This is a genomic window from Mycolicibacterium novocastrense (assembly GCF_001499835.1).
In the GTDB taxonomy this organism is placed as follows: domain Bacteria; phylum Actinomycetota; class Actinomycetes; order Mycobacteriales; family Mycobacteriaceae; genus Mycobacterium; species Mycobacterium novocastrense.
This window is the reverse complement of the sequence record NZ_LQIH01000015.1, coordinates 57,672-100,306: the sequence shown is the minus strand read 5'-3', so window position 1 is coordinate 100,306 and position 42,635 is coordinate 57,672. Positions and strand designations below refer to the sequence as shown.

At 62.3% G+C, this 42,635-nt stretch carries 29 protein-coding genes and 1 tRNA gene (1 of these 30 only partly in view); 12 read left to right on the top strand and 18 right to left on the bottom strand.

The window, feature by feature from the left end; translation table 11 throughout:
• Positions 1 to 9,987: non-ribosomal peptide synthetase (locus AU072_RS13640; protein ID WP_120271670.1), on the bottom strand; the 9,987-nt coding region annotated here is incomplete at its 3' end.
• Positions 9,988 to 10,771: 784 nt separating this feature from the next.
• On the opposite strand from AU072_RS13640, the gene AU072_RS13635 reads away from it, so the two are divergent.
• The 4 genes from AU072_RS13635 to AU072_RS13620 all read left to right on the top strand — a co-directional run bounded on the left by AU072_RS13635 (position 10,772) and on the right by AU072_RS13620 (position 15,334).
• On the top strand, positions 10,772 to 11,683 hold the full coding sequence (locus tag AU072_RS13635; protein ID WP_328586858.1) for an ABC transporter ATP-binding protein: 912 nt from the start codon (positions 10,772 to 10,774) through the stop codon (positions 11,681 to 11,683).
• The gene (locus AU072_RS13630) at positions 11,680 to 13,308 is read left to right on the top strand and encodes an ABC transporter permease (protein ID WP_064414256.1); all 1,629 of its coding nucleotides are present in this window, start codon (positions 11,680 to 11,682) and stop codon (positions 13,306 to 13,308) included. The genes AU072_RS13635 and AU072_RS13630 overlap by 4 nt, the downstream gene beginning before the upstream one ends.
• 528 nt (positions 13,309 to 13,836) lie before the next feature.
• The gene (locus AU072_RS13625; RefSeq protein WP_064405940.1) at positions 13,837 to 14,022 is read left to right on the top strand and encodes a hypothetical protein; all 186 of its coding nucleotides are present in this window, start codon (positions 13,837 to 13,839) and stop codon (positions 14,020 to 14,022) included.
• Positions 14,023 to 14,026: 4 nt separating this feature from the next.
• The gene (locus AU072_RS13620; protein ID WP_064414255.1) at positions 14,027 to 15,334 is read left to right on the top strand and encodes a cytochrome P450; all 1,308 of its coding nucleotides are present in this window, start codon (positions 14,027 to 14,029) and stop codon (positions 15,332 to 15,334) included.
• 49 nt (positions 15,335 to 15,383) lie between these two features.
• Here AU072_RS13620 and AU072_RS13615 read toward each other — a convergent pair whose 3' ends face one another.
• The 4 genes from AU072_RS13615 to AU072_RS28790 form a co-directional block, all read right to left on the bottom strand.
• Positions 15,384 to 16,691, bottom strand: coding sequence for a S1C family serine protease (locus AU072_RS13615; RefSeq protein WP_064414254.1), 1,308 nt, complete (start codon positions 16,689 to 16,691; stop codon positions 15,384 to 15,386).
• 144 nt (positions 16,692 to 16,835) lie between these two features.
• A complete protein-coding gene (locus AU072_RS13610; RefSeq protein ID WP_064414269.1) occupies positions 16,836 to 17,639 on the bottom strand; it encodes a crotonase/enoyl-CoA hydratase family protein in 804 nt (267 codons plus the stop codon).
• A gap of 61 nt (positions 17,640 to 17,700) precedes the next feature.
• Positions 17,701 to 18,375, bottom strand: a complete 675-nt coding sequence (locus tag AU072_RS13605) for a glycine-rich domain-containing protein (protein ID WP_064414253.1) — start codon at positions 18,373 to 18,375, stop codon at positions 17,701 to 17,703.
• A 6-nt stretch (positions 18,376 to 18,381) separates the two neighbouring features.
• Positions 18,382 to 18,516 carry a hypothetical protein gene (locus AU072_RS28790; protein WP_268874537.1) on the bottom strand — a complete coding sequence of 45 codons (135 nt, stop codon included), beginning with the start codon at positions 18,514 to 18,516 and terminating at the stop codon, positions 18,382 to 18,384.
• A 272-nt stretch (positions 18,517 to 18,788) separates the two neighbouring features.
• Between AU072_RS28790 and AU072_RS28175 the strand changes: the two genes are divergently transcribed.
• On the top strand, positions 18,789 to 19,238 hold the full coding sequence (locus tag AU072_RS28175; RefSeq protein ID WP_133147288.1) for a helix-turn-helix domain-containing protein: 450 nt from the start codon (positions 18,789 to 18,791) through the stop codon (positions 19,236 to 19,238).
• Positions 19,239 to 19,326: 88 nt separating this feature from the next.
• Here AU072_RS28175 and AU072_RS13595 read toward each other — a convergent pair whose 3' ends face one another.
• The 7 genes from AU072_RS13595 to AU072_RS13570 form a co-directional block, all read right to left on the bottom strand.
• Entirely contained in the window at positions 19,327 to 21,915 is a 2,589-nt protein-coding gene (locus tag AU072_RS13595; protein WP_064414251.1) for an AAA family ATPase, read from the bottom strand.
• A gap of 113 nt (positions 21,916 to 22,028) precedes the next feature.
• Entirely contained in the window at positions 22,029 to 25,133 is a 3,105-nt protein-coding gene (locus AU072_RS13590; RefSeq protein ID WP_064414250.1) for a type I restriction endonuclease subunit R, read from the bottom strand.
• Positions 25,130 to 26,254 carry a restriction endonuclease subunit S gene (locus tag AU072_RS13585; protein ID WP_082680862.1) on the bottom strand — a complete coding sequence of 375 codons (1,125 nt, stop codon included), beginning with the start codon at positions 26,252 to 26,254 and terminating at the stop codon, positions 25,130 to 25,132. The genes AU072_RS13590 and AU072_RS13585 overlap by 4 nt, the downstream gene beginning before the upstream one ends.
• Positions 26,251 to 27,819, bottom strand: a complete 1,569-nt coding sequence (locus tag AU072_RS13580) for a type I restriction-modification system subunit M (protein ID WP_064414248.1) — start codon at positions 27,817 to 27,819, stop codon at positions 26,251 to 26,253. Before AU072_RS13580 ends, AU072_RS13585 begins: the two co-directional genes overlap by 4 nt.
• On the bottom strand, positions 27,819 to 28,064 hold the full coding sequence (locus tag AU072_RS27625) for a type I restriction-modification system subunit M N-terminal domain-containing protein (protein ID WP_082680863.1): 246 nt from the start codon (positions 28,062 to 28,064) through the stop codon (positions 27,819 to 27,821). Before AU072_RS27625 ends, AU072_RS13580 begins: the two co-directional genes overlap by 1 nt.
• Before the next feature lie 541 nt (positions 28,065 to 28,605).
• Positions 28,606 to 29,445 (bottom strand): hypothetical protein, encoded by an 840-nt coding sequence (locus tag AU072_RS13575; RefSeq protein WP_064414247.1) that lies wholly within the window; start codon positions 29,443 to 29,445, stop codon positions 28,606 to 28,608.
• 145 nt (positions 29,446 to 29,590) lie between these two features.
• Positions 29,591 to 31,015, bottom strand: a complete 1,425-nt coding sequence (locus AU072_RS13570; RefSeq protein WP_235630307.1) for a hypothetical protein — start codon at positions 31,013 to 31,015, stop codon at positions 29,591 to 29,593.
• Between the two features lie 373 nt (positions 31,016 to 31,388).
• Here AU072_RS13570 and AU072_RS13565 point away from each other — a divergent pair, with 373 nt between their 5' ends.
• The 4 genes from AU072_RS13565 (at position 31,389) to AU072_RS13545 (ending at position 34,125) form a co-directional block, all read left to right on the top strand.
• Positions 31,389 to 31,721, top strand: a complete 333-nt coding sequence (locus AU072_RS13565; RefSeq protein WP_133147287.1) for a hypothetical protein — start codon at positions 31,389 to 31,391, stop codon at positions 31,719 to 31,721.
• Positions 31,722 to 31,798: 77 nt separating this feature from the next.
• Entirely contained in the window at positions 31,799 to 32,065 is a 267-nt protein-coding gene (locus AU072_RS28315) for a hypothetical protein (protein ID WP_064414245.1), read from the top strand.
• Between the two features lie 224 nt (positions 32,066 to 32,289).
• Positions 32,290 to 33,375 carry a DUF3644 domain-containing protein gene (locus AU072_RS13550; protein ID WP_064416725.1) on the top strand — a complete coding sequence of 362 codons (1,086 nt, stop codon included), beginning with the start codon at positions 32,290 to 32,292 and terminating at the stop codon, positions 33,373 to 33,375.
• 27 nt (positions 33,376 to 33,402) lie between these two features.
• On the top strand, positions 33,403 to 34,125 hold the full coding sequence (locus tag AU072_RS13545; protein ID WP_064414242.1) for a DUF1889 family protein: 723 nt from the start codon (positions 33,403 to 33,405) through the stop codon (positions 34,123 to 34,125).
• Between the two features lie 225 nt (positions 34,126 to 34,350).
• Here AU072_RS13545 and AU072_RS28310 read toward each other — a convergent pair whose 3' ends face one another.
• From AU072_RS28310 to AU072_RS13510, 6 genes are all read right to left on the bottom strand, one after another.
• On the bottom strand, positions 34,351 to 34,527 hold the full coding sequence (locus tag AU072_RS28310) for a hypothetical protein (protein ID WP_165595611.1): 177 nt from the start codon (positions 34,525 to 34,527) through the stop codon (positions 34,351 to 34,353).
• Between the two features lie 112 nt (positions 34,528 to 34,639).
• Positions 34,640 to 36,487: a hypothetical protein gene (locus AU072_RS28170; protein WP_133147286.1), complete on the bottom strand. Its 1,848-nt coding sequence runs from the start codon at positions 36,485 to 36,487 to the stop codon at positions 34,640 to 34,642.
• Between the two features lie 263 nt (positions 36,488 to 36,750).
• Positions 36,751 to 36,827: transfer RNA gene (locus tag AU072_RS13525), tRNA-Ile, on the bottom strand.
• A gap of 119 nt (positions 36,828 to 36,946) precedes the next feature.
• Positions 36,947 to 37,753, bottom strand: coding sequence for a carboxymuconolactone decarboxylase family protein (locus AU072_RS13520; protein WP_064414267.1), 807 nt, complete (start codon positions 37,751 to 37,753; stop codon positions 36,947 to 36,949).
• Between the two features lie 52 nt (positions 37,754 to 37,805).
• Complete coding sequence (locus AU072_RS13515; protein WP_064414238.1) at positions 37,806 to 39,179, bottom strand: metallopeptidase TldD-related protein; 1,374 nt, start codon at positions 39,177 to 39,179, stop codon at positions 37,806 to 37,808.
• Positions 39,176 to 40,696 (bottom strand): TldD/PmbA family protein, encoded by a 1,521-nt coding sequence (locus AU072_RS13510; RefSeq protein WP_064414237.1) that lies wholly within the window; start codon positions 40,694 to 40,696, stop codon positions 39,176 to 39,178. Before AU072_RS13510 ends, AU072_RS13515 begins: the two co-directional genes overlap by 4 nt.
• Before the next feature lie 46 nt (positions 40,697 to 40,742).
• On the opposite strand from AU072_RS13510, the gene AU072_RS13505 reads away from it, so the two are divergent.
• The 3 genes in view from AU072_RS13505 to AU072_RS13495 are tightly spaced (each overlapping or abutting the next) and all read left to right on the top strand, a layout consistent with a single transcriptional unit that may run on beyond the window.
• On the top strand, positions 40,743 to 41,612 hold the full coding sequence (locus AU072_RS13505) for a carbohydrate ABC transporter permease (protein ID WP_082680864.1): 870 nt from the start codon (positions 40,743 to 40,745) through the stop codon (positions 41,610 to 41,612).
• On the top strand, positions 41,599 to 42,426 hold the full coding sequence (locus tag AU072_RS13500; RefSeq protein ID WP_064414235.1) for a carbohydrate ABC transporter permease: 828 nt from the start codon (positions 41,599 to 41,601) through the stop codon (positions 42,424 to 42,426). The genes AU072_RS13505 and AU072_RS13500 overlap by 14 nt, the downstream gene beginning before the upstream one ends.
• Positions 42,423 to 42,635 carry the start of an ABC transporter substrate-binding protein gene (locus tag AU072_RS13495; protein WP_064414234.1) on the top strand. Its footprint extends 1,119 nt past the window's final position, so only the first 213 of its 1,332 coding nucleotides appear in the window; it begins with the start codon at positions 42,423 to 42,425; its stop codon lies off the right edge, out of view. The genes AU072_RS13500 and AU072_RS13495 overlap by 4 nt, the downstream gene beginning before the upstream one ends.

Below are 42,635 nucleotides of genomic sequence, written 5' to 3'. Positions count from 1 at the left end.
CACACCAGCCACATACAACTCCCCCACCACACCCACCGGCACCGAACGCAACCAACCGTCCAGCACAAACACCGCCGCGCCCTCTATCGCCACACCAATCGGTGGCGCCCCCGTGCCCGCCGTCAAAGGTCCCGTCCGGCAGGCACACACAGTCGTCTCGGTCGGACCGTAGGCGTTGACCATCACCCGGCCCGGCGCCCACCGATCCACCACCTCAGCCGGACACGCCTCACCGGCGACCAGCAGCGTCATCGACGGCAACCCGCTGGGGGGCAACACCGCTGCTGCGGAAGGGGTTTGGCTCAGGAAGGTGACCTGCTCGGCGGTGAGTAACGCGTGTAACTCGTCGGCCGAGCCGGCCACTGATTCGGGAACGATCACCAACCGGTCACCGCCCAGCAGTGCGCCCCAGACCTCTTCGACCGAGGCGTCGTAGGCCAGGGAATGGCACTGTGCCCACACTCTTGTCGGCGCATCTGGATCCGCATTCTTGGGCGCAAGCACCTCGGTGACGTTGCGGTGGGTGATGGCCACCCCCTTGGGCACACCGGTGGTCCCCGAGGTGTAGATCACGTAGGCGATGTCGTCGCGGTCGGGCATCGGCACTGTGGTGACGGGTTGGTCGTCGACGGCGGGATCCTCGCGATCGATGATCAGCACGGTTGGTTGGTCCAGTCGGGCGGCCAGATCAGCTGTGGTGATCGCGGCCACCGGCGCGGCATCGACGAAGATGAATCCGATCCGTTCAGCGGGCAGATCCGGGTCGATCGGCAGATATGCCGCTCCCGTCTTGAGCACCGCCAGCATCGCGGCGATCGCTTCCGGACAGCGTGAAAAGAACAGCGCGACAGTGCTTCCGGGGCCTGCGCCGAGATCGATCAATGATTGCACGAGCCGATTCGCCGCCAGATCCAAGTCCAGGTAGGTCATCGACCGGCCCTGGTAACTCAGGGCCACCGCGTTGGGCATCCGGGCCACCTGCGCGGCGAACAACTCCGGTATGGACACACCGGTCGCCGGCCGACTCAGCGCGGCGCGGTTGCCGAGGTCGTCGAGGCGGCTGCGTTCAGAAGCGTCCAGCAGATCCACGGCTGACAGCCGCCGTGCCGGGTCCGCGGTCATCGAGGCCAAGATCCCCCTCAACCGCCCGATCAGCCCGTGGATATTGAACTCTTCGAACGCATCGGTGTCGAACTCGACGCGCATTTCCAGTTCGGCGCCGGGCCGGACCGCGATCGTCAGCGGGTAGTGGGTGGATTCATGACCGCACACATCGGTAATCATCAATTCGGTCATGCCGGACAAGGCAGTGGCGTCGACGGGATAGTTCTCGTACACGAACAGGGTGTCGAAAAGTTGATCATGTCCGGTGATGCGGTGGATCTCGCTCAGCGCGATGTGCTGGTGATCCAGGGTGGCGTTGTGGACGCGCTGCAGCCCGGTGATCAGGTCGGCCGTCGTGATGGCGGGGGTCATCGCCGCTCGCACCGGCACGGTGTTGATCAACAGCCCGACCATCGATTCCGCGCCGGCCAGCTCGGTTGGCCTCCCCGAAACCACGGTGCCGAAGGCGACGTCGTTCTGGCCGGTCAGCCACATCAGCAATTGAGCCCACGCCGACTGGAGCACAATATTGACAGTGGTATGAAGCGAGCGTGCCAATTCGCCGATATCGCTGGATATCTCAGCGGGCAGGCGGAAGCTCTCCACACCGCGACGGCCGGCATTCGACCGGTCGGCGGGGCCCACCAGCGTCGCTTCTTCGAAGCCGACGAATACGTCGCGCCAGGCGCTCGCAGCGGTGTCCTCGTCGCGTCCGGCGAGCCAGGAGATGAAGCTGCGGTACGGCGCGGGGGTGGGTAGCTGGTGCCCGTGGTAGCTGGCGAAGATCTCCGCGACGAGGATCGGCAGCGACCAGCCGTCCATCACGATGTGGTGGAAGGTGAGGACGAACCGGTGCCGATCGTGTGCGGTGCGGATCAGAGCAGCTCGAAAGATCCGCTGGCCGAACAGATCACAGACCGCTGCTCGCTCTTCAGTCCGTACCCGCTCGATCTGCTCATCGGAGATGAGTTCGATATACCGCCACCCAACGGCGGGATCGGCCGGGATAGTCTGGACCGGCTCGTCGAACTGAATGTGGAAGCGGGCCGCGAGGTTCGGATGACGCTTGACGACGGTGGTCACCGCTTCGCGTAGCCGAGAGGAGTCGAGGGCGCCGCTCAAGGTGATCACCAGCTGGACCGCATAGACATCCTCACTCGCCTTCGCGGTGCTGGTGTGGAAGAGCAACCCCTGCTGCAAAGGCGTCAACGGCAGGATGTCGGTGACGTCGTAACGCTCGGTGAGTTCATCGATTTGGTGCTGGGTCAACCGGGCCGGTGCGATGTCGGAGGGGGTGAGGCCGCCGCCCCCTGCGCGGACGTGGGTGCAGATGCCGGTCAAAGCCTCGAACCAGAGCCGACTCAGTCGGTTGACCCGCTCGGAATCGAGCGTTGAGGGTGCCCATGTCCAGTGGGCGTGTAGTTGTGGACCGGTGCCGGTGTCGACAGTGCCGGCGTTGAGTTCGACGGTGTGGGCCAACGGCATCGGGACCGCTGCGGCAACACCGGTCAGCGACACTCCGTCGGGTCCGATGCGCCACAGTTCGTCGGACGATTCTTGTCCGGTGCTGGTGAGTCGGCCCAGGTAGTTGAATCCGATCGGGGGATCGTGCTCGGGTAGCTCGATGTCGGGGTTGAGATAGCGCAGCAGACCGTAGGTCAGTGGGTCGGGCAGAGCACGAAGTTGTTCTTTGGCGTCTTTGACCACCGCACCCAACGCCGTGTCACCGGCACTGACCTGCGCCCACGACAATCGACGGATATCCAGGGCAACAGGGTATTTGGCAGTGAACCAGCCCACCGTGCGGGTCAGATCCACCCCGGCCGCGATGTCCTCATCACGGCCGTGGCCCTCCACATCGATACCCACCGGCCCACCGGCACCAACAAACTCACCCACCGCGATCGCCAACGCGATCAACAAAATCTCGTGGATACCGGTGCGGAACGCCGCGGGCACCTGCCCCACCAACACCGCGGTGGTCTCGGTGCCCAACGACACCGACCACTGCCCAGCACCGGCATAAGTATCAGCGGGCTGGGGCCCGGGCAACAGCGCGGGAACCTCAGCCACCCGTTTCCAGACCTCGGCCTGACCCATGACCGCTGGGGCATAAGCATGGTCAGCCAACAGTGCCGACCAGCGGGCAAACGAGGTCTCCACCACCGGCAGGGTGATCGGCTGCCCGCTGCGGCGCTGGGTCCAGGCGATGTTGAGGTCTTCCACCAGTATTCGCCACGACACCCCGTCAACGGTCAGGTGGTGGACGATCAACACCAACTGTTTCGTCGAGGTCACCCACAGGGCACTCACCATCACGCCAGCGGCCAGATCCAATCGTGACCGCGCTGCCAGGAGCGCATGCTCAGACAACGCCTCGACCGACGTCAGACAGACATCCACCGACCCGGCGCCCGGAACGACGAATGACCGTCCGCCGTCACCGTCACGCTCGGCGCGCAACCGCAACATGGCGTGTCGGTCCAGCAGCGCCTGCAGCACCGCAGCCACATCGGACTCGGTGACCCCATCGGGGGCCTGCAGCACCACCGTCTGGTTGAACTCGTCAATCGGGCCTTGCCGGTTCGTCAGCCATCGCATGATCGGGGTGGCGGCCACCGGCCCGGTGCCCTCATCGACCGGAGCGAGACCCTCGTCGGCGACCTCGACAACCCGGGCCAACCGGGCCACCGTCTGCTCGACGAAAATATCGCGCGGGCGACACACCAACCCCGCCGCGCGCGCTCGGGCCACCACCTGCATCGACGAGATGCTGTCCCCACCCAGATCGAAGAACGAATCATCCACCCCCACCTGATCCAGGCCCAACACCTCGGCATAGATCCCGGCCAACACCTCCTCAACGGCATCAGTGGGCGCGCGGTATCCCGCTGCGGCGTATTCGGGTGCCGGTAATGCACGGGTGTCGAGTTTGCCGTTGACGTTGATTGGTAGCGCGCCGATGACCACCACTGCGGCGGGCACCATATACGCCGGCAGACACTCGGCCAGCGCGCTACGCGCACGACCCACATCGACCGTGCAGCCCGGTGTTTCGGTGACATAGCCCACCAAACGCTTATCACCGGGACGATCTTCACGCGCGATCACCGCCGCCTGCTCCACCCCGTCGAGCCCGAGCAGCGCGGACTGGATCTCGCCGAGTTCGATGCGATATCCACGAACCTTGACCTGCTCATCAACCCGACCCAGATAATCAAGCTGCCCATCGGCACGCCACCGCACCACATCCCCGGTGCGATACATCCGAGATCCCGGCAACCCAAATGGACACGCCACGAACCGCGCTGCGGTCAGCTTTGGTCTGCGCACGTAACCCACGCCGACACCGCGCCCGGCGATATACAACTCGCCCACCACGCCCGCCGGCACCTGTCGTAGTGAGCCGTCGAGTACGAAGAACGCCGCCCACGCCGTCGGGGAGCCGATCGGCGGCGCCCCTGAACCGGGTGTCAACGGCGCGCTCTTCGATGCCCACATCGTGGTCTCCGTCGGGCCGTAGACGTTGACCATCACCCGACCCGGCGCCCACCGGTCGACCAGCTCGGCTGGGCAGGGCTCGGCACCGATGACGAGTGCGGCCGAGCCCAACCCTTCGGGTGACAGCATCCCCACGGCGGAGGGAGTCTGGGTCAACACGGTGACCTGTTGTCTGATCAGTAGCGCGTGGAAGTCTTGCGGGGAGCGCGCGACCGAGTCAGATACCACGACCAAGCGGCCACCGAAAAGCAAGGCGCCCCATATCTCCCATACCGAGAAATCGAAGGCGTAGGAATGGAATTGCGTCCACACCTGCCCCGGTGCCAGCTCCACTCCGATTTCCAGAGAGTCGAACAGCTGGACGACGTTGTAGTGGGTGACGGTGACTCCTTTGGGCGCACCGGTCGTGCCCGAGGTGTAGATGATGTGCGCCAGATCGTCCGGCGCGGGATGGGGCAGATCGGTACCAGCTTGGTCCGCAATGCGTGGATCGGCGATGTCGATGATCTCGACGGTGCACCCGCCGAGCAGTGCGCGGAGGTCGGCCGTGGTGACCGCGGCGATCGGGGCGGCATCTGTGATCATGAAGTCGATCCGCGACGCCGGCAGGGCGGGATCGATGGGCAAGTACGCGGCCCCGACCTTCAGGACTGCCAGGATTGCGACGACCGCCTCGGCTGAGCGCGGAAAGAGCAGTGCCACAGTCTGTCCCGGTCCTGCTCCACGTCCGGCCAGAAAGTGTGCCAAGCGGTTGGCCGCCAGATTCAACTCGCGGTATGTCATCGCCCGGTCTTCGAAGGTGACTGCCGGCGCGTCGGGGAACCGGGCGACCTGGTCGGCGAACCGTGCCGGAACGGACACCGGCGTGGGGGGCTCGGTCAACATCGCGCGGTTGCCGAACCCATCCAGCCGGGAGTGCTCGGCGTCATCGAGTAGGTCGATCGACGAGATTCGCTGTGCCGGGTCGGCGCAAATCGCCGTCAACACGCGCTCAAAGCGTCGGATCAGCTTCTCAATGCTCGCCGCATCGAACACGTCGGTGCGAAACTCGACCGTGCCGCCGATTCCCGCGGGTTCGCCCGTGTCGTCCCAGCGTTCCGCCAGTGAAATGGCCAGATCCATACGGGCCGTGTGGGTCTCCACCGGCACCGACGCGATGTGAAGACCTTCCAACGCCAATCCGGAGGCCAGATCGGTATCTCCTGCGAACTGCCACCCCAACATCACCTGGATCAAGGGATGATGCCCCAACGACCTGGACGGGTTGAGCCGCTCGACGAGCACTTCGAAAGGCACGTCTTGGTTCTCGAAGGCCTCGAGGCTGCGCTGGCGCACCTGAGCCAACAGGTCGGCTACGTCGGGATCACCGCTCAGGTCGACGCGAAGCACCAACGTGTTGACGAAGAAGCCGACCAGTTCCGCGAGTGCGGGGTCGCGCCGCCCGGCGATCGGGAAACCGACGGCCACCTCGGGACAGGCGCTGATCTTCGAGAGCAGCACCGCCAGCGCGGCCTGCAACAGCATGAAGCTGGTCACGTTGTGCTCGCGCGCCACTCGTCCGACGGTCTGCTGCAACTCGGCTGACCAATCCACCACCAAGCTCGCGCCATGCTGATCGGCCACCGGCGGATAGGGACGGTCGGTGGGCAGTGGCAGGTGTTCGGGCAGGCCGGCCAGCGTCCGCTCCCAGTAGGCCAGCTGCGCGCAGATGGGGCTCTGGTCATCGTCGAGATCGCCCAGGAGTTGGCGCTGCCACAGCGTGTAATCGACGTACTGCACCGGCAGCGGTTCCCAATCGGGGCTCAGTCCAGCCGATCGGCTGGTGTAAGCGACGGTGAGATCTCTGATCAACGGCAGTATCGACAGACCGTCGGCGGCGATGTGGTGTGCGACGGCCACCAGCACATGCTCATGGTCATCAACTCGGAAAAGCTTGGCCCGCAATGGGATCTCCGATGTCAGGTCGAAGCCCTGCTGCGCCAGCGTGCTGAGGGCCTCGTCGAGGCGCGGCGGCGACCACCCGACGGCATCGACGACCTCCCACCCGAAGTCGGCCCGTTCGGGCGGCAGCACCAGCTGCCGGGGCGATCCGTCGGCGGCGGGAAGTAGCGTGCGCAGGCTTTCGTGGCGGGCCACCACATCGGCCAGTGCGGCGCCGAACGCCTCACGATCCAGGTCGCCGCTCAACCGCAACGCGGCCGCCATGTTGTACACCGCTGAGGGACCCTGCAACTGGTCGACGAACCACAACCGCTGCTGGGCGTAGGACAGCGGCACCACCGCCGGTCGCTTCATCGGAGCCAGGGGCTGAAGCCCGCGTGATCCCACGCCGACCCGGAGCGCCAGCTGGGCGACCGTGGGTGCCTCGAACACGGTGGGCACCGAAAGATCGGCGCACAGAGCGGAATTGACGGTGGCCGACAGGCGCATCGCCAGCAACGAATCGCCACCCAGATCGAAGAAGGAGTCGTCCACTCCGACACGTTCCAGGCCCAGCACCTCGGCGTAGATCCCGGCCAGGATCTCCTCGACGGCGTTGGCGGGGGGTCGATAACCATCACCACGCTGTGATTCGGGTGGAGGTAGGGCGTGGGCGTCGAGTTTGCCGTTGGGTGTCAACGGCAGCGCTTCGATCACGACGATCGCCGCCGGCACCATATAGGAAGGTAGCCGCTCGGCCAGCTGCGCACGCACTGCAGACGGCTCGGCTGTGCCGGTGATGTAGCCGACCAGCCGCTTCTCGCCGGGGCGGTCCTCACGGGCGATCACCGCCGCCTGTCCCACCCCGTCCAGTTGTGCGAGCACGGAGTGAATCTCGCCGAGTTCGATGCGGTAGCCGCGGATCTTGACCTGCTCATCGACCCGGCCCAGGTAGTCGAGCTGCCCGTCGTCCCGCCACCGCACCACATCGCCCGTGCGATACATCCGCGCCCCCGGTGATCCGAACGGACACGCCACAAACCGTGCTGCTGTCAGCCCCGGGCGGCCCACATAGCCCGCCCCCACCCCCGCACCAGCGACGTACAACTCCCCCACGACACCCACCGGCACTTGCCGCAGCCAGCCGTCGAGGACAAACAGCGCAGCCCCACCCACCGGCACACCGATCGGCGGCACACCCGAGCCCGCCGTCAACGGCGCACTGATCGCCACACACATCGTCGTCTCGGTCGGCCCGTAGGCATTGACCATCACCCGCCCCGGCGCCCATCGGTCCACCACCTCAGCAGGACACGCCTCGCCCACCACCACCAACGCCACCGACTGCAGCCCCGAGGACGGCAACACCGCCACGGCCGAGGGGGTTTGGGTCAGTACGTCGACGCGCTCATCCGTCAGCAACGCATGAAAATCCTCGGCCGAACCCACCACGTCCTCGGTGACCACCACCACCCGACCACCGCGCAGCAGCGCGCCGAAGATCTCCCACACCGACACATCGAAAGCCAACGAATGACTGTGCGCCCAAACCCGCACCGGTCCGAAGCCCAGCTCTTGCGACGCCAACAGTTGCGTCACGTTGTCATGCGTAATCCCCACGGCCTTGGGCACACCCGTGGTGCCCGAGGTATAGATCAGGTAAGCGAGGTCGTCACCGCGCGGCATCGCCAATGCGGCAGAAGTTCGAAGGTCGGTCGCGGAATCGTCGAGATCGATGACCACCGTGGTCGGTTGGTCGAGCCGGGCAGCCAACTCCGCGGTGGTGATCGTGGCGACAGGTGCGGCGTCGGTGACCATGAAGTCGATTCGATCCTCCGGTAAGACCGGGTCGATCGGCAGATACGCCGCTCCCGTCTTGAGTACCGCCAACATGGCCACGACCGCGTCGGCTGAGCGCGGTAACAACAACGCCACACACCGGCCCGGACCCGCGCCCAGTTCCACCAAGGACTGCGCCAACCGATTCGAGGCCTCGTCCAACTCGAGGTACGTCATCGATCGGCCCTCGGAGCTCACCGCGACTGCCTCCGGTGCGCGCGTCACCTGATCGAGGAACAACTCCGGAATGGTCACCGCCGGGCGAGAATCCGACAACACCCTGCGATTGCCGAGTCCATCGAGGAGGGTCTGCTCGTGATCGTCGAGCACGCTGATCGAAGCCAGCGGCCGCTCTGGGTCAGCAGCCATCGTGGACAGGATCCGCTCCAGCCGCGCCGCCAAGCCGCGGACATCACAACCAGCGAAGAAGTGTCCACCGCCAACGGTGTTCAGGTAGAGCTGGTCGTCGTCCTTGAAGAACACGAGCCCGAATTCGACGGGCCCGGCGTGAGTCAGCGTTCCCGTGGCTTCCGCATCAACCAGGTGCGCGGTGTGCTTGGCGGGTATGTAGTTGACGACCACCCGATTCGACGCCTGACCAGAGCCTCGAAGTCGTGCGCGGTAGTCGAGGGAGTGGACCGGGAAACGTTGATGCTGCAGCGCTTCTCGCATCCTGGTGTGGACGTGGCCGCAGAACTCCGCGACGGTCCTGCCCGGCGGGGCACTCAACACAAGCGGCACGAAGCCAGAGACCATTCCGGCCACCAACAAGGTTTCCGGACGCAGTCGCCTACTGACGGGGAAGTCGAGCACAACTTCTGATCGGTGCGTCTCAAAGGCGCGGACCAGAAGTGCGCACGCTGCTGTGACGACCGAAGAGCGGCGGACTTCCAAGCTCTGTGACAACACCTGAATCGCGTCCACAGCAGATGGGTTCAGTGGAATCGGCGCGGACGACTCCTCACTGCGCCCGCCCGTCTCCACGTCTGGCGGCCGATACGCCGGTTCGCTGTCTTGCGGGAGGTTCCTCGTCCAATAGGCATAGTCATCGAGGTAGTCCGGCGACGATTCATAGTCCGCTTCGCAGGCGATCAAGTCGCGCAGCGATCCGAAGTAGGCAGGCGGGACGGGTTGGTCTGCAGCCATCGCCGAATAGATCTCCGCCATCCGATGACAAAGGAGTGTCAGCCCGATGCCATCCACCACGATGTGGTGGCAGCAGGCGAAGACATAGAACTCGTCGACCCGGGTCTGCAGCAACGCGAATTTGAACAGCGGACCGTCCAGGGGCATCAATTTCCGTTGGATTGACGACGCCACCAAAAGGGCGTCCTGCGCCGGATTCTGCGAGTCCATGAGGTCGTAGCGGGCGAGCTCGATGTCGGGGTAGTCGATCGGTCTTTGGTAGACCGCCCCGTCGATCTCGAAAAAGACGGCTCGAAGGGGTTCCGCCTCGCGCACCGCCTGGATGATGGCCGGCTTGACCAGGCCGAGGTTGACCCTTCCCTCGATCAGAACCAACTCGCCGAGTTGCCATTTCGGCCCGAAGCTGCCCGATTTCTCCGCAAGCCAGATGTCCAGCTGCCCGCGCGTAAGCGGAAAGGTTTCATTATCAAGTTCCATTCCACTCCCGCCTGAGAGGGTTATTGATCAGGAAAGCGGATCGAATACTTGCGACCGTTCATCGGCCACTGCTGCTGGCTGCAATTCAGAGGGGCCGCACCGCGCTTCTCCGGAAGCGAACCGCCCCCAGTTGAGACACCGGCGAGGCCCGGCCACCGCCTGCATGGATAGTCGTGCTTCGTCACACCCGTTCTGGGCTACGGCGTAGCCATATTCGAACGGATCGATCTCCATCAGTGCTCCAGACCGCCGAAGACATGAATTGACGCCGGCAAGCCAAAACCCTACTCATCCGAATGGCGGTTAGTGTGCTGTTTTGGCAAAGATTCCTCGCGGGTGCGTCGAGGCCAAAGGCGTCGATCTCCCGGTGCAGGCTTGATCACCCGATTTGCGCTGGTTATCGCGCTGCAGAAGCTTTGACGACCAAAGCTGTTCCAGCGCTTGACGCTGCGTACAGCAAGCTTTCAGGCACCGAAAAGCCCGCCCTCAGCAAACTTTTAACCCTATTGAATCCGGGGCGCGGGTCGTGGTGGAACCATCCATTCCGACGCGTATTGCGGTTCGTGCCCGATAACTGCCAGCGAACACCGAATGGAAAACTGAAGAGCGCACAATCGAATTAGCCCCCCAGCCGCGCCTTAAATTGACGCCAGACGCTATTTCGAATTACTGGTAAAACACTCGAAACCGCGTTGTCTGATGCGGCCGCTTGTGACGCGCCCCGACCTCGCGTGAGCTGGCGAAAGACCGTGGCGCCTACGGTGCGCTGACTTACCCTCTGAGAGTGCCATCCCAGGCCCGAGCCGGCGGCGGCCCTGCTATCCGAGCGAAGGGGCTGACGAAGCGGTTCGGCCATGTGGTCGCCGTCAACGACGTGACGATGACGGTGGAGCCCGGCGAGGTGTTCGGTTTCCTGGGACCCAATGGTGCCGGCAAGTCGACGACGATCCGCCTCCTGCTGGGACTGATAAGTCAGACGGCAGGGAGCGCGGAGATCTTCGACTGCGCTGTCGGGGACGTTCGGAGGTCGCATTCGTTCCTCGCGTACGTACCCGCTGATGTAGCGCTTTGGCCGAGACTGACTGGCGCCGAGACCCTCGAGTTACTCGGGTCCCTGGGCCCAGGGGTCGACGCGCCCTACCGCGACCACCTGGTCGACCGATTCCGGCTCGAGCTGGACAAGCCCGCAAGGACGTATTCGACGGGCAACCGCCAGAAAGTCGCCATCGTGGCGGCATTCGCCACCCGTGCTCCGCTTCTGGTACTCGACGAGCCGACGAGCGGATTGGATCCCCTCATGGAGCGGGAGTTTCGCTGCTGCGTCGCAGAGGCACGCGAGAGGGGCCAGACGGTGTTCCTCAGCTCGCATCAGCTGGCCGAGGTGGAGGCCGTGTGTGACCGCGTGGCCATACTTCGTGCCGGGCGGATCGTCGAGATCGACAGCATCGCCGATCTGCGGCGGCTGCGCAGAACGGTGGTCGAGGTGTCCTGTCGCGGTGCCCCGCCGTCCCTCACCGGGGTAGCAGGCGTGGCGAACGTCGAGCAACTGGACCGAGACCGGTTGCGGTTCAGCCTGACCGGCCCGCCCGGACCCGCACTGCAGGCGCTGGCCGCCGCCGATGTCACCGCACTCGCGATGCGCGAACCCACACTCGAGGAGATCTTTCTCGACTACTACGGTGAGGCGCCGCCATGACCACCGACACGCGGCTCGGTTCGTCGGCCGTCGGGCTCCGGCTGGCGCCGGGGCGCGCTGTGGCCCGACTTGCGGTGCACCAGGTGCGAGGTGGAGCCGTGGCGGTTGCGGTGGTCTGCGGGGTCATGTCGGCGTGGGTCGCGAACCAATACCAACCGATCGGCGATCTGCTGGATGAGTCGGGCATGGAGGCACTTTCGGAGAATCCCGCGGTCCGGATCCTCTCGGGCCCGCCCATCGCTCTCGACGATCCCGGTGGCTTTGCCGTGTGGCGCACCGGCATTCCCGTGACGTTGCTCGCCAGCGTATGGATCATCCTCGTCGCGACCCGTATCACTCGCGGTGAGGAAGACGCCGGAAGGTGGGATCTCCTCCTTGCGAGCCGACTGCGAGTTGTGGACCTTGTCGTCCGCTGTCTCGCGGTCCTTGTCGGCGCCGCCGCTCTGGTCGGCGCGTGTGTGGCGGCGGGACTTCTGGCGGCCGGTACGGAGACGGCCGGTACGGTGATCTATTCGATTGGTATTGCCTGTGTCAGTTCGACTTTCGCTATAACGGGGGCACTCACCGGGCAACTGGCCACGACGAGGTTCGGTGCCACGGCACTGGCGACCGGGGTTCTCGGAACTGCGCTCGCATTGCGCATGCTCGCCGATGGAAGCAGTCAACTGGCGTGGTTGGCTTGGACGACACCGTTCGGGCTGATGAACCGCACGGCACCTTACGCGGAGAACCGAATCCTGCCGTTGCTCATACTGAGCATGATCCCGGTGGTGCTGGCCGGTGCGGCTATCGCCGCTGCAGAGCGCCGTGATCTGGCGAGCGGCCTTGTGGCGATGCCCAAGACCCGTCGGCGGCGATACCGACTGCTGCACTCCGTCGAGGGTTTCGCCGTTCGTAGCAGCCTACGGATCACCCAGTGGTGGGCATTGGGCATCTCGGCCTACTTCCTGGTCGCCGGCGCGTTGCTCGCCTCGGTCCTCGACTTGTTCGCCACCAATTCGCGGTTCGCTCAACTAGCGGTTGCAGCCGGAACGGGTGTTGACGACATTCCGGAGGTCTTCGCGACGTCTATGTTCGGCGTGCTGGCCATCGCGACCGGGCTCTACGCGACGATGCAGCTCGCGCGAACCGTCGCAGATGAGAATGCGGGCCGGCGGACCCTGCTGTTGGCTCAGCCACTTTCTCGCTCGCGGCTGATCTCTGCCGAGATCGTCGTGACCGCCTGTGGAGTGCTCGTGTTGCATTGCTCGGCTGCAGTCGCCGTCTGGGGTGGCGCCAGGATCACCGGTGGCCCGATGCAGCTCACCGATGCCCTCGCGAATGCGCTGATCTTCGTGCCGGCGGCGTGGCTTGCGATCGGTCTGGCCGCAGTCGGCGTTGGGTGGTTCCCCTCCGCCGTCGGTGTGCTCGGCGCACTCCCGCTGGTCGGTGGCTACATGATCAATGTGGTTGCCCAGACAACGAATTCTCCGTCGTGGATCGACGGACTGTCGCCGTGGACGCACCTCACCACCGCTGCGGGCGCACCGTTCGACTGGACGGCAGCCGCGATTCTCGTGCTCATTGGCGTGGGGTCCGTCGCGGTGGGGGTTCATGGGTATGTCCGGCGTGACTTGGCGACGTGAGCCGCGGCAGGACTCGACTGCGCAGCGGCAATCGCTAAATTAGTTGTATGCAAATCTCGCCTCGTCTTTGACCGAGGATCTGTGCGCACAACCATTCTTCGAATCGATTCCCCGGTATTCGTATTGACGACGAGCAAATCGTCTCCTGCGCATACCGGCGCGACGTGAGTTCATCGGAGAAAAACATTCCACCCCAGGCCATACGCATGTATCGCCCGAATTGAGTGAAGTCGGCATCACGGATGAAGGCGGAGCCAGTCGGGTGCACGAGCCCCCATACGCTCTGCCGGAGGACGATGCCGACCGGCGACCCGCTTGCTGTGCGGCCCACACTCGCGCCGCGATCAACAGCCCTGAATGCAGTTACCTAGGAAACTTTTTGACCGCATCTCGGCGCTGTCGCCGTGTCCGTCGCGGACGTCTGGCGAACTCGCGACCGAGGTTCGGTGGGCTGACCTACGATGTATCGGAGCAGCAGACGCATTCGACAACCTTAGTGGTCGCGGCTCGCGTTGAAGGGAAACCCGCATGGGATTGATACCGGTCTTCGGCGAAATGAAGGAACAGGTCGAGGAAGCCTTCGAACTCCTCACACGTGCCGTCACGGCGCTAGAAGTACTTGCGGTGGAACAGAAACGGGCCAATGACCTGTATGTGGAAGCGAACAGTGGATCTCTGCCACGCGTTCAGAAGGCCACGAAGCTAGCGCAATGAGCTGATGCGCGACCGCCTGCATGCGTCCGAGGTATCCCTTCTGAGACCTCAAAAGGGGCGTAGCGTCAGCAGCCTCGAGGACCTCGACTTCTTCACCGACAGGTCGCTCGTGGAGGATCCCTACGACTATTACGACGCGATACGTCGTTGCCCCGTGCGGCGTGAACCGGCGCACGGTGTGGTGATGGTGTCGGGGTACGACGAGGCCGTCGCCGTGCAACGCGATCCCGCCCAGGACTTGTCGGTATGCAATATCGTCAGCGGCCCCTGGTCGGGGATTCCGGTCGACACCAACAGCGATGACATCTCCGATCTGATCGAACGCCACCAGCACAAGGTGACGTTCGGTGATTACTTCATCACCTTCGATCCGCCGAAGCACACCGCGCACCGCTCCTTGTTGAGCAGGTTGTTCACGCCCAAGCAACTCAAGAACAACGCCGACTTCCTCTGGCGTCTCGCCGATGAGCAGCTCGACTGCTTCGTCGAGCGGGGGAAGTGCGAGTTCGTCCTCGACTACAGCTTCCCGTTCACGGTGGTGGCGATCGCTCATCTGCTGGGCGTCCCGGAGGCCGACCTGGATAGATTCCGCAGCGCCGCGGAAGTCAGCAGGCTCAAAGGTGAACGCCGAGACTTCGTCGGCGCCCGCGAGGAGTGGTTCGTCCACTACATCGAAGAGCGTCGTCGCCGGCCGGCTGACGACGTCCTCACCGAGCTCGCGACGGCGAAATTCCCCGACGGGACCACACCTGGCGCGATGGACGTCGCTCGCGTCGCGACGTTCATGTTCGCCGCCGGCCACGGCACCTCGGTCGACTTCATGAGTAGCGCGATGCTGATGCTGGCCGAACGGCCTGACCTCCAAGCGCAACTGCGCGAGGACCGATCAAAGATCTCGCCGTTCATCGAGGAGCTGCTTCGATTCGAAAGCCCGATCAAATCCAACTTCCGCATGGCGCGGCGCACGACCAGGATCGGCGACGTCGATGTGCGGGCAGGTGCGAGCATCCTCGTGATGAACGGCGCGGCCAACCGCGATCCGAGACGGTTCGACGAGCCCGCAGAGTTCCGTCTGGACCGACCAAACATGCTGCAGCACATCGCGTTCGGACGCGGTATCCACACCTGCCCGGGCGCCCCCATCGCCCGGGCCGAGGCACGCCTGACCTTGGAGCGGGTCCTTGACCGGATGGCGGATATCCGCCTCTCGGAGCACCGGCACGGGCCGGCAGGTGATCGCCGGTTCGCGTGGGACCGGACTTTCCTGTTTCGACGCCTCAAGGAACTGCACCTGGAATTCACGCCGATCTGAGGCGATCAGCGCCACCGCGAGGATTCGCCTGCTGGTCCGGAAGCCGGCCCTACGCTTCGCCCAGCGTGACCTGCGCCGTCTGAGCAGCCCCCGCTCCGTCGAGATAGGTGACGGAAACGCTCTCCCCGGGGGCGCGCGAGCGGATCGCCGCCACGAGCGCCTCAGGGCCGTCGATCGGCTGGTTGTCGATCTTGGTGATCACTGCTTCGCCCGGCAGTCCAGCCGCGGATGCGGGCCCACCGTTGACGACGGCGACGGCTGCGCCGCCGGCCTTGGTGGCTTCTCTACCAAGCTTCACACCGAGCGCACCGTGACTGGCGGAGCCCGTCGTGACCAGTTCGTGGGCGACACGCTTGGCCTGATCCGAGGGGATCGCGAAGCCCAGCCCGATGGAACCGCTCGGACCGCCGGAGCCGCCGCCCATGCTCGCGATTGCGGAGTTCACGCCGATCAACTCGCCGCGCATGTTCACTAATGCGCCGCCGGAGTTACCCGGGTTCACCGCGGCATCTGTCTGGATGGCGTTGAGCACGGTGACGTCGCCACCCGCCTCGCCGCCGGCGGACACCGGCCGGTTCAGCGCGCTGACGATGCCCGTCGTCACCGTTCCCTGCAAGCCGAGGGGCGAGCCGATCGCGACGACCTGCTCGCCGACTTTCACGTCCGCCGAGGATCCGATGGCGATGGGCGTCAATCCGGAAACCCCCTCGGCGCGAACGACGGCAAGGTCGCCCGATGGGTCGGTACCGACAACGGTGAAGGGTGCGGTTCTGCCGTCGGAGAAGGCCACGGTTGCCGTGGGCGCGCCACGTCGCGAGCTGGGAAACACTCCCCGCTCGCCTCCGGCCGCGGCAGCCACGACGTGGTTGTTGGTGAGGATGAGGCCGTCGTCGCTCAACACGATCCCCGAACCCGAAGGGCCCTCACCACCCAAGTCGATCTTCAACTGGACGACGCTCGGCAGCACCCGGGCCGCGACCTCCTCGACCGTACCCGCGGGCGCGGTGGCCGCGGCGCGTGGTGTGAGGGGCGCACTACCGATCGGTGTCTGCGCGGCGACCGGGTGGTGCGTACGGTCGTCGATGCCCACGACAGCGGCGCCGATCCCGCCGCCGACCACCGCGCAAACGACAGCGCCGGCGACGACGAGTCCGCGGCGAGACTTCTTCAGTTGAATCCTGGGGATCGGAGCGGTATCGGCTTGCTGCGCAGGGTGATTCAGGTCAAAGGGTGGCGGCTGGCCGTGACGCCACTCATAGCGCAGATGTGAGGGGATGTGAGCCTGGTAGTGCAGATACGACTGCGCCGCAGCCGAACTCGCGGGCTGGTCCGTGGTATACCGCGGAGTGTTGGTCATTTGCGTTCGTTCTCTTTCTGGATCGTTGATCAGCCCACATGGCCTCAGCACACGGTCCCCGCGTTGACTGAGAGTGGACTGAGAACTGACTCAACAAATTCCGAGAGATCGAATTGTGATCGTCACACCGCCGAGGAAGCGGTTCTATTCCGGATCGGTGAAGACGGGCTGCTGCCCCGACATCCCGGCCATGACAGCAGCGATCTGATTGGGCTTACCGAGCAGTCCGGTCTGCAACTGTGATTCACACGAGAGCGCCGCCGCGGCGTCATCACTGGCCCAGGTCGCGTTGTAGAGACGCTTGGCGGCGCGCACGGCATCCGGAGATTTCTGCGCGATCTCACCGGCAAGTTCCAACGCAGCGGCAAGCGGATCGTCCGCGGTTCGAGTGACCAGACCGACCTCCGACGCCTCACTGCCGGAGACGATGCGCCCGGTGAACGTCAACTCCTTGGCGACGTCGATTGGTATCAGCCGGGGCAGCGTCTGCGTGATACCCATGTCGGGAACGAGGCCCCACTTGATTTCCATGATGGACAACCTCGCGTCGGCAGCCGCTATCCGGATGTCTGCGCCCAGCGCGATCTGAAGACCGCCGCCAAAACAGTTGCCGTGGATCGCGGCGATGACGGGCGCCGGCACCAGCGACCAGTCGTACGACACGCGCTGGGCGAAGTTGGCCGGGTGATCGGCGTCTCGGTTCAACAGGACGTTCGTGCCACCCCGCTGGGCCGCGAAGCTTGCGACGTCCAGGCCCGAGCAGAAGCTCTTACCCTCGCCATGCAACACGACCGCGCGGATCGAGGGGACGCCGGCGACCTGCTCAGCGGCATTGACCAGGCCTTCGAACATGGCGTGGTCGAGCGCGTTGTGCTTGTCTGCGCGAATCATCGTCACGGTGGCCACGCCGCTGCCACTGATCTCCACTCGAACCCTGTCTTCGCTCACGCGTGGCAACATACCGCGCAGCGGTGCCGATTTGGGGTCAGGGCCTCGCTTGACGAGCCGGCTACGGTGCCAGACGTAGCACGCCCAAGCGCACGAGGGGCTCGATCACGCCGGCCTTCTCGGCCGCGGTGAGGTCACCCGGGAGCTCGCGAACGTAGAACGCGTGCGTATCGACGATGAATTCTACTGCCTCACTTGCTATTTCATCGACCGCGAGCACCGTGTCACCCGTGCTATTCATTATGTGGATGGTGTGGTTCTCGGTGGTGACCGTCAAAGTCTGCGCCATATCGTTGATGACCCGGGTGCACGGAGCGACGTTGTCGCTGTCGTACCAGATTGCTGGAAGCGGGTGGCCGAACAACTCCTCGTATCGCCGGCAGAAGTCGTCGAAGGAAGCGGTCTCTTGTGGGCGACCGTCAAGTAGCGTCGTTTCGGGCCCGCCTCGCTCACCGGCGGGCGCGTGGTGGACGTAGCGCCCGAAGTAACGCTGACCGTAGTCGGTGTACTCGGTGGTGAACAGCACGAAGGCGTGCCAGGCTTCGTCCACCATCGCCGAACACATGTCGAACGCCTTGTCAGGGGTTGCCGCGCACAGCACGAGGTATTTCTTCGCCTCGGTGAAGAGTTGTTCGGCAGACTCCCGGCTCGCGACGACCCGGTCCCTGACAAGTCGATCGATCACGTAGGGCGCTTCGAACGCCAACGCCGCTTCAAGTCGACCTTCATGCGCCACGGCCGATCACCGTCTCCCGGACGAAACATCGGCGCGGGGTTGAATGCACCCGCAGTTGGCGGGAGCGGATCGTCCGGCGGGGCTGGTGATGGTGAGCCTGCCGACGGCGACCTTCTGCGTGGCGTTCTTCATCTTGCTCATGTTGGCTACCTTTCTGTTGCCAGGCCCGCTGGTCGAGGCCCGTTCGGTGATTCGACTATCGCCCGCGGCGACAGCTTGAACAGTCCGCAGAGCGGTGGATTCGACGGGGGAATCGGCGTCCACCGATCGGTCGACCCGAGCGGCCGACGGTGCCCGGCCGCAGGGAGTGTCAAGGATCAGCCGAAGTAACTGTCAACCATCAGCCGAAACACTGTCCGGGCAGCACCCGAAGACCGAATGTCACCCGTCAACCGCAGTGAGACACGTGTGAAGTGGAGCTGCTGAAACGTTACTCGAAACCTGTGTACCAGGGGCGACGGCTGCGGCGGATGGTCGATTTGGCGCAGAAATCGGCAAAAATGCCGGTCAGAAGCCTTGAACGGGAAGTTCGAATGCAACGGGTGGACCGACGGCTGCCCGCTGAGACGATCGCCGAGCTGGTCCAGGCATACCGAGATGGCACCTCCACTACACAGCTTCGGAAGCGCTACGAACTCAGTCAGGGCAGCGTCGTCAAGCTCTTGCATGAACATGGTGTCACGATGCGGGGTCAGGGGTTGGCCGCTGGTGACGTGCCTGCGGCGGTCGAACGGTACCGAGGCGGAGCAACGCTCGCACAGCTTGGTGAACAGTTCGGCCTCTCTCCTAATGCCGTACGCCGAGCGCTGGCGTCCGCCGGTGTAGTGATGCGACCGCGGGGCGGGAGCAAGCCGCAGGGTTAGCGGTTTTGGGTAACGCGACACCGCGTAAACCTTCTGCGCGTCTCGAGAAAGCGATGGCGGCAAGGTAATCGGTGTCGGTGCCGACGCACTACGGCTCGGCATCGAGATAGGCCTTCCGGCAGTCCTGGAGCTCCTTCCAGTGCGCCTCTAGCCCAGACAGCGTTGGCGCAACACCAAGTGTCGGTAGTGGTTGCGAATGCCCAGGAATGTAACGACACGCCTCTTCAAACACACGTGTGACAACTTCAACCGCAGCGGGAAGTGCTGTCGCCTTGATCTTTGGAAGGACCGTCATACGCACTTGGGGCTGATATCGCTGCGCCACCCCCTGCAGAAGTTCCGTTTCCGTGAACACCTCGCACCAAGAACGAATCCAGTCGTAGCCCTCACGGACCAGGGCGGCGCGAGCTTCTCCATCAACAGCTTTTGCGGCCTCAATGGTCTTGTTAATGTTCGCCTTGAGGTTCGACAAGGTGTCCCATCGGGGACCTGAAGCCCGAGTGACTTGACCCTTGCCTCCCTCATCTGTGACTTGAAAATAACTGCAGCGCTTCGAGTTTTCGAATAGAGCGAGAAGCGTAGTGGCGAAGAAGATGTCGTGCGTAAAGACGATAACCTGGTGATTCTCGGCGAGGAGTGCAACGCGTTCCGCGACCTCGTTTATCCGCCGATGGTCAAGGCTCGATACCGGGTCGTCGAAGATGACGGGCGCCGTGATGCCCGCAAGGCGTGCCTCAGCCAGGAAGTCCGCCATCGCTAAGACCTTCTGCTCGCCCTCGGAAAGTACCTTCGACGGCTTATGTTTGCCGACCATAGTCTTGCGGCGCTGCGCTTTACCCTGGCGGCCAACGAATTCAACGTTCAAGGTTGGGGCCCGCAGTGCGTTGCATTCCTCTGCGAATAGCTTGTCGAAGTTTTGGTTGATCAACTGATCACTAGCCGATTTCGCGAGCTCAGTCACTGCTCTGCACGTGCCGGGGAGCGGTCGGGCGAGAATGCGTAGTTTGTCAGCCTCTTTCGCGCGCTCAACCTGACTCTGGATAGCCGACCATGATTTAGCCAGTTCGGCGGAAGCAATCAACTCCGTAAGTTCATGCCGCTTCTCCGCAAGCGCACCGGCCCTATTCGCAGCTTGCTGCTTAAGCTCCTCCACCTTCTGCACGACGGTCTGTAGTGACGAAACAAGCTCCTGCAGAAGCACCTGCGCGGCTGTGGAATCTTCCTCCGAAAAGCGTGATTCGTTGTTGGCGGCTTGTACAGCGCGTTCGATGAGGCCGTCCAGGGACTGGAGGTGACCATAGAACGTTGGTCGGTCCTCACGCTCTTCGAATTCTGTAAGGAACGCCGTCATCTCAGTTATGTCCAGTTGTCGAACGGGCATGGCGAGGCTCGCGATCTTTGTGCCGACGTCCGCAAGATCTTTAGAAATCTTGTCGGCCAGATAGTCTCGATACTTCTCAATCAGTTGGCCAGCTGTGTCACTGAGTGCTTGACGGCAATATAGACACCTCGACTCGTCATGAACGCCGAGCTCTTCAAGATGCTGTCTGTATCGGTCACCGCTCGAAACAAAGGCCTCCCATGCCTCTTCCGGTTCCGCCGGTAGGTTGGCAGCAGCGAACAGCTCAGCTCGGAATGCCTTATAGTCCTCTCGGAGTTCGGCTCTCCGATTGAGGGCTGCGTTGTACTCGGCGACATCTAGCGTGGCCAACGTTTCAGCAGCCGCCTGTGCCTGCTTGAGTACGCGCTCGTGCCTTTGACCCGTCGATATCTCGGTCCCAATGGTGTTCGCCTCCAAAGCGGCAACTGCTCGACGGAGGACGTCGATACGTTCGTCGACCTGGGAGTCGTCGTCCGCTCGCGCTCTGAGCTCCGTGAGATCTGTAGAAGCACCGAGTGTTTCGATCAGCGGATAGACAGTGGAATTCCTCGGAAACCGACTCAGCAGCGTGGATGAAGCGGTCCCTAGATCGCTGATCGCGCTCTCAATATGTCCTTGTACTGCTTTGACACCCGATATGACATGGTTGAACAACGACAGAACGGTCGGCACATAAACATATTCCAGATCTTCATCGACGTGATAGTTGACCGACGGGCTGTCGAAGATGGACAAGCGTGTGAATGGGACGACCGCATGCTCGCCAGTCCAGATGAACTCCTTGTTGTCGTTCCCTAATGCATACGAGATATGCGCTGATTGCGGCTGCTCCTCTCCTGCAGTGATGTCACCCAGGATCACTTGGTCAGCTGTGCGACTGCCAGCCAGCGCTTTGAAGATCCGGGCGTAACCAGTCTTGCCAGTACCGTTCTCGCCAAAGAGGATCGTCAAGCCAGCGTGCGGCTCGATGACTGATCCAGAAACAAGGGCATTCACACCAGTCACGTCAGACAGCTTCGTGATCACAAGAGGGAATTCGGCATCTTCGTCCCGTGTCTCAACCGCGAGGGGCGGTTCTGCCAGTAGGGACCGAGGATCTAGACCCTTCTCCTGCCTGAAAAGAGCGTAGGCCTGTTCGAGGACCCCCTCGGCTAGAGGCCGACCGCTACTAAGTACATTGCGTACGATGAAGCGTAGCCACTCATCTTGATCATTTGCCCAGGCGGCCAACGTTTCTCGCGGATCTGGCGCGCGGGGTCCTTCCTCGTAAGAAGCATCCTGTTCTTCCGCGGTCATGTCAGTGCTTCGCTTCCCTTGGTCACGGCGGAGCCTTCCCCGTTGGTCGCGAAGAGCTCGGCGTGGTGTAGAACGAGTTGATTGCCTTCTCAAGCACAGGAGAGTCGTTACCGCTAATCATCGGGACCCCCACCGGTCGTCGCGCTCAGACCGAAGAAGCGCTCGAAGAACGCGCCGAGCTTGGTGAGGACGCGCTGCTTCTTCTCGCCATGGCCACCTCCGGCAGCGAAACGCGTTACGGGCGGAAGCACTTTGGTGATGGCGGTGCCAGTCGTCTGGATGGCGCCATCGCGGAAGGCAGTCTCGACGAACTTGCGTGTTTCCTCCGGCTTGAGACCCTCCTCAGCGATGATCCGGTCGAGCTCCTCGGCCTTCTTCGTAGCGACATATTCGCGCCACTCTTCGTCAATCTCGCCAGTGGCCGAGATCGAGTCGACGAAGTCCTCGATGAGGTCTTTCTTGTTGCGCAGGCTCGGGCTGGCGTCGACAGCCCGGCTGATCTCGGCGCGGATCTCCTTGTCTTCGCCCTCACCGTGCGCCTGGCGGTACTTCTGTACGAGCATCAGGATGTAATCGACGTTGATTTCGACCTGCTTGATGAGCTCAATCTCGAAGACGACGTCATCGATGATTGACTCTTTGTCGGCGTCCGCGGCCTTGCGGAACTCGGCGTAGAGGTCGAGGTAGACGCTGCGGTAGTCCTGGCTCTGGCGCTGTGTGAGTATCTCATTGCCGGCGAATTCATCGAATGATGTCAGGATGTTCTGCAGCCGCAGGATCTGACCAAACAGGGTGATGAATGCCTTCTGCGCGCTCTCCCCAACGATCGGCTGTCCCAGCGGAAACAGCTGCAGCAGTTCGGTGACTTTGTCGGCGTACTCGTCGTAGTACTCGGCATACGGCTTGAGTAACACGATGCCGCCTGCGTCTTTGTTGCCAAAGAGCGCGATGGCGTCGTTGGTCTCTTCCTCGAGGTCACGGAAGCTGATGATGTTGCCGTACGTCTTGACCGAGTTCAGGATTCGGTTAGTGCGCGAGTAGGCCTGGATCAGGCCGTGGGCGCGCAGGTTCTTGTCGACCCACAGCGTGTTGAGTGTCGTGGCGTCGAAACCGGTTAGGAACATATTGACCACGATGACGACATCGATCTCGCGATTCTTCAGTCGTAGTGACAAGTCTTTGTAGTAGTTCTGAAACTTGTCGGATGAGGTGTCGAAGCTCGTGCCGAAGTACGCGTTGTAGTCCTCGATCGCACCTTCCAGGAAGTCGCGCGAGGGTTTGTCCAGAACATCGGTCTCGAAGCCTTCTTCTTCGAGGGCGCCGTCCTCTACGGGCTCGTTGGAAGCGAATGAGTAAATGAGGCCGACCTTCAACCGGCGGCCTTCTGGCAGCGGCTGCTGCTGCTTCTTGAACTCGCTGTAGTAAGTCTTGGCAGCGTCGATCGAGGCAGTGGCGAACAGCGCGTTGAAGCCGCGCACGCGGCGCTCACCGAGCGAATAGCCCTCTTGGCGCCTTGTCTTCTGGTCGAAGTGTTCCAGCGTGTATTCGACGACCTGGCGGATGCGCTCTGGCGCCAGGAGTGCACGCTCGGTGTCGATAGCGGAGACCTGTTTGTCGGCAATTCCTTCCTGTTCCTTGATGGTGTTGACGTAGTCGATGCGGAACGGCAGGACGTTCTTGTCGTTGATCGCGTCGACGATGGTGTACGTGTGTGCCGCCGTCGGGTGCTGCTCTGGCGGGCAGTCACGCGGATCGCCGTGTAAGTAGCAGCCGAAAGCTTGGGGCGTCGTCCGCAGCTGCGCGTTGCCGCCAGTTCCTGCATTCACGGCGAAGATCGGCGTGCCGGTAAAGCCAAAGAGGTTGTAGCGCTTGAACGCCTTGGTAATCGCTGTATGCATGTCGCCGAACTGTGAACGGTGGCACTCGTCAAAGATGATGACCACGTGGCCTGAATAGATTTGGTGATCTTTATTGGCGCCGATGAACGTTGCGAGTTTCTGGATCGTGGTGATGATGATCTTGGCGCTCGGGTCTTCGAGTTGCTTTTTCAGCACACGAGTTGAGGTGTTGGAGTTGGCAGCGCCCTTCTCGAAGCGGTCGTACTCACGCATGGTCTGGTAGTCGAGATCCTTGCGGTCGACCACAAACAGGACCTTGTTAACGCTCTGGTTCTTTGTAGCAAGCTGTGCAGTCTTGAACGACGTTAGCGTCTTGCCTGACCCGGTGGTGTGCCAGACGTATCCCCCGGCGTCCACAGTGCCGAGCTTCTTGTAGTTGGTCGATATGTCGATCTTCTGCAGGATGCGTTCAGTCGCCACGATCTGATATGGACGCATCACAAGTAGCATCCGGTCAGCCGTCAATACGCAGTACTTGGTCAGGATGTTGAGAAGTGTGTGTCGCGCGAAAAATGTTGTCGCAAAGGCAGTTAAGTCCTGGATTGGCTTGTTGGTGGCATCCGCCCACCACGAGGTGAATTCGTACGAGTTACTGGTCTTCTTTGCCTTCTTCGAGCCGGCGGCTTCATTGATGTGCTGACGCCGAGTGGTGTTGCTGTAGTACTTGGTGTGCGTACCGTTGCTTATGACGAACATTTGCACATAGTCGAAAAGGCCTGAGCCAGCCCAAAAGCTGTCGCGTTGGTAGCGGTTGATCTGGTTGAAGGCCTCGCGGATAGCGACACCGCGCCGCTTGAGTTCGATGTGCACCATCGGCAACCCGTTCACGAGTACAGTCACGTCGTAGCGGTTGGCGTACGTGGCGCCGCCCTCACCCTGGCCGACCTTGTACTGGTTGATGACCTGCAGCGTGTTGTTGTGGATGTTGCTCTTGTCGATCAGCTTGACATTCTTGGTCGAGCCGTCGTCGCGCGTCAGGAGCTGGACGTAGTCCTCTTGGACGCGAATTGTCTTCTCGGCGACACCTTCTCCCTCACCGGCAATCCGCTGCTTGCAAAACTGCTCCCACTCGGTGTCGGTGAACGTGATGTCGTTCAGCGCCTCAAGCTGCATCCGCAGATTGGCAATCAGGTCTTGCTCACTCGTAATTTTCAGGTGCTCATACTCCTGCGACTGCAGGATCTTGATGAACTCACGCTCCAACTGCGTTTCGGATTGATACTCCGTTGCGGTTTTGGCATCCGGTACAAACTCCGCGACGACCGTGCTCTCAGAAGAGACGGCGATCCGGTCATAACGGACCGCCCTGGCCTCGGTCATGCTGCCAACTCCTGGAAACTCAGCAGGCAGTTGCGGTAGTACTCGTACTGCTTACGTCGAGCGTTGAGCTCGGCTGGAATACCGATCTGGGGATCGTTCACTAAAGCGTCAAACTTGTCGAGGATGCCGACAATGCGATCCTGCTCGTCCAGTGTTGGACTGGGAATCGGGATCTTGTTCAGGTTCGCCTGATTCAGCTTTGGCTGCGCGCCACCACTTACGAACGGTGCAAGGTCAATCGAGTTCAGATATATCTCTACGAATCGCCTCTGAGAGTAAGTTGGGAACTCCAGAATGTGCGCGTGGTTGTTAACCCATGTCTTGCCTGAAATCGAGAACGCGATGGGCGTAGACCGTGCTAGGAGATTCGCACCATCCTCTGAAACAAGGAGGTAGTCACCATCAAAAATGTAGTCGCGCACATGGTCGACAACACCTGATGCACCGTAATAAGGAATCTCCCCCGCGATGCGCGAGGATTTCGTGACCGGCCGCCGTCGCGAGTCGAGGTTCGTAGATATTTCGGGCAGCTTCGCCCATCTGACCGCTGTGTGGTCGAAATCGAAGAGGATATCTCGGTAATGACCATACTGGCGTCTGCGAGCCTCCAGCTCTGCTTTCAGATCCGCTTCCAGAGCAGTAAACGAGTCAAGCATGCGAACAATCTCGCGCTGCAACTCGAGAGGCGGAACTGGCATCGCAATTTTCGCAAGAGTGCCGACAGCGAGCCCCGGTTGCGCGCCCTGCGAGACGTACTGATTGAGGTCCATCGCTATTAGCAGGTGGTACGACCACCCGACGTCTATCGTGGGAGGCGAATGCGGTTCCGTTACAACGGCGTGCTCGGTGGCATAGAACTTTCCACTCGCAAGCTTCACGTTGCCGCTTAACGCACCCTGTCGACCAATCAGCAGATATTCCCCATCATGACTGTATTCAGCAACATAGCCACGGATTCCGTTTCCCCCATAGCAGGGGAATGGATGAGTATGGTCACGAACCGGCGAGATTGCAGCCGTTCGGATACTCCTTCCAGCCTTCATCTCGAAAACTTTTCCCATGGGCTCATATGCGACACCACCTGGAGCAAGCCTGGTAATCAGCTCGCCGATTCCACTCATGAGGCACTCTCCAGGTCGGCAACAATGGAGTCGATCTGTTCGCGGAGTTTTGTCTGGCGAGCAACGATCTCGGCGATCTCGGCGTTCAGAGCGGTGATATCAACGGCTTCGGCGGTGTTGTCCTGCTCGACGTAGGACGAGACGGCAAGTTTGTAGTCGTTTGCCTTGATGTCTTCGAACGGGACGAGCGCGGCGAAGTGATCAATGTTTTGCCGGGCGTTGAAGGCGTCGAGGATCTTCTCCTGATGTTCCGGCAGCAGCTTGTTCTTGTTGCCGAACCGCTTCGACTCGTGCGAGGCGTTTATGAAAAGGACGGCGTTGTCCTTTTTCGACTTCTTTAGCACGAGAACGCATGTCGTGATCGTCGTGCCGAAGAATAGATCGTTTGGCAACTGAATTACAGTGTCGACGTAGTTGTTATCGACTAGGTACTTGCGGATCTTCTGCTCGGCGCCGCCACGGTAGAGCGCCCCGGGAAACTGGACAATTGCAGCCGTGCCGTTTACCGCGAGCCACGAAAGCATGTGCATCGTGAAGGCAAGATCGGCCTTGGTCTTCGGCGCAAGTACACCGGCAGGCGCAAAGCGCGGGTCATTGATGAGCAGCGGATTGCTGTCGCCTGCCCAATGGATCGAGTACGGCGGATTAGAGACGATCGCCTCGAACGGCTCATCATCCCAGTGCTGCGGGTCCGTCAACGTGTCGGCGTGCGCGAGGTCGAACTTCTCGTAGTTGATGTCGTGCAGGAACATGTTGATGCGTGCCAGGTTGTAGGTGGTCAAATTGATCTCCTGGCCGAAAAAGCCTTGCCGCACTTTGTCTTTCCCAAGCACCTTGGCGAATTTCAGCAGCAACGACCCCGATCCACATGCCGGGTCGTAGACCTTGTTAACCGACTTCTTCCCGACGACGGTGATCTTCGCCAGTAGCTCCGAAACTTCCTGCGGAGTAAAGAACTCGCCACCGGACTTGCCGGCGCTCGACGCGTACATCGTCATGAGGTACTCGTAGGCGTCACCGAACGAATCAATGGCGTGGTCGTTGAAGTCGCCAAGGTTCAGATCACCGATTGCGTTTAGTAGCTTGACCAACTTCTCGTTGCGCTTGGCCACGGTATTGCCGAGTTTGGCGCTGTTGACATCGAGATCGTCGAACAGACCCTTGATGTCGTCCTCGCTGTCCGCGCCGATCGCCGAACCTTCGATGTTCTTGAAGACCTTCTGAAGCGTCTCGTTGAGGTTTTCGTCCTTGCCAGCGCGCTCGCGGACGTTGGCGAATAGCTCGCTGGGAAGGATGTAGAAGCCCTTTTCCTTGACCGTTTCTTCACGACCGAACTCTGCATCTGCGTCGCCGAGTGCGGCGTAGTCGAAGTCGGGCTGTCCAGCTGCGCGTTCCAGCTCGTTCAGGTAGGCAGTGAGGTTCTCAGAGATGAACCGATAAAAGAGCATGCCGAGCACGTAGCTCTTGAAGTCCCAGCCGTCGACGGCGCCACGTAGCTCGTTGGCAATGCGCCATATCGTCTTGTGGAGCTCGGCCCGCTGAGCCTCCTTTGTTGCAGGAGCCACTACCAGGTCACCACCCTCACGCTCAGGTTGGCGGGGCAGGGGGTCGTCAGCTCGCTCAGCTTGGCCGGGATCGCGCGCCGCTCCTCGAACCGGTCGGAGATGTACTTCAGGAAGACCAGGCCGAGAACAACGTGCTTGTACACACTGGGTTCCTGATTGCCTCGCAGTGCATCAGCAGCGTCCCAGAGTCGCTGTTCAAGTGTCTTGGTTTGCTTAGGCTTCGCCTTGGCTGCTGCTCTCGCCATATGGATTGGACATCCTCCGAGTTAATTGTTCTTGCTAATGACTGCTATTTTATCAAATTGCTCAGCGTTTTCCCAGGTCAGAGCCACTTTTCAGCCTTTGCCCTAGCCTCCCGGTAGAAGCCTACGATGAGAGGGCGACAACCTTTGCGATTAAGCGCGACTCAACCTGCGAATTGCTGTCACAGGAACTCAACACGCTCCAAGCGCAGGGCTGTTACCGCCCGTCCAACGCCCGAGATCGGCACCGTTTTCCGAGCGGAAGTGTGAGACAGTCACCGCGCAAGTCCTGCACCAATGGGTCCGGTGGAGCACTCCACACTCGCAGTGCATGACGCCTACCAGTACTTTGTGCGGGCCGAGCTGGTGACCGGCCAGGCAATACAGCGGCCGGTCCTCCTCATAGCCGCGACAGGTGCGGTGAAGCCACGGCACGGGACCCATCGTACATACGTTCGAACCCACACCCCTGGTGGAAGTGCAATGCCCGATGTCCTGTCGGTTCAGGCGCCGCTATGACTTGACGGCATGCGACAGATCGCCGTCATGAATTTTGACTCTGCTTCGGTTTCTTTAGCTTGGAGAATCGGTTCAAGATCTCCTCGACGTACGAGATAAGGCCGCCAATCGCTTCGATAGTTACCTCGGAGCCGTCCGTCGCTCGGAACCCAAACTGCACCGTTGGCGGGGGCGGTGGCTGAAGCTCAACGGCTTCCGACCAAGGGACGAGGTTCTCTTCATCTGGGGGTACGTTCTGACCCTTCGTCATATAAACCATGCCGATCAGTCCTGGTTCTTCCAGCTTCACGACCGGACCCGGCTGCGCCATCATGATCACTCCCTGGTCTTCTTTAAGCTCGGGAGCGATGCCACCGATGGACAACGGTGCCATGGCGTACAGAACAAGGTTGTGGTGCTTATCGGTTGCGCCGACACCGCGCAGAGCTGGCAGTGCGGTGGATTGAGGACCGATTTGAACGAAGGGCTGACACCACGTCAACTTCTCGACTGCTTCATCCCAAGCGTTAGGCACGTTTGCCGCGACGACTGTTTTCCATCGCTCTTCTTCTTCGACGATCGGGAACGCGACGGCTTTGGCCTGCTTCACTGTAGGGTCACCGCCGCCAACTGTATAGATCTGGAAAGCTATGTAGTTGAGCGCATTTCGGAGATTATTAAAGATTTCCCCAGCGACGAGGGCGAGGTTTTCGCTCGGTTCCCTGTGCATAACAACGAACCACCCATACCGGGCGTACACCGGGTCGCGCTCACCGACGACTTGGATACCACCGCTCTGCGCCCAATCATTGAAGGCTTTCTGTAGCGTCCGTTCCTGCTTCTTGGCCTGCTCGAGTCCGGCAAACGCGTCTTTCAAGTTAAGCATTTCGCTTCCAAGAGTAGGAACTACGCGCGACAACCGCTATCGAATATTGACCGGGAGGTACTCGATAGCGCGACACAGAGCACCGACAAGAACCGTTGACGCGCTGAGGCGCAGTTCAAAGGAGGGTGGTGACTGCGGCCGCTCGTCACCACCACGAACCGGTCCCGATGCGCCTGCGGAACTTGTCGATGTCGCTGTAGTCGGGCTGCTTGACCTTCGGCGTTTTGATCGGCCGCGAGAACGGGTCGCGCTTAGCCATGTACTGCTTGCACCACTCCAACCATTCGACCGCCGCGGTTCGTTCGTCGTCATCGATGATGTGCTCGACCCGATCAGCCATGTCGGCGAGGTAGTGGCCCAGCCTGCCCACCAGCTCCCAATCTTTGAGGTTCGCGATCAGCTGCTCCCCCTGTGCATGTTGCACGTACGCCTGGCGGGCGAGCTCATTTTCGCGCTCGATCCGTTTCTGTTTCTCGATCTCCGCGAGGTGTTCGGCTTCGGTGCGTTCGGTGTGGATGAGCGTCCAGCGCTCGAACAGCGTCATGATGTCTGGCAGCCTCGACTCCAGCGGAATGGTCTTGGTATCCGACCACGACACCCCCGACGAGTACCGGCTGTCGGTGTTCAGCGTGATCGACAGCCGCTCGGACGGCACGGAGTCGTGGGTCGGAATCCGGTACCACGACTCCCGTTTGGCTCGTTCGAGTTCCTTGATCGTTGCCTCGTGCGGCACTTTGTCTTTCAGCTGCGCCATCCCGACCGAGCACTTGATCGGCGCGACGCCGACAATCATGCAGCCAGGTAGCTGCTCACGGTCGTGGTAGCCGTACCCGCGAGGCTCCCGTTTCGGCGACTCCTGCACGGTGTAACCGCGAGCTTCGGCCTCACGCGCCAGGGAGTGCAGCAGCCGCAGCGCTCGCTGGCGCTGCGATGGTTCGATCGAACTCAGGCGATTCTCACTACGCAGCGCCGCCACCGCGGGGTGCCAGCGCCCGATGCGTTCGGCGGCCACGACCTCGGCTGGCGGCTGTGTCTTCCACTCCGCGACCGACGACAGCCGCAGCACCTTGTGGTAGTAGTCGACGCCATCCATCAGGATCACTTGCTGGCCATCCGGCGCCATCTGCCGCCGGTTGATGATCGCGACCAGGCTGGCGTAGTTGATGTCGTCGTCGCGTGTGTTGAACTCCAAGACGCCGCCCGCCTCGATGATGTCTTGCAACAGTTTTCGCGTTGGCGTCGGTTCGTCGGGCCCGGGGCGAGTGAGCGGCCGCTGCGGCTTGCCGTGCTCTGAATGCATCAACCGCATCGTTCGGCTGTACGACCGCCGCTTGTTCGGGAAGTGGTCAGCCGGATAGTCGCCGTGCTTCAGGTAGTAGACGCCAGCCGGTTCGATCTTTGCCTGCCATCCGCCGCGTTTGGTCACCGTGACCAGCCTTCTGTTCTGCAAAGCAGCAGCAGTTGCCTTGAAGTTGAAGTCTGTCCAGCGACCCTCGGGGCAGCGGTCGCCGATCCACTGGAGCACATCGAGCTGACGGGTGTTGAGCGGAGTGTCAAGTGCCACCGGCATATTCGATCACTTGGCGAGCGGATGCGCTCGCCGCGAGAATTGTCAGACGAAACAGCCAGCCACCTACGAGAGGCGGAAATTTGGGGGTCGGGCGGCCGAGTCCACACTTCCTGTCGGTGAAATAAACCACATCAGCTTGAGGCAGGAATGGCGTCGGTTTAGACACGTTTCACGTAGTTGAGGAACGAGTCGGCATACACGGTGGTTTGCGGTGCCGTCGGACGTTCCCTGAGCGAATCCGATTGTCACAGCGCCCGCAGTAGCGCCCGTAGTGACTTTGGCGTGCAGGTAAATCTCGCCCTTGGTGCCGGTTCCCACTGCACCGAAAGTAGCCACTGTCGAGGTGTCTGTTATCGCGGCAGACGTTTGTATCGTGGCAGAGAACGACGAAGCGCTCATCCTTGACCGGCACGGCGATCTGGTCGTAGAAGTGCTCGCCCTCGCGCCGTACCGCGTCGCCGTCCATGGCGTCGGGAACCTTGAACCCCTTGCTCTTAAGCGCCTGCATCGTCTCGTGCTGCGGACTGACCACATTGAAATCGCCAAGCAGGATGTAGTTTTCGACTTGCGTCGGCGCGAACCTGCCGCCGCGGGCTTCCGTCGCCTTCTTGTCGGCTCGAACCTCGGCGTCCTGACGCTTGGCGAGGAATGCCACCAACCGTTCTATTTCCTGAATTCGATGCTTGAGATCAGCCCCGGATTCTGAACCGTAGAAAATGTGGACGGTGCACAGGCTGAATTTGAACCAGCTGGACTGGAAGGCCACGAGGAAGGCCGTCTGTCATGTATAACGGCAGGTCGCCAGCAGAGGAGCCGGCCCTGCTGGCGACCGCGTTGCGCTACTTGCGCTTGCCCCTGGCTTGCGCCAAGGCGCTACCGGCGACCGACTTCGTCTTCGACGATGTCCGGCCGTCGCGCAAGATCGCGGAGGCCTTCTTAGCGACCTTCGCGCTGGTGACCTTGCTACTGCTCGACTTCCTCGCCATCGCGCCTGCCCTCCTTCCTGTTCCTGACGAGGCTCACCGGATCTGTCGTCTCACTTCCCCGTGAGATGGCTGACCGGCCTACGCGGCCTACCGGCTCCCAGCCGAGCAGCGCCATGACCGTGGCGGCCATCGCAGGAACGCCGATGGCGCGCCAGCCACGGTGGAAACCGCAGCCCTTCAGTGTCTCCCACTCTGCCGACAATCTTGGGATCCCGGCAACCGACACGATTGAGCGCTCGCTCGACCAGTTTGTCGGTGGCTAGCTGTACGCTGAACTGCTGAAAGGAAGTGATCTCAGCAGTGCCCCGCCCCGCGCGATGGAAGTCGTCGGTCGACGCCGCCCGCGAAGAGGCGTGCCTTGCCGTCAAGCTCTACAACGACCCCTCGGAAAGGCGCTCGTTCGAGAGCTTCATCCTGCACATGCACCTTGCGTGGCTCTACCTCCTTCATGCCGAATTCCAGCGTGACGGCATCGACTACCGGTACCGACGCAAGGACAACCCCCGGCGCTTCGAGAAGGTTGACGGTGAGCCTAAGACGTGGGAGCTGGTCAAGTGCGTTCTGGAGCGCTGGCCCACTCAAACCGCCGTACGAGCCAACATCGAGTTCTTCATCGCACTGCGGAACAAAATCGAACACCGATACACCCGTTTCCAGCAAGAGCTGGCCATCGCGGTTGGCGGCAAGTCGCAAGCGCTGCTACTCAATTTTGAGGATGAGCTGACGAGCCAGTTTGGTTCAGGTTTCACGCTGGCGACGAAGCTGCGCTTTCCCGTCTTCATCGGGTCATTTACGACCGAGGGGCAACAGGCGCTCGAACGGCTGCAGGACAACTTACCGAAGGCGCTGAAGCGGTTCATCGTGCAGTGCACGCAGGGTCTGCCGACTGACCTTCGCGAGGATAACGAGTACGACATGCGGCTGCGGGCGCATCTCGAGCTGGTCACCAACCCGGCGACCGGGCTGCCGATCCGGTTTGTACGGGAAGCTGACATGACGGAGGAGCAAAGGGCGGTCCTGCGGCAAACCGGCCTGGTGCTGGTACGTGAACAGCAGCGCGATGTCAGCAACTGCGGGTGGATGAGGCCACGGCAGGTCGTTGAAGCAGTCGCCGCCCGAATTCCGTTCGTGTTCAACATGGCTCACTTCGTAGGGGCGTGGAAAATCGAGTCGGTTCGGCCACCTGTGGGTAGCACAAACCCTGAGCGGACGACGGAACAGTACTGCCGGTACGACGAGCCGCACGGCGACTACACATACAGCACGGCGTACGTTGATCACCTCGTGCGCCATCTGAGCACGGCTGATGGCTTGCGCGAACTGCTTGGAGTCACCCCGGTTCAGGTCATCGCGGAACGGGCGGCCGCGTCATGAGAACCTCTGTGATCCCCGGGCGTTGAGATGTTAAAGAGCGACCGCAACTACCCGACTGCAATCGCGGCCGGCCCCGAGCATGGCGACCGCGGACTGCGCGACGGACTGCGCTGGCTGATGTCGATGGTCGATGAGGTGGGCGGGGAGCCGTTGATCTTTGCACCCGGCCGGGCGAATGTCGATCACAACAACCTCCTCTCCGAATTCATCCGACGTACCGGAGTTCCGGTCGCGACGTGGCGAAGCCCTGCCAGAGGTTGGAATGGTGGCCCCGTCCTTGCGGTATGGCCAACGCGTGAGAAGCTGGGCGAGATCGCCGAGGATCGACGCACCCGGGCACTGTGCGTCGTCCCTTGGGTAAAGGGTGAAGTTGATGCTTGGGCGGCCGCGGCGATGCCTGAGCTACTCGGGCCGGCCGTTATGCCAGAGCACAAATCACTGGATCCTGTTGTCGTTCAAGGCTTGAAGACACTGACCCAGTCGGTCAACATGGGCAATAATCTGGCAGGCTCACTAGATCACCGCGACGCCGTCGCTGTCCTCCGCACGCTCAAAGACGGCGGCTATCGCTTGCTACCGGATGCCATCTACTCGTGGGCTATCGCGAACGGCTGGCAGACGCGTGGTGCGGAGCGGCTCCGGACACTTGCGGCCAAGTTCGAGGCGGGCACTCGCGTGAAGTTGAAGGGTGGATATCCATTCCGTTCGGACATCCTCGACATCTGGCGACGAAATGCTGAGAAGGCCTAGCGGCCACGCCTGATGAGGGATCGGAGCAAAGTGCTTGTGCGCCAAAGAGGTCAGGGATACCGATCGAGCGGATGCAACTGGGAGGCGTGGGGTGGGGGCTTACGTCAGGTGTCTAGAAGCCAGGGTCTCCAAGATTAGCTTCTCCTAACTGGGAGGTTCCGGGACCTTGTTCTTCCGCGGACGGGGTTTCAGGGGTTGTGGTGTCAGGCTCTTCGACAGCCGCGTTCAGGGCTGTACCACCGACCGCCTGCTGTTGCTTTTCGCTTCCTCTCGTTTGCGCAGAGCTTCAAGGTTGGCCTGTTGCTGTTCCAGCGCTCTTTCGACCGTGTCGTCTGTCAGGCCGTCGACCTGATCTTGCAACTCGGCATCCTGTGGTCCCGCCAATTCAAGCACCCTGATCACGCCCCATTGCCTCCTAGCCATCCGATTTCAGTTTTCTATTCAATTATTGATTATCTGAATTGAACCTTTCTGGGATGGCATTATCCCACACGGCAGCCGCAGCGTCAACCCATTAATTCTTCTTTTGAGGCGCGATAAGGCCCATGTAACGATGAACGGCTATTAGAAAGACCGACGCAATTCCGATGAAATTGACCATTGCAATCGCCAATAGCACGGACCAAAGCTTGCCCTCCATGAAGAAAAACGATCTTTCGGCGCCTAGGGCGGTATCTTCAAATTTGTTCGACGTGTTCGCCATATACAAAACAATTGAGCACACCGATACAAGGCCGCTTACAAGCATCGATATGAAGGCGGGGATTGAGCGAAAAGGACCGAGCTGGGCGGGTCCCGTGACACTTAGCCAGACTGCGAGCACGCCCGGAAATGCTAGAGTCAGAGCAACTACGTCGACATTGTTGTCGGGCTTTTCCGCGGCCTCCGCCACGAAGCCAGCTATCCACACGATGATCATCGCGGCCAAAGCGACAACTAATGCGCTTCCGACTCTGCCCGGCGGCCTTTCGCGCAAGCGTACGTAGAAACGTAAGTCCTTAATCTTCGTTTTGTTCAGTAATCTGCATCCCATAGATGATTGACTACGGCCCTTCGGGTCGGTCCATCCAACGAACGTGTTGTAATAGGCATGCTTATCGAGAATTGGTATCCACTTGTTTTGATCGTCAGAATATGCTCGCGCTTCGTGTATATACGCTCCCGTCGGCGCCGTGAACGTCATCTTGTAGGTGGATGCGGATCGGGCACGTGTGGCCTTCAGGAAAAACTGAGCTGGTGTAAGGCCTATTCGCGTACGAGCGCTTTGACGCCAACGCCTCCACCAATCACGACGTAGGCCCTCAGGTAGTCCGGTCGATTGCAATCTCTCTCGATAGCGTAGCGTGATCACCGATTCACGCGCCGTCGAATTGGTATTTGAACTTGAATTCGGTACGATGGCCAGCACTGGTCGGCGTTCTAACGCAATGGTCAACAGAGTCCACAAAAGAATGTTGTTGTCGGGCGATGATCCAGAAGCTTTATGCACGTCGCCCGTTACATCGGTATATATTCTTTGACGTCGTTTCTCTTCTTCAAGAGTAATGACTGGTGCCGCAATGAGAGCTGCGAGCTCTGTCAGGATCTTACATTCATCAAGATTAGGGTTAAACAACTTGTAGGGCTCGATTTGAGATCGGATCAGTCCATACAGAACGCCCATCGCGTGGCGGTAGTTGACTACCTCAATCGCCTTGCCATCTTTGTCGCACAGCGAGAGCTGCTCATAAGGGGATTGCTTCTCCAGCCGCGTTACTGCTACTAACAATCCGCCCTCGGGCAAAGCCTTCCATTTATTAGTCCACAAGTTGAATGTGATATCATGGCAGATCTCCTGGTTGACGATCTCTACGCGCTCATGGACCCTTCGGCGGAACGATTGCTTCACCAATTGTCGTATTAAACCGTTTGACTGCTCGGAGTTCCCGAGATTAAAGCGCTCATAGACATCTTTATAGGCGGACTCGAAATCACTCTTGGCCTCGGCGTCAGTCAATACATTGAACGTTCCAGATACCACGTCGGTGTCTGGGTTGATCGTGAAAGCGGAACCATGGTTCTTTGACCAATACAGCAGATGAGCGGCGTAGATTACCAGCGCGAGAACTAAAAGCCCAACACGGCCTGGAGCGGACAGCTGTATCGACACGCCATCGAACCAATACAAGATGCCGAAGCCAGCGCCGATAAGGGATGCCACAAAGAGTGGTGCGAGGACCGCGTAACAGACAACCACACCGATGCGTGCAATCAACTTCAAAGTGCGCAGCCCCCAGACAGAGCATCCGGTCCGATGACTTCGAAGTATCGAACCAACTTCCGTGATCGCTCCATCAGCTGCACGACGCGAAGGTGGCACCACCGCATTAGCAAATTGTGCCCGACCATGACCAATCTGTACGGGCAAATCATCGATAACCCGCGGGATGGGACTAGTCTCCGCCGGTGGGCTCCCTCGGCTTGCCGTTGAGTTAAGCCAGAAACCGACCGCTGCCCCGCCTCCAGGCGGGATGCCCAATCAGAACCGACTTAGGTTCAGGCCCTGCAGGAGAGTGACCCGCGCGCGTTCTCCGACCTCCGTTGTCCACGAGCGCCGCGACATGTCACAGATCTGGAATACTGTCATGGTGGGGCGGGCGGGGCTCGAACCCGCGACCAACGGATTATGAGTCCGCGGCTCTAACCGACTGAGCTACCGCCCCCGGCGCGTTGCGCGGCACCATCGTCCCATATCGCGATGTGCCCACCTCGCAGCGACTAATTCGCTACCAGCGAATTTTTCGCTGCAAGGTGGGCACCTACAGCACTGTCCCCGGAGCCGTCAGGCGATATCGGCGTACACCGGCTGCCCATCGCCGCCGATCGAGTATCGCTCGGTGCCCGAGGTCACCCGCGGCGCATCGGCGCCCAGCGATACCGCGATCTTGTTGCACGCATTGCGCATGACATCGAGCGTCAGCTCCAACGCCTGCTTCTCCGAGAAATTACGCCGTACCGCCGCAGCCACATCCGCCTCGATGCTCGCCGGCGACCAGATCAGCGCATCGACGTACCGCAGCGCCGCCTTCTGCGCCTCGGTCAGGCTCTCGGCGGATTCATAGTCCTCGATCTGCCCGTACATCTCCTCCGAGCCGCCCGAATCCAACGCGTCGCCGTCGCGCAACGACTTGCACAACCTGCAGTTGTGCTGGGTCGCGCCCCGCAACCGGACGATCTCCGTCGTCACCGGATCGAGCGCCCGTAACCGCGCCACCGCCGGTGCGAACCCGTTGAGCAGAGCATCGACGGGATCGGAGACCGGATCCCACTCGACCTCGCTGACATGGCCGGGTCGACCCAATCCCAGTGCTTCACAGCCCGCCCACGCCCGCGGCACGAAGTCCGCGATGAAGATCGCGACGACGGTCCGAAACGCGTTGTCGCCCAACGTCTCCAACAGCCGCTTGCGCTGGTTGTCGCCGATACCCGACACATCCGTTGCGAACTGCTCGGCGAACGCCGCCACCACCCGGTCCGCTTCGGTGGCCTCGTCGAGAAGGTCGACCTGCACCGCCAGCGGCGGCAACGACAACGACCTGCCGCACGTCAACCGGATCAGCGTGTCCCGTTGGCCGTCACCCGACGACATCGCCACCAAGCCGGCGATCCGATCGGCAAGCTCATCAGCGCCCACGCACCGATTATTGCGCCTGACTGACCGAGGACATGTGAAAGTCGGGAATCCGCAACGACGGCATCGACGCCCGCGTCGCCCAATCACCCCACTCGCGCGGCAACGTGACCTCGCCGACGCCCGCCTCCGTCGCACGGCGCAGCAGGTCCAACGGGCTTTCGTTGAACCGGAAGTTGTTGACCGCCGCCGTCACCTCGCCGTCCTCGATCAGATACACGCCGTCCCGGGTCAGTCCCGTCAACAGCAGCACCGCCGGGTCGACCGCCCGCAGGTACCACAGCGTGCTCAGCAGCAGCCCGCGCTCGGTCCCCGCGATCATGTCCGCCAGTTCCGACTCCCCACCGGTCATCAGCAGGTTGTCCGCCGGCACCGCCGGGGCCGCGTCGAACTCCGCGGCGGCCGCCCGCGAATAGGCCAACGCATTGATCGCGCCGTCGCGGATCCAGTCCACCCGGTCGATGTCCATCCCGTTGTCGAACACCGAAATCCGTTCCGACGACGTCGACGTCGCGACGAACGGCGTGCACGCCAGTCCCGAGGCGAACGGATCGGAGTACAGCGTCAACGGCAGATCCGTCAGCCGCTCCCCCACCCGCGTGCCACCGCCCGGCGCCGAGAACGCCGTGCGGCCTTCCTGCGCGCCCCGCCCGTCCATCGCCCAGGTCAAAAAGATCATCAGGTCGGCCACCGCCGACGGCGGCAGAATCGTCTCGTAGCGGCCGGCGGGCAACTCCACCGTGCGCCGGGCCCAGCCGAGGCGCATCGACAACTCGTCGAGCATGGAATCGATTGGCACATCGACGAAGTCGGCAGTGCTGACACCGACCCACGCGCTGGCGCCGTCGCGTTTGCCGTTGATCTCCACCGAACCCGTCGGCTGCGTGTACCGCCGCCGCAGCCCGCCCGAAGTCGCCACGAACGTCGTCTCCAGGATGTGCCGCGCATAGCCGTACAGCCGGTCGCTGCCGCGGAACCCACGGGCGAGGCCGTCGGCCACCGGCAGGAACACCTCCGCTCCGGTGCTCGGCACCGGCGCATCCCAATCCGGTGGTGCGTCGCCCCCGGCCAGTAACGGCGCGCTGTCGCGGGCCTCCGGCGCAGAGCGCGCCGCCTCCTGCGACGCCGCCACCAGACCGGCGATCGTCGACGGGTCGACCTCGCTGGACCGCACCGAGCCGACATGCGATGCACTGCCTTTGCGCACCACCGAGATCACCGTGGTGTAGCGCGTGGTGGACTCGCCGTTGGTGGTCATGGAGTTGCCCGCCCACCGCAACGACGCGTCGGCCCGATCGGTCACCAACACGACCGTGTCGTCGGCCCCACCCAACCGGGCCGCATCGGCTAGCGCGGTCTCCACCACCTGCTGTGCGCCGATCATGACCGTCCGCCTTCGGCCCGGGTGTTGAGCACGTTCACTCCGCGGAACAACGCCGACGGGCAGCCGTGGCTCACCGCCGCCACCTGCCCGGGTTGCGCCTTGCCACAGTTGAACGCCCCGCCGAGCCGCCACGTCGACGGTCCACCGACGGCCTCCAGCGAGCCCCAGAAGTCCGTCGTCGTCGCCTGGTATGCGACGTCGCGCACTTGGCCGTCGAGCCGGCCGTCGCGGATGCGGAAGAACCGCTGCCCGGTGAACTGGAAGTTGTAGCGCTGCATGTCGATCGACCAGCTTTTGTCGCCGACGACGTAGATCCCGTCGTCGACGCGGGCGATCAGGTTCTCGGTGCTCACCTCGTCGGCGCTCGGCTCCAGCGACACGTTGGCCATCCGCTGGATCGGCACGTGGTGCGGCGAATCGGCGTAGGCGCACCCGTTGGAGCGCTTCACCCCGAGCCGCGGTGCGAACACCCGATCCAGTTGGTATCCGACGAAGACACCGTCGCGCACCAGGTCCCACTTCTGCGCCTGCACTCCCTCGTCGTCGAATCCCACCGTCGCCAAACCGTATTCAACGGTCCGGTCGGCGGTCACGTTCATGGCCGGTGAGCCGTAGCGCATGGTGCCCAGCTTGTCGGGCGTGGCGAAGGACGTCCCCGCGTAGGCGGCCTCGTATCCGATCGCCCGGTCGTATTCGGTGGCGTGGCCGACCGATTCGTGGATCGTGAGCCACAGATTCGACGGATCGATGACGAGATCGGTCGGCCCGGCCGTGACGCTGGGCGCCTTGACCTTCTCGGCCAGCCACGCCGGCAGCATGGCCAGTTCCTCGGTCCAGTTCCACACGTCGTCGCCGGCGACGTACTCCCATCCCCGTGCCGTCGGCGGGGCCAGCGTGCGCATCGTCTCGAACGTCCCGGCCGCGGCGTCGACGGCGACCGCCTCCAGCGACGGCTGCACCCGCACCCGCTGCTGGGTGATCGTCGAGCCGAACGTATCGGCGTAGAACGTCTGCTCCTTGGCGGTGTGCAGGCCGGCCGAGACGTGGTCGACACCGTCGGCAGCCAACAGCCGCCCGGAGTATTCACCGAGCACCGCCAGCTTGTCGGACGTGCCGACGGCGAACGGGTCGATCCGATAGTCCGAAACCCAAGTGGCGTCCGAATACACGGGTTCGTGAGCCAACTCGATGCGCTCGGCGTTCAGGGCCGCCAGAGTTCGTGCCACCCCGACGGCGCGGCGCGCGGTCGCGGCGGCGACCTCCGCGCTGAGCTCGGCATGCGAGGCAAAGCCCCACGTCCCATCGACGAGCACCCGGACCGCCAGGCCGATCTCCCGGTCGACGACCGCGGTCTGCAGTTCACCGTCGTGCAACTGCACGAACTCCGACGTGATCGCGTGGATGCGAAGGTCGGCGTAGCTGGCGCCGGCGGCCAGCGCCGCCGACGTCGCCGCGTCGGCCAGCTGTGTGCGCGGCAGGTCGAGGAAGTCGGAGTCCACTGGTCGGGTAGCCCTCACGCCACCACCGTAGTGGTGCCGCCGTGGGGCCGCTTTAATGACTCGGATGGCACAACGGCGCCGCACCACCGCGACCGCGTACGCACTCCTGGCCCCCAGCCTGTTCGGAGTCGTCGCGTTCATGCTGCTGCCGATGCTCGTGGTGGCCTGGCTGTCGCTGCACCGGTGGGACCTGCTGAGCCCGATGGAGTTTGTGGGCCTGCACAATTGGCACTCGGTGCTGACCGACCCGTCCTTCGGCACCTCGCTGGTCGTCACGGTGGTGTTCGTCGTGCTGGTGGTGCCCGTGCAGACCGTCCTCGGATTGATCGCCGCCGCGCTGCTGGCCCGCGGGCTGCCCGGCAGCGGCTTCTTCCGGACCTTGTACGTGCTGCCGTGGATCTGCGCACCGCTGGCGATCGCGGTGCTGTGGCGCTGGATCCTGGCACCCACCGACGGGGCGGTCAGCGCCGTGCTCGGCCGCCAGGTCGGATGGCTCACCGATCCGACGCTCGCACTGCCGGTGGTGTCGGCGGTGGTCGTGTGGACCAACGTGGGATACGTGACGCTGTTCTTCCTGGCCGGCATCCTCAACATCCCCGAGGACGTCCACAACGCCGCCCGCACCGACGGCGCGACGGCGTGGCAGCGGTTCCGGCACATCACGCTGCCGATGTTGCGGCCGACGTTGTTCTTCGTGCTGGTGACCGGAATCATCAGCGCCGCCCAGGTTTTCGACACCGTGTACGCGTTGACCGGCGGCGGCCCGCAGAACCGGACCGACCTGGTGGCGCACCGCATCTACGCCGAGGCGTTCGGCACTGCGGCGGTGGGTCGGGCCGCGGTGATGGCGGTGGTGTTGTTCGTCCTGCTGGTCGGCGTGACCATCGTCCAGCAGCTGTATTTCCGTCGACGGATCAGCTATGACCTCACCTAGCCGGGTCACGTCGGCCGTCCTCATCTACCCCGTTCTGCTGGCGGGCGCGTTGATCACGCTGGCGCCGTTCATCCTCGGCGCGATGGCCTCGCTGCGCGATCCGCGCACATTCGATGCGGCCTCACCGCTGTCACTGCCGTCACCGCCGACGCTGCAGAATTACGCGAACCTGGCCGATGCCGGTTTCGGGCGGGCCGTCGTCGTGACCGCGTTGATGACTGCGGTGATCCTGCTCGGTCAGCTGACGTTCTCCGTGCTGGCGGCGTATGCGTTCGCACGTCTGCGGTTTCCCGGCCGCGACGCGCTGTTCTGGGTGTACGTCGCGACGCTGATGGTGCCGGCGACGGTCACCGTGGTGCCGTTGTACCTGATGATGGCCGAGGCGGGCCTGCGAAACACCTTCTGGGCGTTGGTGCTGCCGTTCATGTTCGGTTCGCCGTACGCGATCTTCCTGCTGCGCGAGTACTTTCGCGGCATCCCGGGCGACCTCATCAACGCCGCCCGCATCGACGGCGCGAACACGCTGGACGTCATCGTGCATGTGGTGTTGCCGGCGAGCAGGCCGATCCTGGTGACGTTGGCGCTGATCACGGTTGTCTCGCAGTGGAACAGCTTCATGTGGCCGCTGGTGATCACCAGCGGCAACCAGTGGCAGGTGCTGACGGTGGCGACGGCGGGTCTGCAGTCGCGTTACAACGCGCAGTGGCCGCTGGTGATGGCGGCGACGACGGTGGCGATCGTGCCGCTGCTGGTGTTGTTCGTCGCGCTGGGACGCCACATCGTGCGCTCGATCGTGGTGACGGGGCTGAAATGAGTGTGCGGCCGAGGTTTTCCACGTTGTTCGCTGCGGGTGTGGCGCTGACGGGTGTGCTGCTGCTGGTGGCGGCGATGCTGCTCGGGCAACCGGACCACGCGGGCGGGCGCACCGTGGTGACCGTGCGACTGTGGGACGAGCAGGTGGCCGCGGCCTACCGCGAGTCGTTCGCCGAGTTCGAGCGCGCGCACACCGGCATCGAGGTGCGC

What these genes read in the sequence shown, in the direction of transcription:
- AU072_RS13630 (WP_064414256.1), top strand. Translation starts at nt 11,680, where the DNA reads ATGACCACCGACACGCGGCTCGGTTCGTCGGCCGTCGGGCTCCGGCTG.
- AU072_RS13625 (WP_064405940.1), top strand. Translation starts at nt 13,837, where the DNA reads ATGGGATTGATACCGGTCTTCGGCGAAATGAAGGAACAGGTCGAGGAA.
- AU072_RS13620 (WP_064414255.1), top strand. Translation starts at nt 14,027, where the DNA reads ATGCGCGACCGCCTGCATGCGTCCGAGGTATCCCTTCTGAGACCTCAA.
- AU072_RS13615 (WP_064414254.1), bottom strand. Translation starts at nt 16,691, where the DNA reads ATGACCAACACTCCGCGGTATACCACGGACCAGCCCGCGAGTTCGGCT.
- AU072_RS28790 (WP_268874537.1), bottom strand. Translation starts at nt 18,516, where the DNA reads ATGAGCAAGATGAAGAACGCCACGCAGAAGGTCGCCGTCGGCAGGCTC.
- AU072_RS13595 (WP_064414251.1), bottom strand. Translation starts at nt 21,915, where the DNA reads ATGACCGCGGAAGAACAGGATGCTTCTTACGAGGAAGGACCCCGCGCG.
- AU072_RS13590 (WP_064414250.1), bottom strand. Translation starts at nt 25,133, where the DNA reads ATGACCGAGGCCAGGGCGGTCCGTTATGACCGGATCGCCGTCTCTTCT.
- AU072_RS13585 (WP_082680862.1), bottom strand. Translation starts at nt 26,254, where the DNA reads ATGAGTGGAATCGGCGAGCTGATTACCAGGCTTGCTCCAGGTGGTGTC.
- AU072_RS27625 (WP_082680863.1), bottom strand. Translation starts at nt 28,064, where the DNA reads ATGGCGAGAGCAGCAGCCAAGGCGAAGCCTAAGCAAACCAAGACACTT.
- AU072_RS13575 (WP_064414247.1), bottom strand. Translation starts at nt 29,445, where the DNA reads ATGCTTAACTTGAAAGACGCGTTTGCCGGACTCGAGCAGGCCAAGAAG.
- AU072_RS13570 (WP_235630307.1), bottom strand. Translation starts at nt 31,015, where the DNA reads ATGCCGGTGGCACTTGACACTCCGCTCAACACCCGTCAGCTCGATGTG.
- AU072_RS28315 (WP_064414245.1), top strand. Translation starts at nt 31,799, where the DNA reads ATGTATAACGGCAGGTCGCCAGCAGAGGAGCCGGCCCTGCTGGCGACC.
- AU072_RS13545 (WP_064414242.1), top strand. Translation starts at nt 33,403, where the DNA reads ATGTTAAAGAGCGACCGCAACTACCCGACTGCAATCGCGGCCGGCCCC.
- AU072_RS13520 (WP_064414267.1), bottom strand. Translation starts at nt 37,753, where the DNA reads ATGTCGTCGGGTGACGGCCAACGGGACACGCTGATCCGGTTGACGTGC.
- AU072_RS13515 (WP_064414238.1), bottom strand. Translation starts at nt 39,179, where the DNA reads ATGATCGGCGCACAGCAGGTGGTGGAGACCGCGCTAGCCGATGCGGCC.
- AU072_RS13505 (WP_082680864.1), top strand. Translation starts at nt 40,743, where the DNA reads ATGGCACAACGGCGCCGCACCACCGCGACCGCGTACGCACTCCTGGCC.
- AU072_RS13500 (WP_064414235.1), top strand. Translation starts at nt 41,599, where the DNA reads ATGACCTCACCTAGCCGGGTCACGTCGGCCGTCCTCATCTACCCCGTT.